We start from the raw sequence: 57410 nt of genomic DNA on the forward strand, positions 1-57410 counted from the left end.
ACTGAAGAAGATGGCCTTGACGGGCGTAATGTCGTGCCACGCCACGAGCACCGGCGCGAACCAGAACAACATCGCCACCGGGATGTACGCGATGGCGAAGGCAATGGCGGCGACCAATCCGGCCGTGCCGTTCATGATCTCGTCGCGGTTGACGTTGCCGTCGAACAGCAGGTTGTTGATCACTTCGCTGCCGTTGAACAGCGAAGAAATCAGGTAAGCGGCGACGGTCGCGGCCATGTAAAAGCCGCCGAGCACCAGCAAACGCCGGGCGATTTCCTTGCCGTGTCCGCGAAAACCGTCGAGCAACACCTGCGGCAGCACCTGTTTGTTCTTGATGATGTCGCGGCAGGCGGCCATGAAGCCCACCGACAGGCCCGGAACGAGGACGAGCAAGATGGGCCCACCGATGATCGGCACGAAGGAGATCAACAACGTGCCGAACATGTAGGCAAACAGCAGGCTCATGATGGCGAGCGGGTTCTTGCGGAACAGCCAGATGCCCTGGCGCAGCCACAAATAACCACTCTTCGGCGGGACTTCAAGCAATTGCATAGGGTTCGAGAGACTCCGAGTGGGCGTCGGGTTACAGCCAGGGAATGGAAACGGCTTCGATGCGTTTGCGCAGGATTCGTTCGAAATGCCCCGGATCGTGCGGCTTGAGCATTTCGGCCGCCCGCGGCAAGTGAAAATCATACAGGCGCGAGAGCCAGAATCGCAGCGCGCCCGCTCGCAGCATGTCGCGCCAGTGCGACGCCTCGATGTCGGTCAGCGGGCGCACCGTTTCGTATGCACGCAGCATCGCGTGCACACGGACGTCGTCCAGCTCGCCGGTGGTGAGGTCGCAGCACCAGTCGTTGACCGTCACGGCCAGATCGAACAGCCACTTGTCGCAGCCGGCAAAGTAGAAGTCGAAGAAGCCGCCCAACTGCGGTGAGCCGTCTTCTGCTTTGTCGAAGAGTACGTTATCGCGGAACAGATCGCAGTGGCACGGCCCAGCCTGCATCGCGCGGTAGTCGCCGGAGCCGAAGAACGCCTCCTGATGTGCCATTTCGTTTTCCAGCAGCGCGCGTTCGGCATCGCTCAGGTAGGGCAGCACCGCCGGAGCCGCCTCGCGCCACCACGGCAAGCTGCGCAGGTTGGCTTGTTCCAGCGTGAAGTCGCGTCCGGCCAGATGCATGCGGGCGAGCATCGCGCCGACATGGGCGCAGTGCTCGGCGGCCGGAGCCAGTTCGGAGCGACCCGCCAGCTTGGTGACGATAGTGGCCGGCTTGCCGTTCAGCTCGCCAAGAATCTCGCCCGTGCGATCCGGAATCGGATCGGGCACCGGCACGCTGTGATGCGCCAGATGGCCCATCAATTGCAGGTAGAACGGCAACTGCGTGGCCGTGAGCTTCTCGAACAGCGTCAGCACGAACTCGCCGCGCTCGGTCGTCAGGAAGTAGTTGGTGTTCTCGATGCCCGAGCTGATGCCCCGGAAGTCGAGAACATTCCCCAAATCGTAGCGTTGCAGCCACTGCTGGAGCTGCTCGGGCGAGACGGAAGTAAAAACGGCCATGCGTGCGTTGAGTGGATAAGCCTCAGACAAACGGCCCGTGCGCGTGCAGCGGGCCGCTGGTTTGAGACAAACAGGAAGCAGGCGCGCCGAAAGGTGCGGGTGGCGCGCGAAAGAGTCAGATTACCAGAGACGTCAGAACTTCAGGCCGACGGACGGCAGACGGTCGTTTTGCGACGTGTTGTCACGTGCGCGCGGCGCGTTGTCGGGCGGCGTGGTCAACTGGTAGTTGGTGCCGAAACGGGAGTGGACGTCGATTTCCGTGGGCTTGCCGCGATCGCGGTACTCGGTCACGGTCGTGCCCTGGTCGTTGACGTAATAGCTCGGCTTGCGTTCCTGGTTGACGTCGACGTTCTGGACGCTGGTGGCCGCAGCGCGGGCGTCGGCTTCACGTTTGGCGGCTTGTGCGGCGGTTTCCTTGCCGTCCTGAGCGTAGACATGACCGGCGAACAGCAGGCCGGCACCGATCATCAGGGGCAGGGCACGGGAAAAGCGCGTTTTCATCATTATTCTCCGAGGGCGGGAACGCATCCGCGACGTAAGAGGCAAGCCGGGCCGGCGCAGCGGGTTCCAATCTGTCCATTCTATCAAACGTACCCCACTTCGCATTGTGGAATCTCGCGGAATGCACCGTCGTTGCTTGCCTGCAGCGCTTTTTGCCCTCACCAATGAACGTTTCATGACAAGGTTTCTGTCCGAAATGTGAGATTTCGGATGATTCTTCTTCTGCCTTTATATTTCCTTTGGTTATAAAGAAATCACAAAACAGTCGTTCGCATCGAGGTCATGTTCTGGCACTCTTGCAAGTTGTCTCAATGGGTGGCCAGGTGCCACCCATCTGCATTCTGGAGTCAGAAAGTCATGTCGTCTTCCGCTTCGGCTGCCGTTAAAACGGCGTCGCCTTCTCCCTCTTCCTACAATGCTCGCCCGCTGACGATTGCGCTGGTGCTCATCGTCATCGGCATCGCGTACCTGCAAGCGACGGTCGGCCCAAAGCAGGCCGCGCTGGCCGGCGTCGGCGCGTTGCTTGGCGTGGCGCTGTATCACGCGGCGTTCGGTTTCACGTCGGCGTGGCGCGTGTTCATTTCGGATCGTCGTGGCGCGGGATTGCGCGCGCAGATGGTGATGCTCGCGGTCGGTGTCGTGCTGTTCTTCCCGGCACTGGCGGACGGCACGCTCTTCGGCAACAAGGTCGTCGGTCTCGTCTCGCCGGTCGGCGTGTCGGTGGCGTTCGGCGCGTTCATCTTCGGTATCGGCATGCAGCTCGGCGGCGGTTGCGCGTCGGGCACGCTGTACACGGCGGGCGGGGGCAACACGCGCATGCTGGTGACGCTCGCGGCGTTCATCGTCGGCTCGGTCGTAGCGACGGCGCATCTGCCGTGGTGGGAATCGCTGCCGCACATTAAGCCTGTGTCTCTCGTGAAGACGTGGGGCCTGTGGTCCGCGCTGATTGCGAACCTCGCGCTGTTCGCCGCCATCGGCGCGTTCACGCTGTGGGCCGAGAAGCGTCGCCATGGTCGTATCGTCGGTGTGCCGATGACGCGTAATGCCAAAGGCAAGCCCGCACTGCTGCGCGGTCCGTGGCCGCTGGTGTGGGGCGCCCTCGCGCTCGTGCTGCTCAATTACGCAACGCTTGCTCTGGCGGGCCGCCCGTGGGGTGTGACGTCGGCATTCGCGCTGTGGGGTGCGAAGGCGTTCATGGCCGTGGGGATCGATGTCGCTTCGTGGCCGTACTGGGCCAAGCAGATCAACGTGCTCAACGCGCCGGTCTCGCAGGACGTGACGACCGTCATGGATCTGGGCATCATCCTCGGCGCATTGGTGGCCGCCTCGCTGGCGGGCAAGTTTGCGCCGGTGTGGAAGGTGCCAGTGCGTTCGCTGATCGCGGCTATCGTGGGTGGTCTGCTGCTCGGCTACGGCGCGCGTCTGGCGTACGGTTGCAACATCGGGGCCTATTTCAGCGGCATCATCTCCGGCAGTCTGCACGGCTGGCTGTGGCTGGTGGCGGCGTTCTTCGGCAACGTGTTCGGCACGCGTCTGCGTCCGTTCTTCGGTCTGGAAGTCGAGACCACGCCGCGCGAAAGCGGTTGCTGATTCTGATTCTGATGGGGTGCTCCGGCGGACGCGCGTCCGCCACAAAAAACGGCGCTCGCGATGATCTCGCGGCGCCGTTTTGCATTGCAGATGTCGTTGACGTCAGCGCTTACAGATAGAACATCTTCTCGCTGGTTTCCGTCTCGGGTTCGATGTGGCCGTCGTAGAACGCGAAGACCGCCTTGAGAATCTCGTCGGGGTCGTCGATCACCTGCACGAGATCGAGATCCTTCTCGCTGATAAGGCCCATCGGCAACATCGACGAGCGCACCCAGTCCAGCAGGCCTTTCCAGAACTCCGAACCCACCAGAATGACCGGAACGCGACGCGACTTCTGCGTCTGGATCAGTGTGAGCACTTCGGACAATTCGTCGAGCGTGCCGAAGCCGCCGGGCATGATCACGAAGGCGTCCGAATTCTTGACGAACGTGACCTTACGGGTGAAGAAGTGGCGAAAGCGCAGCGAGATGTCCTGCCACTGATTGCCTTTTTGCTCGTGCGGAAGTTCGATGTTCAGACCGACGGTCGGCGACGCGCCGCCGTGCGCGCCCTTGTTGGCCGCTTCCATGATGCCCGGGCCGCCACCGGAGATGACGGCGAAGCCGTTGTCCGAGAATTTGCGGGCAATCGTCATCGTCAGTTTGTAGAACGGCGATTTCGGCTTGATGCGGGCGCTGCCGTAGATGCTGACGGCCGGCCGGATCTCCGACAGGTACTCGGTCGCCTCGATGAACTCTGCCATAATCGTGAACATCTGCCACGACGCGCGCGCCTTCTTGGCGGTGGCGCGCTCATGGTCTGCCAACTGGCGCAGACTCGGTATCTCTTTTCTTCTCTTGGTCATATGTCGGAACAGCAAAGTCTGGAAGGTAAGACGCTCTTATTGGTCGATGGTTCGAGTTATCTGTATCGAGCCTATCACGCCCTGCCGGATTTGCGCGGCCCAGGCGGCGAGCCTACGGGCGCGCTGCACGGCATCGTCAATATGCTGCGCCGCATGCGTAAAGACGTTCATGCAGAGTACAGCGCTTGCGTTTTCGATGCAAAGGGCAAGACCTTCCGCGACGACTGGTACCCCGAGTACAAGGCGAATCGCCCGTCGATGCCCGAAGACCTGCGCGCGCAGATCGAACCGATTCACGAAGCCGTGCGCGCGATGGGCTGGCCGCTGTTGATGATCGACGGCGTGGAAGCCGACGATGTCATCGGCACGCTTGCAAAGCGGGCGGCCGAACTCGGTATGCGCGTGGTCGTCTCGACCGGCGATAAGGACCTGGCGCAGCTCGTGAACGACCGCGTCACGCTCGTGAACACGATGACGAACGAAACGCTCGACGCGGCTGCTGTCGAAGCGAAATTCGGTGTGCCGCCTGCGCGCATCGTCGATTACCTCACGCTGGTGGGCGACACGGTCGATAACGTGCCGGGCGTCGAAAAATGCGGGCCGAAGACGGCCGTCAAATGGCTCACGCAATACGGCGATCTCGATAACCTCGTTGCCAACGCCGCCGAGGTGAAGGGGGCCGTGGGCGAGAATCTGCGACGTGCGCTCGACTGGCTGCCGATGGGGCGCAAGCTCGTGACGGTGGCGCTCGATTGCGATCTCACGCCGCAGGTCACCTCCATCGAAGCCAGTCTGCAAACGCAGCCTGAAGACGCCGAAGTGTTGCGCGATTTCTTCTCGCGTCACGGCTTCAAGACACTGCTGCGCGAAGCGGAAGCCACGGTGGCATCGCAAGCCGGTGAAGACGCGCCGGCACCGGTAGCCGACACCATCGAGCGTCAGTACGAAGCGGTGCTCACGTGGGCGCAGTTCGATGCGTGGCTGAAGACCATCGAAGCTGCCGAGTTGACGGCGTTCGATACCGAGACGACCTCGCTCGACGCGATGCAGGCACAACTCGTCGGTCTGTCGTTCTCATGCGAACCGGGCCGCGCGGCGTACATCCCGGTGGCGCACCGTGCGCCGGGGGAAGTCGAACAACTGCCGCGCGACGAAGTGCTCGCACGTCTGAAGCACTGGCTCGAGAGTCCCGATCACAAGAAGGTCGGACAGAACCTCAAGTACGACGCACATGTGCTCGAGAACTATGGCGTGATACTGGGCGGTATTGCGCACGACACGCTGCTCGAATCGTACGTGCTCGAATCGCATCGCAGTCACGACATGGACAGTCTTGCGTCGCGCCATCTGGGCGTGACGACGGTCAAGTACGAAGACGTGTGCGGCAAGGGCGCCAAGCAGATTGGCTTCGACGACGTCAGCGTCGAACGTGCGACGGAGTACGCCGCGGAGGACGCCGACATCACGCTGCGTTTGCATCGTGCGCTGTACCCCGACGTCGCCCGCGAAGCCACGCTCGAATTCGTCTATCGCGATATCGAAATGCCCACGGCGCGCGTGCTTCAACGCATGGAGCGCAACGGCGTGCTGGTCGATACGGCGCGTCTGGCGGCGCAAAGCGATGAGATCGGACGCAAGCTGATCACGCTCGAAACCGAGGCATACGCGCTGGCCGGGCAGCAATTCAATCTGAATTCGCCCAAGCAGATCGGCGACATCTTCTTCACGCAGCTGCAACTGCCGGTCGTCAAGAAGACGGCAAGCGGCGCGCCGTCGACCGATGAAGAAGTGTTGCAGAAGCTCGCCGAGGACTACCCGCTGCCGAAGGTGCTTCTGGAGTATCGCGGCCTCGCCAAACTCAAGTCGACGTACACGGACAAGCTGCCGAAGATGGTCAATCCGTCGACGGGGCGTGTGCATACGAATTACGCACAGGCCGTGGCGATCACCGGCCGTCTGGCGTCGAACGATCCGAACCTGCAGAACATTCCGGTGCGTACGGCCGAAGGGCGTCGTATTCGCGAGGCCTTCATCGCGCCGCCGGGCAGCCAGTTGGTCTCGGCCGACTACTCGCAGATCGAGTTGCGCATCATGGCGCACATTTCGGGCGACGAAAGCCTGCTGCGCGCATTCGCGAATGGCGAGGACATTCACCGTGCGACCGCTGCGGAAATCTTCGCGGTCACACCGCTGGAGGTGTCTTCCGAACAACGCCGCTATGCCAAGGTCATCAACTTCGGTCTGATCTACGGCATGAGCGCGTTCGGGCTGGCTGCGAACCTCGGCATCGAGCGCGACGCCGCCAAGCAATACATCGATCGCTACTTCATGCGTTATCCGGGCGTGGCGCGCTACATGGACGAGACGCGCAAGAGCGCCAAGGCGAAGGGCTACGTCGAAACGGTGTTCGGCCGTCGTCTGTGGCTGCCGGACATCAACGGCGGTAACGGTCCGCGTCGTCAGGGTGCCGAGCGCGCGGCCATCAATGCGCCGATGCAAGGCACCGCCGCCGACCTCATCAAGCTGTCGATGATTGCCGTGCAGCGCTGGCTGGACGACAGCGGTTTGCAGACGCGTCAGATCATGCAGGTGCACGACGAACTTGTGCTCGAAGTGCCGGATCATGAATTGGCTGAGGTTCGCAAGCGTCTGCCGGAACTGATGTGCGGTGTGGCCAAGCTGCGCGTGCCGTTGGTGGCCGAAGTCGGCGTTGGCGAGAACTGGGAACAAGCGCACTGATAGTGCGGGGCGGTCGGCGTTGCAGCATGCTTCGGCCGCCATGACGATCAAGGTCACGCAATAGCGGAAATAGGGTGACGGGTATACCCTAAGTCCGCACTCTGCGGTAAGGTAATCGCTATCGCCGGTCTGGCAAATGCTGACCGGCCGGACGGTTTTCCAAGCACGGGGAGTTATTGTGAGTGTTCATCGTATCGTTGTGGTCGGCGGCGGCGCCGGCGGTCTCGAACTCGTCACCCGGTTGGGCGACAAGTACGGGCGTGGCAAGGACGTTCAAATAACGCTGGTCGACCGTTCCCTGTCGCACATCTGGAAACCGCTGCTGCATGAGGTCGCGGCCGGTGTCATGGATACGGCGACGCATCAGCTCTCTTACGTGGCGCAGGCGAACTGGCATCACTTCGAGTTCGCGACGGGCGAGATGATCGGGCTGGATCGTGCGGCCAAGACCATCCGTCTGGCGGCTGTCCCGGCGGCGGACGACGAAGGCGAGGGCGATTTGCTGCCCGAGCGCACGTTGCCGTACGACACGCTCGTGCTCGCCATCGGCAGCACGACTAACTTCTTCGGTGTTCCGGGTGCCAGGGAACACACCATTGCCCTCGATACGGTCGAACAGGCCGAGCGTTTCCGTCGCCGGTTGATGGCGGCTTGCGTGCGTGCGCAGAGCGCGGCCGAGGCGTCGGCACCGGTGGCTGCGACCGAGGCGCAGAGCGGTGGGGCGCTGCTGTCGCCGTCGGGCGCACAGCGTCCCAAGGTCAATCTCGTGATCGTCGGTGCGGGCGCGACGGGCGTGGAACTGTCGGCCGAGTTGCGCAATACCGCTGAAGTGTTGCGCTCCTACGGTCTGAAGCTCGACCCGCGTAAGGACGTGCGCATCACCATCATCGAATCGAGTCCGCGCATTCTGAAGGCGCTGCCGGAGCGTGTGTCGGGCGCGGTGGCCGGGTTGCTCGCCAAGCTGGACGTCGACATTCTGTGTGGCGATTCGGTGGCGGAAGTGCGCGCCAACGAAGTGACCCTGACCAGCGGCAAGATTCTGCCGGCGGACATCACGGTCTGGTCGGCCGGTATTACGGCACCGCCGGTGCTCGGCACGTTGGGGCTGGACGTCAATCGTCTGAATCAGATCGAGGTGCTCCCGACGCTGCAAAGCAAGACCGATCCCGACATCTTCGCGTTCGGCGATTGCGCGAGCTGCGAGTGGCCGGAGCATGGTTTCGTGCCGCCGCGTGCGCAAGCGGCGCACCAGCAGGCGAGTTTCCTCGTGAAGGCGATCGAGGCGCGTCTGAAGGGGCAGAGCTTGCCGACGTTCACGTATCGCGACTTCGGCTCGCTGGTCTCGTTGGGCAAGTTCAGCGCGGTGGGCAACCTGATGGGCGGACTGATCGGCGGCAGCATGTTCATCGAAGGGCTGTTTGCCCGCGTGATGTACACGTCGCTCTATCGGATGCACGTGGCGGCGCTGCACGGCGTGTGGCGAATGATGCTCGATACGGTTGCCAACCGGCTGCGTCGCTCGACGGTGCCGCGGGTGAAGCTGCATTGATGAGGTATCGCTGACGAAGCGTTCACATTTCACGAACGTCAAAGCCGCGCAGGCTGATCGCTTGCGCGGCTTTTTTTATCCTCCGGGCCGTCATTACCCTGAACCCGACCGCCTGCCATGCAGTTTCGGAATCCTCCGAGTCATGTCGGGGTGTCGTCCGAGTGCAACCCGATTCCCTCTCTAGTAATATCCGAACGTCCGGCCTCCGGTCGGCAGTCTTCCCGAACCTTTTCTTTTTGACGCTTTCTCCTGGAGTGCGACATGTCGCAAGCGGATCTGGATAGTCTCGTACCTGAAGTTGCGCCGCGTAACCGACGCGATTTTCTGAAGACCGCCGTCGGTTCGGCGTTTGCGCTGGCGGTGCTGCCAGTGGCCGCCGAAACGATCACTACCGACACCCAAGGGCTGGACGCAGGCGAGCACATGCTCGACGTGCCCGGTATCAAGATGCCGGTGTACTACGCAAAGCCTGCCGGGAAAACGCATCTGCCGACGATCGTCGTCGTCTCGGAGATTTTCGGCGTGCATCAGCACATTGCCGACATCTGCCGTCGCTTCGCGAAGCTCGGCTATCTGGCGGTCGCGCCGGAGTTGTTCGCGCGTGCGGGCGACCCCCAATCGTTGGGCACGATTGCCGAGATTCAAACGCAAATCGTGGCGAAAACGCCGGACAAGCAAGTGATGAGCGACATCGATGCGACTGTGAAGTGGGCGGTCGCCAATGGCGGCGACGAAAAGCGTCTGGGCATCACCGGCTTCTGCTGGGGCGGACGCGTCGCGTGGCTGTACGACGCTCACAACCCGAACGTGAAGGCGGCGGTGGCGTGGTACGGACGCATCGTCGGCGACAAGAGCGAAAGCTTCCCGCAGAACCCGATCGATATCGCTGGCAAGCTGCATGGTCCGTTGCTGGGGTTGTACGGTGGCAAGGACACGGGGATTCCGGTCGCGAGCGTCGAGCAGGCGCGCGAAGCGCTGGCCAAGGGCGATGTCGCGTCGAAGGGCTCGGAGCTGAAGGTGTTCCCGAACTCGGGCCACGCGTTCTTCGCGGATTATCGGGCGAGCTATGTCGAGGCCGATGCGAAAGAGGGCTGGAAGCTGGCGCAGGATTGGTTCAGAAAGCACGGGGTTGCCTGATCGGCGGGGTGCCGCGGGCGCGCTGTCGGCATACGGTTTGCCTGTAACGGTAAAAGCTGGTTAAATCGCCGGCTTGCCCGCGGGAGAATCACCATCGACGCCATCTTTCTTTTCATCGTAATCGCCACGCTGGCCTCCGGCGTGCTGAGTCTTTTCGGGGCGGCGTCGCTGTCGCTTGGCCTGCTCTCGAAACTCATCGACAAGATGGTGAGCTTCTCGGCGGGGGTGCTGCTCGGCACGGCGTTGCTGCATTTGCTGCCGGAAAGCCTGGAGTCGCACGTCGACGCTCACGTCATCACGCGCTGGTTGCTTGGCGGACTGCTGGGCTTCTTTCTGCTGGAAAAGCTGGCGTTGCTGCGCCACAGCCATCATCACGAAGGCGACGGACATCACCACGAGCACGGCCACGACGCGCACGAAGCGGGCAAGGGTGGCTGGATGATTCTGGTGGGCAGCGCGATCCACAATTTCGCCGACGGCGTGGTGATTGCGGCGGCTTTTCTGACCGATCCGCGTCTGGGTGTGGCGGCGACGGTGTCGATCACGGTGCACGAAGTCGCGCACAAGCTGGGCGACTTCATGGTGTTGCTCAACGCGGGGTTCAAGCGCCGCAAGGCGCTGGTGCTGACCCTGGCGTCGAGCCTGACGGCCCTGCTGGGTGGCGTGCTCGGTTACTTCATGCTGGATCGTCTGCAAAGCCTGATTCCGTACCTGCTGGCGCTCGCGGCGAGCAGCTTCATCTACATTGCCGTGTCGGATCTCATGCCGCAGATGCAACGACGCACGTCGCCGCGCGACGCCCTGCCGCAGATCCTGCTGATCGGTGTCGGGCTGGCATTGGTGGTGTGGCTCAATGGTCATGACCACGATCATGATCACGGGCACGATCATGACAATGGCGGAAGTGCGTTGGCGATGTCGGCGAGCGAGGGCGGTTCGGAGGGCGGGGGCAATAGTCACCGTGTGCCAGTCGCTGCGAATGGTGCGGCGGGTTCGCAGCACTGAGTCTGGCGTCGTCGGCACGTCGTACGCACGACGTCGAGCGGTACAAAAAAGGGCACCTCATCGAGGTGCCCTTTTGCGTTGCGAGCCGACTTAAGTCGGCGTCGTGTCTCAGGGTTGTGCCCCCGTCGACACCGGACGGCGCTTGTCTGCACACCACTCGCTCCACGATCCGGGGTAAAGGCTCGCCCCGTGCAGGCCAGCCACTTCCATTGCCAGCAGATTGTGACAAGCGGTCACGCCCGAGCCGCATTGCGAGATGACGCGTTCCGGCAGGCGGTCGTGCCCGATCACCTGTGTGAACTCCTCGCGCAGTGTGGCCGCTGGCTTGAAGCGGCCGTCAGCGCCAAGATTGTCTTTGAAGAAGCGATTCTTTGCGCCCGGAATATGGCCGCCAATCGGGTCGAGGGTTTCGTTCTCGCCGCGATAGCGATCCGGTGCGCGGGCATCGATCACCAGACGCTCGTGCGACGTGAGATTGCGCTCGATGGCGGCGGCGTCTGCCGTCGTCGCCAGCGGTTCACCCGGCGCGAAATCGCCGGGTGGCGGCGCTTCGGGCGGTGCGGCATCGAGTTTGAATCCGACCGCTTCCCAGGCTTGCAGGCCGCCGTCGAGGACGGCGACCGACTCGTGTCCGAGCCAGCGCAGCAACCACCACAGGCGCGCGGCATACATGCCGCCCTGGGCGTCATACGCGACAACCTGCTGGCCTTTCGACAGGCCGCAAGCGGCGAGATGTCGAACGAGGGCGTCGCGATCGGGTAGCGGGTGACGGCCGTTCTTGCCGTTCGTCTTGCCGGAAAGGTCACGTTCGAGATGCGCGTAGAACGCGCCGAAGATATGACCCTGAACGTAGGCTTCCTCGCCGGCCTTGGGATTGGCGAGATCGAAACGGCAATCGAAGATGACCACCGGGGCACCGCCACCGGCGGCGGTTTGCATCAGCGCATCGAGATTTTGCGGACTGATGAGCGTGGTGAAATGCGTATGAATCATGGCGTCTCCGCAGACGGGCGTGGGGGATTCGTTCGGCGGCGATCAGGCGGAGGGGGAAGGCCGGCGCAGTGCGGTCATGCCGCTCGCTACGATGAGCAGCATGCCGATCCAGCCGGCCAGCGCAGGCCAGTCGCCCCAGACAAGCATGCTGATCAGTGTAGCGAAGATTACGCCCGAATATTGGAGATTCGCAGTGACGAGCGTGTTGCCCAGACTGAACGCCCGGGTGAGCGCCGTCTGCGCTATCAATGCGGCGATCCCGACGCCCAGCATCAGGCCGGCGCCGCGCCAGGTCATCGGGTGCAGGCCTTCGATGGCGACCCAGGTCAGACCGAGCAGCACGCCGCCGGCTGAGAAGTAGAAGACGATACGCCAGTCGGGCTCGCCCGCGGCGCCCAGCTCCTTGACCTGCATGTACGCGATGGCGGAGAACACGCCGGAGACGACGCCTGCAACACCGGCGACCCACGCCTGGCTGTCGATGGTCGGCTGCAACAGGAGCGCCACGCCAACGAAACCGGCGAAGATCGCCGCCACCAGCCTGAAATCGGTGCGCAGGCTACCGCGCATTGCCGCCGTCCCCATCACGATCAGCGAAATCCAGATCGGCGACATGTAGTTGAGCGTCATTGCCGTGGAAAGCGGCAATTGCGTGAGCGAAAAGAACCAGAGACCGAGGGAAATAACGCCGGCCGTGCTGCGCTTGATGTGCGATCCCAGATGACGTGTGCGAATGGACTGGCCGCGCAAACGCGCCATCCCCAGCAGGACGATCACGCCGATAAGGCTGCGGTAGAGAACGATTTCGCCGGTGTTGTATTCGTTTGCCGCCAGCTTGATGAAGAGCCCCATCAACGTGAACATGAAGGCGGAGACCAACATCCAGAGCGATTGCATGGCGAATTGTGGCCGATAACGGCGAGGAGACGAACGAGCGCGTTTTGTGCTGAACGCAGGCGACTCGTGCAGCACAAAAGGTCAGTGCACGGTCATATCGAAAGCATGGCGTCGATTCTAACGAAAACGGCGGGCACATGGCCCGCCGTTCAGCGTTTTTTCGGCAAATATTTAATTCAGTCTCGCCGGTACCACATGGCGTCCGCGAGGTCGATCCGACGCGACTTCCACCGGATCGTCTTGCGTTCTCGTACGATGAGATTTCCTGAGCCGACGAGGCTTAGAAATCCCCCATCTGGCGACGCAGGAACTCGTGGAAGTGTTGCATGCCGTCTTCCATCGGGCTTTGATACGGACCCACTTCAGAGACGCCTCGCTGGAACAGGGCGCGACGCCCGGCGTCCATGCGCTCGGCGATCTCGTCGTCTTCGCGTGCCGTTTCCATGTAGGCAGCACGCTCGGCCTCGATGAATTCGCGTTCGAAGAGCGCGATTTCCTCGGGGTAATAGAATTCGACGATGTTCGTCGTCTTTTGCGGTCCGTTCGGGATCAGCCACGACACCACGAGCACGTGCGGGTACCACTCGATCATGAGGTGCGGGTAGTACACCATCCATATCGCGCCGAAGTCCGGCGGCACGCCTTCCCGGTAGCGCAGCAGCACGTCGTGCCACTGGCGGTAGATCGGGCTGCCGGGTTTGGCGAGGCCTTCGTGAACGCCAACCGTCTGGACGCTGTACCAGTCGCCGAATTCCCAGCTCAGGTCTTCGCACGAAACGAAGCTGCCCAGACCGGGATGGAACGGTACGACGTGATAGTCCTCGAGGTAAACCTCGATGAACGTCTTCCAGTTGTAGTTACATTCGTGCACTTCGACGTGATCGAACATGAAGTTCGAGAAGTCGAGATGGTGCTTCACGCCTAGCCGTGAGAGATCGGCCTGCACATTGCGGCCTTCTGCTTCGAACAGCAGCCCGTTCCAGCGTTGCAGCGGGAACTTGCCGAGGTTCAGGCAGGGCTTCTCCGGGAAATGCGGCGCGCCGAGCAGTTCGCCCTTTGTGTCGTAAGTCCAACGGTGAAGCGGGCAAACGATATTGGGCGTGTTCCCACGCCCATTGAGCATGACCGCCTGGCGGTGACGGCAGACGTTCGAGAGCAGTTCGATGCCGCTGTGCTCGCCCGAACCGTTGCGGACCAGCATGCGGCCTTCCTGCTCTGCCGGAAGGGCGAAATAATCGCCGACTTCCGGGACCATCAATTCGTGGCCCACGTAGCGGGGGCCGTGCTTAAACAGGACTTCACGCTCGCGGGCGAGGAGCGCCTCGTCGAAATACGTGTAGACCGGTAGTTGGCTTGAGGCTGGCTTCAGTTGCAAAGCGCTGCTTAGATTGGACATTCCCACTCCCGTCTAGCTTGAAAGCAGTGAACAACCCAACCATCGAAAAATCGATTTAGGGGAACCGACGATTATACCCGGTCTAAGCAACCGAGGGCTGCTAAGTCCATGATTTACGTTAAATAATGTCCGAAAAAAGTCATCCGGACCCGATTTCAGGCAATTTACGCTCTGCGAGCTAATGCGCTTTTGCCGTAAAATGGAACATTCGACCCGAATTTTGCGTTTATGGCCAAGACTGCAAAGTCGCAAGACGCGGCACCCGAAGTGCCGCAAGACCTGCCCGAGACCTATGAGGCTGCGCTGGCTGAGCTCGAACAGCTCGTCGGACGCATGGAGGGCGGTGAACTGGGACTGGAAGAATCGTTGGGCGCCTATCGGCGCGGTGCCGTCCTGGTGAAGTATTGCCAGGGCCTGCTCGAGAAGGTCGAGCAGCAGGTGAAGGTGCTCGAAGGCGAGACGCTCAAGCCGCTCGAAGCGTCGTCGCGCGACGAGTTCTAAGTCGCTTGAGCGGCCAACCCGAAATACGGCAAGACGACCCACGACCCAAGGCGCCCCGAGCAAGATTCAGGGGCGCTTCAATAACAAGCACGGCCCGACGGGCACGTGTAGGACGAAGACGATGGCGGATCAGAATATCAAGGCCTGGATGCAGGCAGTACAGGCCCGTGTGGAACAGGCGCTCGACGCTGCGCTGCCCAAGGCGGCCGATGGCGGCTCGGCGCGACTCAACGAATCGATGCGTTACGCCGTGCTCGGCGGCGGCAAGCGCGTGCGTCCGCTGCTGTGCTTCGCTGCAGGCGAAGTGACGCAAGCCAGCGAGACGGCGCTCGACCGCGCGGCATGCGCCGTCGAAATGATCCATGCCTACTCGCTGGTGCACGACGATCTGCCGTGCATGGACGATGACGATCTGCGTCGCGGCAAGCCGACGGTGCACGTGCAGTACGACGAAGCGACGGGTCTGCTCGCTGGCGATGGTCTGCAGACGCAGGCCTTCGCACTGTTGGGCGAGGCGACGGGCGATCTGAGCGCTGCGCAGTCGCTCGCGCTGGTGCGTGAACTGGCGCTGGCCTCGGGTGCGCTCGGCATGGCCGGCGGTCAGGCGATCGATCTGGAAAGCGTGGGCATCAAGCTCACGCAGTCGCAACTGGAGAACATGCATCGTCTGAAGACGGGCGCGTTGCTGCGTGCTTCGCTGCGTATGGGCGCTATTTGTGGCCGCGCGCTGTCGGACGACGAAACGGTCGCGCTCGACGCTTACGCAGCCGCCGTCGGACTGGCTTTCCAGGTGGTGGACGATATTCTCGACACGACGGCCGACTCGGCCACGCTGGGCAAGACCGCCGGTAAGGACGCCGCCAACGACAAGCCGACTTATGTGTCGCTGATGGGCCTCGATGGCGCGCGCGGCTACGCGGAAAAGCTGCGTGCCGATGCGCATGCAGCGAGTGCGTCGCTGGGTAACGCGGATCGTCTGCGTGCACTGGCCGATTACGTCGTCGATCGCATTAATTGAGCGACGTAGCTAAGAAGTAAGCCGACGATGCGTGGCGGAAGTCACTTCGCGACGCGTCATCGGCAAATGAGTTTTCTGAGGAGTTCCTGGCGCGCGGGTCAATGCGTATCCGGGGACTGCTTGCAGTAGCGATAAGCAAGGGGCAAGGAGGGTCGACGCGTTTCTCCCCACAGAGCGCATCGGCAGGAGATCGGGAACAACTCACAGGGGGAGTTGCCCGGTAAAGAACGCCTATATATGGAACGACGATGTACGAACTTCTAAATACTATCGATGACCCGGCCGATCTGCGGCGTCTGGAGCGTCGCCAACTCGCGCCGCTGGCCGAAGAGCTGCGGGCTTTCGTGCTTGAGAGTGTGTCGCGCACCGGCGGCCACCTGTCGTCCAACCTCGGCACGGTAGAGCTGACGATTGCGCTGCACTACGTCTTCAACACGCCGGAAGATCGCATTGTCTGGGACGTGGGCCACCAGAGCTACCCGCACAAGATCCTGACGGGTCGTCGCGAACAGATGGGTTCGCTGCGTCAGCTCGGCGGTATCTCGGGTTTCCCGAAGCGCGACGAATCGCCGTACGACACGTTCGGCACGGCGCATTCGAGCACGTCGATCTCGGCGGCGCTCGGCATGGCGCTCGGCGCACGCACGAAGGGTGAGAACCGCTTCGGCATCGCGGTGATCGGCGACGGTTCGATGACGGCCGGTATGGCGTTCGAGGCCATGAACAACGCCGGCGTGCATGAAGACGTGCCGCTGCTGGTCATCCTCAACGACAACGATATGTCGATTTCGCCGCCGGTCGGTGCGCTCAACCGCTATCTGGCCCGTCTGATGTCGGGCCGTTTCTACGCCGCTGCGAAGAAGGGCGTGGAGAAGGTGCTGAGCGTGGCGCCCCCGGTACTGGAGCTGGCCCGCAAGTTCGAAGAGCATGCCAAGGGCATGGTCGTGCCGGCCACGATGTTCGAAGAGTTCGGCTTCAACTACATCGGCCCGATCGACGGTCACGACCTCGACTCGCTGATCCCGACGCTCGAGAACATCAAGAATCTGAAGGGCCCGCAGTTCCTGCACGTCGTCACGCGCAAGGGCTACGGCTATAAGCTCGCGGAAGCCGACCCGGTGCTGTATCACGGTCCGGGCAAGTTCAACCCGGCCGAAGGTATCAAGCCGAGCACGAGCAGCAAGAAGACGTACACGCAAGTGTTCGGCGACTGGCTGTGCGATATCGCGGCGGTAGACAAGCGCATCGTGGGCATTACGCCGGCCATGCGTGAAGGCTCCGGCCTCGTGGAGTTCGAGAAGCGTTTTCCGGATCGTTACTACGACGTGGGCATCGCCGAGCAGCATGCGGTGACGTTCGCAGGTGGTATGGCGACCGAAGGTCTGAAGCCGATTGTCGCGATCTACTCGACGTTCCTGCAACGCGGTTACGATCAGTTGATCCACGACGTCGCGCTGCAAAATCTGCCGGTCGTGTTCGCGCTGGACCGCTCGGGGCTCGTGGGTGCCGACGGTGCGACCCACGCCGGTGCGTACGACATTCCGTTCATGCGCTGCATTCCGAACATGGTCGTGATGGCCCCGTCGGACGAGAACGAATGCCGCCAGATGCTGTACACCGGCGTGCAGATCGACGGTCCGTCGGCGGTGCGTTATCCGCGTGGCGCAGGCACGGGTGCCGTGATCGAGCAGACGATGACGGCACTGCCGATCGGCAAGGGCGTGGTGCGTCGCGAGAGCCAGGCGGAAGCCGGACGTCGCGTCGCCATTCTCGCCTTCGGTAGCATGGTGGCCCCGTCGCTTGCAGCGGCTGCGCAACTCGATGCGACCGTGGCCGACATGCGCTTCGTCAAGCCGATCGACGACGAGTTGATCGCACGACTGGCGCAAACGCACGACTACCTCGTGACGGTGGAAGAGGGCAGCATCATGGGCGGTGCGGGTTCGGCAGTGGCTGAATCCCTGTTGGCCAGCGGGGGCAATCGACCCGTACTACAATTGGGCCTGCCCGATCGCTTCATCGATCATGGCGACCCGGCATTGTTGCTGTCCGGCGTGGGTCTCGACGCTGCAGGTATCGCCAAGTCGATCTGCGAGCGCTTCGATCTTCCGTCGGCAGAGGCCGCTCAGACAACTGACAAGACTGCGACGAAGCTCGTCGCCTGACCTGTCCGGTAGTCTCGAGTCTCCGAACGATCCGGCCCCAGCGCCGGATCGTTTCGTTTTGAAAGACGCATTCCCCATCCCGTGCCGGGGTTCTCCGGCACGTTCCCGACGCCACTCGGCAGAGGCTTGCGAGCCGTGTGTCGGATACGTTTGCCCATTGCCTCCCCCCAAGTCGGCTTGCCGGCAAAGAAGGAAATTAGATGAACCAGATGAACCCCGCTTTCGTCATGCCGGATGTGCAGAGCACCGTCGACACCCGGCAGATTCCGATTCAGCGCGTTGGTGTGCGTGGCGTGCGTCATCCGTTGTCGGTGCGTCTGGCCGACGGCGACGTGCAGGCCACCATCGGCCTGTTCAATCTCGACGTGCATTTGCCTGCCGACCAGAAGGGCACGCACATGTCGCGTTTCGTTGCCTTGCTCGAAGAGAATCGCGAGCCGGTGAACGTGGCGGGCTTCCGCGCGATGCTCGCCAGCATGCTCGATAAGCTCGAAGCCGAAGCCGGTCGCATCGAAGTGACGTTCCCGTACTTCATCAACAAGACGGCACCGGTGTCGGGCGTGCAGAGCCTGATGGACTACGAAGTCACGCTGACTGGCGATGTGCGCAACGGCGAGACGCGCGTGTGGCTCAAGGTCCTCGTGCCGGTCACGAGCCTGTGCCCGTGCTCGAAGAAGATCTCGCAATATGGCGCGCACAATCAGCGCTCGCACATCACCATCGACGCGGAGATCGCGGGTGATATCGCTGTCGAAGAGCTGGTGCGGATGGCCGAAGAGGAGGCGTCGTGCGAGTTGTGGGGGCTGCTCAAGCGCCCGGACGAGAAATACGTGACCGAGCGTGCCTATGAGAATCCGAAGTTCGTGGAGGATCTAGTGCGTGACGTGGCGACGCGTCTGAACAACGAGCCGCGCGTGGCGGCATATGTGCTTCAGGCCGAGAACTTCGAATCGATCCACAATCACAGCGCCTATGCCGTGATCGAGCGCGATAAGCGCGTGGCGGCGTGATCGGTTGTGATTTTCGCAAGACGTAAAAAAACCGCTCCTCGGAGCGGTTTTTTCTTGGGCGTTCGTCGAACGGTGTACAGCTCGTCAAGCCATCGACGCCGCGTCACACGCTCCGCACGATATCGGCCAGATCCCAGCGCGGGCGCACTGTGTACGCGTATTCGCTATCCGCTTCATCCGGCCAGTGCTTGAGGCGCATCGCGCCTGCGAAGGCGATCATCGCGCCGTTATCGGTGCAGAACGCGAGGTCGGGGTAATGCACGCGGTAGCCACGGCGGCGTGCCGCTTCGTTCAGTCCGGCGCGCAGTTGTGCATTGGCGCCCACGCCACCCGCAACGACCAGCGTTTTCATGCCGGTCTGCTTGAGGGCGGCCATCGACTTGGCGACGAGGACTTCGACAATCGCGTCGACGAAGCCGCGCGCGAGGTCGGCCTTCTCCTGTTCGCAGACGTTGCCGCCGAGATTGCGGACCTGCGTGAGGACTGCCGTCTTCAGGCCGCTGAAGCTGAAATCCAGATTGCCCGAGTGCTTCATCGGACGCGGCAGATCGAAGCGACCCGGTGTGCCGAAGTCGGCCAGACGCGAGACGGCCGGGCCGCCCGGGTAGCCGAGTCCGAGTAGCTTGGCCGTCTTGTCGAAGGCTTCACCGGCGGCATCGTCGAGCGTTTCGCCGAGCATGGCGTACTGTCCGAACGCGCGGACTTCCATCAGTTGCGTGTGACCGCCGGAGACCAGCAGGGCGACGAAGGGGAAGTCGGGTGCGTCCGGGGCGAGCAACGGCGACAGCAAGTGGCCTTCGAGGTGATGCACGCCGACGACCGGCCGGTCGATGGCGAAGGCGAGAGCGTTGGCGACACTCGCGCCGACCAGCAGCGCGCCTGCGAGACCGGGGCCTTGCGTGTAGGCGATGGCGTCGACGGCGCTGAGCGGCTTGCCGGCTTGCGCGAGCACCTCTTCGGCCAATGGCAGGGCGCGACGAATGTGGTCGCGCGACGCCAGTTCGGGCACCACGCCGCCGTACTCGCGATGCATCGCAATCTGCGAGTGCAGCGCGTGCGAGAGCAGCCCGGCCTCGGTGTCGTAGAGGGCGAGCCCGGTTTCGTCGCAGGAGCTTTCAATGCCTAGAACCAGCATGGCGGATGGGATGCGCGCAGCGTCAACTTTAATGGGGAACCCGGAAGTATACCAGTCGACCCCATGGGCTGCCGGTTACAATGCGCGCCATGGAAAAGTTCGATGTAGCGATTGTGGGTGCTGGCGCGGCCGGCCTGATGTGCGCGGCGGTGGCTGGGCAACTGGGCCTGCGCGTGGTGCTCATCGATCACGCGACGCGTCTCGCCGAGAAGATCCGCATCTCGGGCGGCGGCCGCTGCAATTTCACCAATATCAATGCGGGCCCGGCGAACTACCTGTCGGAGAATCCGCGTTTCTGCCGTTCTGCGCTCGCGCGTTACACGCCGCGTGATTTCCTCGATTTGCTCAAGCGCCATCGCATCGCCTGGCACGAGAAGCACCGCGGGCAGCTCTTCTGCGACGAAAGTGCCGAAGACATCATTGAAATGCTGCGAAACGAGTGCGCTGCGGGGCATGTGCACTGGCGCATGCCATGTGCCGTCCATACCGTCGCGTACACCGAGGCCGGTGGGGTGCATCGTTATCATTTGACGACAGATGCCGGGCATATCGCGGCAAAACGTCTCGTGATCGCAACCGGCGGGCTGTCGATTCCGAAAATTGGCGCGACGGATTGGGGTTATCGGATCGCACGTCAGTTCGGACTGGATATCGTGGAGCCGCGTCCGGCGCTCGTTCCGCTGATGTTCGATGCGTCGACGTGGGCACCCTTTGCCGGCCTCTCTGGGCTGTCGCTGGAAGTCGATGTCAGCACGGGCAAAGGTAAGGAAGCCGGCAATTTTCTTGAGGATCTGTTGTTCACGCACCGCGGTTTGTCCGGTCCCGCGATTCTTCAGATTTCCAGTTTCTGGACGCCAGGGCAACCGATTACGCTGAATCTCGCGCCGTCGTCCGATATCGAGGCGGCGCTGTTCGAAGCCAAAGCGTCTTCCAAACGTCAATTGAGCAATTTGCTGGCGCAGTGGGTGCCGGCACGGTTGGCGGACGCGTGGGTCGCCAATAGCGGCCTCTCACCGCAAGCGCGCGTGCAGGAGTTGCCGGACAAGGCGTTGCGATCGCTCGCACAGGCCTTTTCCGGCTGGACGCTGAAACCTTGCGGCTCGGAAGGGTGGCGCAAGGCGGAAGTGACGCGTGGCGGCGTCGACACGCGCGCACTGTCGTCGGCGACGCTGGAAGCGCGCACGCAACCGGGGCTGCATTTCGTCGGTGAAGTGGTCGACGTGACGGGCTGGCTCGGCGGTTACAACTTCCAGTGGGCCTGGGCCTCGGCGGTGGCATGTGCGCAGGCAATGTCCGAAAGCATCCAGGCAGCCAAAGCGGCCGACGATGGCATCTGACCGCCCGAGGGTGACGCGCTGTCGTAGACGGTCGCTCGACCGTTGTGCTACGCTCTCTCCTTCGTGGAGACGGCGCTGTATCTGTCGTAACAGTCGTTTCGGAGAGTGTCTGACGTCAGTTCGAGACGCCTCCGGCGCATTACCTGAAGATTAGCGTCCGATACGCCAGCGACATCCGGCATCGAACAATGCGGGTGTCCGGGCGGTCCAAGTCTCCGGCGAGCCCGCTTGTGATCGCACGTGTGATCGTTTCCGCAAGCGGGTTTTTGTGCTTTGTGCCCCCGTTGAACGCTGCGCCAGTGCACCGGCAGCGGCACCGCGCGGTGCGTGTCACACCGTCGCCGTCCTTTTCTTTGGGGCGGCATGCACTACACTGAAACGTAATCGAATTCCGGAATCCCTGCTCATGAGTCTGAAAGAACGCATTAACGAAGACATGAAGACGGCCATGCGCGCCAAGGCCGCCGACAAACTGGGGACCATCCGCCTGCTGCTTGCGGCAATCAAACAAAAGGAAGTCGACGAGCGCATCACCCTCGATGACGCGGCCACCGCGGCCATCGTCGACAAACTGATCAAACAGCGCAAAGATTCCATCAGCCAGTTCCAGGCCGCTGGCCGGACCGATCTGGCCGATAAGGAAGCCGCCGAAGTCGAAGTGCTCATGGTCTACATGCCGCAGCAACTCTCGGCAGACGAGGTCGCGCAGGCCGTGAAGGCTGCCGTGGCGCAAACGGGCGCAGCCGGCCCGCAGGACATGGGTAAGGTGATGGGCGTGCTCAAGGGTCTGTTGGCGGGCCGTGCCGACATGACTGCCGTGTCCGCGCAAGTGAAGGCGGCGTTGGCTGCGTAAACCGGTAGTGCGGTACGGCGCTGTCGCTTGCGCGACGGTGCGGCACCGCGTTGCGATGGCACCGATCCAGTGATTCCCCAGTCGTTTTTGCAGGACTTGCTCAACCGCGTCGATATTGTCGAGGTGGTGGGCCGTTACGTGCAGTTGAAGAAGGGTGGGGCGAACTTCATGGGGCTGTGCCCCTTTCATAACGAAAAGTCGCCCTCATTTACGGTAAGTCCCACCAAGCAGTTCTATCACTGCTTCGGGTGTGGCGCGCACGGCAGCGCGATCAGCTTTCTGATGGAGCATGCCGGGCTCGGATTTGTCGAGGCCGTGGAAGAATTGGCCCGCAACGTCGGGCTGGATGTGCCGCGAGAAGCGCCGCTGCCGGGCGCACCGGCACCGGCCGCGCAACGTGCGCAGACGCTCGGCCTCGTCGACGTGATGACGCGCGCTTGCGACTACTACCGCAAGCAGCTGCGCGGCGCGCCGGTAGCCATCGAATATTTGAAGCGACGTGGATTGACGGGGGAAATCGCAGCGCATTTCGGGCTCGGTTACGCCCCGGAAGCGTGGCAGAACCTGGAAGCGGCGTTCGAGAATTATCGCGACGACCAGTTGCTTGAGGCCGGTCTCGTGATCGAGAGCGAGAAGGGTGAGCCGGGCACTACGAAGCGACGCTACGACCGTTTCCGCGACCGGATCATGTTTCCGATCCGGAATACGAAAGGACAGGTCATCGCCTTCGGCGGACGCGTGCTGGACAAGGGCGAGCCCAAGTATCTGAATTCTCCCGAGACGCCGCTCTTCAGCAAGGGCAGCGAGCTATACGGGTTGTTCGAGGCGCGCATCGGCATTCGCGATGCGGGTTATGTGCTGGTGGTCGAAGGCTATATGGATGTCGTGGCGCTGGCCCAGCTCGGCTTTCCGCAGGCGGTCGCAACGCTCGGTACGGCGTGCACGCCAATGCATGTGCAGAAGCTGTTGCGCCAGACCGAAACGGTGGTGTTCAGCTTCGACGGCGATGCGGCGGGGCGCCGGGCGGCGCGTCGCGCACTGGAAGCCTGCCTGCCACACGCTGACGATAACCGGAGTTTCAAGTTTCTGTTTTTGCCGAGCGAGCACGATCCGGACAGCTATGTGCGCGAGCACGGCACGCAAGCGTTTGCAGACGAGGTCTCGCGCGCCATGCCGATGTCGCAATTCCTGATCGGCGAAGTCACGGCGGGCAAGGAAATGCACCAGCCCGAAGGGCGGGCACGTGCGTTGTTCGAGGCCAAGCCGCTGCTGCAGCAGATGCCGGCGAATGCGCTGCGGGGCCAGATCATTCATGCGCTGGCCGAGCGCGTAGGCAGTTCGGTCGAGGAAGTCGCGGAGCTTTGCGAGTTGCACATTGGCGCTGCGCGTCGTCAGAACACCTGGGACAAAGCCCCGGCCAAGCGCGAGAAGCGCCGCGTGGTCGGCACCGAGCACCGGGCGTTGCAGAACTTGCTGATGTTCCCGGCGCTGGGAAACGAATTAACCGAAGAAGAGACCAAGATTTTGCGGGAGATGGGGCAGCACGGCGAGATTTTCTCGGAAGTGCTGACGCTGTGCCGCGAAATGGGTGCGCAGGCCGATTTCCGCTATATGTCGGATCGGCTGCGGATTTCGCCGAACTGGGCCAGTTTCGACGACATCATCCGCGAAATTCTGTCATTTGAAGAAAATGCGCGGGATCTGATGTTGTTCGATCCGGCCGATGAAGCGCAGGTCGAGCGTCGCGAAGAGCAGATTGCCTTGCGCCTCACCGAGTTGCGTAGTGCCATCCGGCGTTTGCAGTACGACCGGTTGTGCGAAGAATTGGAGACGATTTTCAAGCGGGCGTCGCTGACGCCCGATGAATTGCGCCACGCTCAAGCGCTGTCGCGGGAACGCGACGAATTGAAGCGGTGGCTGGCTACGGCCAGCACAGGAGGCGCGCGAAGTTGAGGTAAGCCCGCGTGCTACAATAGAAGGTTTTCAGTGGGCTGTTTTCTGGCAAGCGAGATCGCTATGGCAAAGATGACAACGACCAGCGGAAAAAAGACGGTTATCCCTTCACCGACAGCTAAACGCGCGACCAGTGCGGCGGCGGCATCAGGTGGGAAGGGGGCGTCTCGTTCTGCGAAAGCTGGCGTTGCAGGAAAAGCCGGTGCGGCGTCGCAAGCCACGAAGAAAACAGCCAGCCAGGCAAGTTCGGCGAAACGTACTACGCAAACAAAGGCAGCTGCCGGTGCCACGAAGGCAACCGGCAATACAGCTGCGAAGGTGACCGATGTCACCAAGCGCAAGAGTGCGACCGCCGCGACGGTGGGGGCTGCCAAGGCAGCCAGGCCGACGGTGAAGTCCGAGCCGCCCGCCACGACCGCGAAGGCGGTCAAGGCGACCAAGCCGGCAACGGCCGCGAAGGCGACGGCAGGCGGGAAACCGCAGGCCCGACAACCCGCTGAAAAAAGCGCGAAGAGCGCAACTACCGCCAAGGCTTCGAGCCCGGCGGGCCGCAGTACACCTGCGACGAAAGCCCCACGCAAGACCGGGGCTTCCAGCAAACCGGAGGCAGTGGTGGAGGTTACGCCGGCAGCAGTCGAGCCGGTCGTCCCGACCAAAGCACGCGGCAGAGCCGCGAAGACCGCCGCCCCGGGGGAGCAGAACGTCGCAGCGAATACTAATGATCAACCCGTGAACGAAGATCAGACCAAAGTGGAAAAGCAGAAGGCGCGTGATCGCCGGGCAAAAGAGAAAGCACTGCTCAAGGACGCATTTTCCTCGCACCAGCCCGGTACGGCCGAGGAACTTGAGGAACGTCGTGGCAAGCTGCGGACACTGATCAAGCTGGGCAAGGAACGAGGCTTCCTGACCTTTGCAGAGATCAATGACCACCTCCCCGACGATGTGGTCGAAGGCGATGCGCTGGAAGGCGTGATCGCAACGTTTAACGACATGGGCGTGGCTGTCTACGAGCAGGCACCCGATGCCGAGACGCTGCTGCTCAACGACAATGCCCCGAACGCAGCGACGGACGACGAAGTTGAGGAGCAAGCGGAAGCGGCCCTCTCGACGGTCGATTCGGAGTTCGGCCGCACGACCGACCCGGTGCGTATGTACATGCGCGAAATGGGTACGGTCGAGCTGCTGACGCGTGAAGGGGAAATCGAGATCGCCAAGCGCATCGAAGAAGGCCTGAAGCACATGGTGCAGGCCATCTCCGCATGCCCGACGACGATTGCCGAGATCCTGGCGATGGCCGAGAAAGTCGAGCGCGAAGAAATGCGTATCGACGAAGTGGTCGACGGCCTGATCGATCCGAATGCGGAAGCCAATGCGGCCGCCGCTGCCTCTGACGACGAAGACTTCGACGCCGACGCGGAAGAAGAAGAGGAAGAAGAGGAAGAGGAAGAAGGCGACGAGGAAGAGGACAGCAGCAACGGCGGCGCAGCTTCGGCAGCGCAGGTCGAGCAGCTCAAGCGTGACTCGCTCGCCAAGTTCGCCGTGATCGCCGATTGGTTCGGCAAGATGCGTCGTGCGTTCGAGAAGGAAGGCTATCAGTCCAAGCCGTACGTGAAGGCTGGCGAGTCGATCCAGGCAGAACTGATGACGATCCGCTTCACGGCGCGTACGGTTGAGCGTCTGTGCGACACGCTGCGTTCGCAAGTGGACGAAGTGCGCAACATCGAGCGTGCGATCCTGAACATCGTGGTCGACAAGTGCGGCATGCCGCGCGCGGATTTCGTGTCGCGTTTCCCGGGCAACGAAACCAATCTCGATTGGATCTACACGGTCGTGGCCGACAACAAGGCGTACAGCTCGGTGGTTGAGCGTAACGTGCCGGCCGTCCAGGAACTGCAACAGAAGCTGATCGACCTGCAAGCGCGTGTGGTGTTGCCGCTGACCGAGTTGAAGGACGTCAATCGCAAGATGTCGGAAGGCGAGCGCCGTGCCCGCAAGGCAAAGCGCGAGATGACCGAAGCGAACTTGCGTCTGGTGATTTCGATTGCGAAGAAGTACACGAACCGTGGTCTGCAGTTCCTGGATCTGATTCAGGAAGGCAACATCGGCCTGATGAAGGCGGTGGACAAGTTCGAATACCGTCGTGGTTACAAGTTCTCGACGTACGCGACGTGGTGGATCCGTCAGGCCATCACGCGTTCGATCGCGGACCAGGCACGTACCATCCGTATTCCGGTGCACATGATCGAAACGATCAACAAGATGAACCGGATCTCGCGTCAGATTCTGCAGGAAACCGGTGTTGAGCCGGATCCGGCGACGCTGGCCGAGAAGATGGAAATGCCGGAGGACAAGATCCGCAAGATCATGAAGATCGCGAAGGAACCGATCTCCATGGAAACGCCGATCGGTGACGACGACGATTCGCATTTGGGCGATTTCATTGAAGATACCGGCACGGTCGCACCTGCCGACGCCGCATTGCATGGTAGTATGCGCGACGTCGTGAAGGACGTGCTCGATTCGCTGACGCCGCGTGAAGCCAAGGTGCTGCGTATGCGATTCGGTATCGAGATGAGCACGGACCATACGCTCGAGGAAGTGGGCAAGCAGTTCGACGTGACGCGCGAGCGTATTCGTCAGATCGAAGCCAAGGCGCTGCGCAAGCTGCGTCACCCGAGCCGTTCCGACAAGCTCAAGTCGTTCCTCGAAGGCAATTGATTGCTGCTGAGCGAGCGCCGGTAGTTTAGGGCCGTTAGCTCAGTTGGTTAGAGCAGAGGACTCATAATCCTTTGGTCGCTGGTTCAAGTCCAGCACGGCCTACCAAAAATAGGGCCAGTAGACGAAAGTCTGCTGGCCCTTTTTTGTTGTCAAAACGTTTGGTATCCGAATGAACGTGGCATGACTCTCAGGCCGGTTGTTGTTGCGTCGTGCAGTGAATGCCACCACCACCACCGGCGATGCCATCGATATCGAGTTGCACGATCTCGCGTTTCGGAAAGAGATCGCGCAGCTTGTCTCGCGTGCTGTTGTCCGTCTGACGATCGCCGAACTGTGGCGCGATGACGGCGCCATTGCACACGTAAAAGTTGACGTATCCGGCCGCAAATCCATCGGACTCGTAAGCGCTGCGAACGCTATTCGGGCCGGGAAGCACAACCACTTGCAACTTGCGTCCCGAAGCGTCCGTCGCCTGACGCAGGATGTCGAGATGGCGCATCGTCACCGCGTGATCGTAAGACGACGTGTCGTTATCCAGATGCGCGATCACCACGCCGGGCCGCACGAAGCGCGCGTAGAAATCGGTGTGCCCGTCGGTAATGTCCTTGCCCGCGATCCCCGGCAACCAGATGATCTTGCGCAGCCCCAGAAGTCGCATCAGTTCCGCTTCGCATGCCGCCTTGCCGACGCCCGGATTGCGATTCCGGTTGAGCACGCAACTCTCCGTAATGATGGCCGTACCGTCGCCGTCGACTTCGATGCCGCCGCCCTCCAGCACGAGACGCGTCGCCAACACTCGCGCCCCCGCCTTCTCGGCCACGAAAGCCGCGACCTCCGCATCGTCGTCGCAAGACTGCTTGCCACCCCAGCCATTGAAATTGAAGTCGACGGCCGCTTTCGCACCACTGCGAGAACGGACGAAGACGGGGCCGGTATCGCGCATCCACAGATCGTCGATGGGTTGCACGATCAGGTTGACCTTGCTGCCGCACATGCGCTCGGCCACGTCGTAATCGTCTTCGCGAACCAGCATATTGACGCGCTCGAAGCTACCGATGGCCTGCGCAATGCGGGCAAGCCCCTCCCGTGCCCCACGTTGCAGACGGCGACCCCAGACGTCCTCGCTCGGCCCGAACGCCATCCATGTGGCGGCGTGACGCTCACCCTCATCCGGCATGACCCACTCGGCAGCGCCTGTCGCCTGCGCATTACGCGTCAAACCGACGCCAAAACTCCCGGCCAGCATCGCAGCGCCGGACGTCAGTAATCCCTGCTTCATGAAACCTCGCCGTGTCGGCATTTCCCAATTCTCTTGATGATGATTCGCACGATTGCGCCGTCGAATGACCGCGGGTGCGTCGGCGAGTCAATCAGTGCACGCAGTTTGAGGCGCATTTCCGATAAAGAAAAACGAGATGTTTTGCTACTATTGATCAACTTTTCTCATATCTTGCGAGAATCCGATGAATCGCCAACGAATTCCGTCACTCAAATTGCTCATGGGGTTCGAGGCCGCGGCGCGTCACGGCAATTTCTCTCGCGCGGCGGACGAACTGCATGTCAGCCAGTCGGCGATCAGCCATCAGGTGCAGCAGTTGGAGGAGGAGGTGGGGCAGCCGCTGTTCCGGCGGGTCGGACGCGGCGTCGAATTGACCGTCGCCGGCGAGGTTTTGCAGCGTACGGTGCAACGCTCGATCGACACGCTGCGCAGCGGATTGGGCCGCATCGCGACCTATCTCGACCCGGGGCTGGTCGTAATCGCCGGTCCGGCAGAGGTGCTGCACGGCTGGCTTAGCCCGCGCGTCGACGACTTGCTCGCGCACGTTCCGTCGTTATGCCCGATGTTATCGACGGATGAGTCCGCGCGTTTCATCGACGAGACCGACATCGACATTGTGATCGGCGACCGGCCGTTGCAGCAGGCGGGACTGATGGAGATGCCGCTCTTGCAAGACGAGTGGGTGATAGTCGCCAGCGATGCGTTGGCCGAACGACTGTCCGGCAGCCCGCTTGAAAAGCACGCAGAGATGACATCGCTGATCTGCCTTGAGGAGAGCTTCACGCGCGACGCCACGGCGTCGCTGTTCCGCAATCAACTGGCCGCCTTGCGCAAGCATGCGATTTACGATGACGAACGCCTGCTGCTCGACGCCGCACTGCGTGGCCGTGGCATCGCCTGCGTATCGCATCTGGTCGCGGACGAATGTCTGCGGCAGGGGCGTTTGCGCATGCTTGCCGGTTATCCGAGGATCGCGGGGCGTACGTGGTGGATTTCGCGAGTCGCGGGCGAGACGCGCTCGCCGGTTGTAACGCAAGTGTTCGACTGGCTTGTCGCAACGGCAGCGAACAGCGCTGACGGATCTCCCTCGCTCTGAGACATTGTTGTCATTGAGGCAACATCATAGTCCCCGCTCGGGGGCTTCTGATGGCGTTCGTGCCGACCTACGATTGGGGTGTTGTTCACGTATGCGTGAAACCTGTCAGCCGTTGACGGGGCGCGCCAACCCAATGAGGAAGTCACCATGAGCCAACGTCTGAACGCCTTTGCCCAATCCCCGGAACTCTTCAAGAAGTTCGTCGAATTCGGCATGTTGCTCAAGTCGAGCGCCATCGAGTCGTCGATCCTGAGCCTTGTCGAAATCCGTGCCTCGCAAATCAACGGTTGCGGCTTCTGCCTCGACATGCACGTCAAGGAAGCGAAGATCCGCGGCGAGGGCGAACTGCGTCTGCATCACGTCGCGATCTGGCGTGAATCCACCTTGTTCTCGACGCGTGAGCGTGCCTGTCTCGCCTGGACCGAAGCGCTTACGACACTCGGCGCGCACGGTGTGTCCGACGAAATTTACGAGCGCGTGCGCGGTGAACTGTCGGAAAAGGAAATCTCGGACCTCAGTTTCGCCATCATGGCGATCAACGGCTGGAACCGTCTTAACGTGGGCTTCCGCACCGTTCCCGGCTCGGCCGACAAGGCTTACGGGCTGGACAAGGCCAACTTCAGCTGAGCGCCCCCGTCATGAAAATTCTTGTTATCGGTGGCACCGGCCTGATCGGCCGAAAACTCGTCGCTCAGCTTATCGAGCGCGGCCATGAGGCGATTGCAGCATCACCCGCCACGCATGTGAACACGATCACCGGCGAAGGACTCGACGACGCGCTCGTCGGCGTGCATACCGTTGTCGATGTCGCCAACTCGCCCTCGTTCGAAGACAAAGCGGTGCTGGAATTCTTCCAGACGTCGAGTCGGAATCTGCTCGCGGCCGAGGCCCGGGCCGGTGTGCGCCACCACGTTGCGCTGTCCGTGGTGGGCACGCAGAAGCTGGCCGAGAGCGGATACTTTCGCGCCAAGATCGCGCAAGAAGCGTTGATCGCGCAAGGCGGCATTCCGTACACCATCGTTCATAGCACGCAGTTCTTCGAGTTCCTGGGCAGCATCGTGCAATCGGGCACGCAGGCCGACGAGGTGCGACTCTCGACGGCGTTCGTTCAGCCGATTGCGTCCGACGATGTGGCGCTCGCGCTGGCCGATTCGGCGCTAGGCGAGCCGGTGAACGGTGTCGTGGAAATCGCCGGTCCGCAGCGCGTGCGAATGGCTGAACTGGCACAGCGTTACCTGCGCAAGACCGGTGACGGGCGCACCGTACACGCCGATCCGAACGCTCGCTATTTCGGGGCGTTGCTCGACGACGACATGCTGGTGCCCGGCACGGCGCCCCGTCTGGGCAAGACCGACTTCGAGACGTGGTTCAGCCGGGCGAACGAGCGTCGGGCATAGCGGACGCACACGCTTTCAGCGGTCTGTAGTCCCATCTGCGGCCTCCCCTTAACGTTCAATGGACGAGAGGGGGAGGCCGTCGTGCTTATGCCCCGCGGCTGTCCGCGCCTGCCTACGCGGCGTGTGCTTGATTCACCCGCAGGTCGTCGCGCAAGACATGCAAGTCCATCGCGCGGATCTGCGCCGTCATGTAGTCGATAAACACGCGAATGCGAGCCGGCAAGTGCTGTCGGCTCAGAAAGCACACGAAGTGCCCCCGGTCGTCGGGCGCATATTGCGGCAAGCAGGCGACGAGACGTCCGGTGCGCAGGTGCTTGCCCACCTGATAGGCCGCCATTTGCGCGATGCCCTGACCGTCGAGCACCGATTGCAGCACGAGGTCCTCGTCGTTGAAGGTCAGCATGGCGTTCGGCGAGACCTTGCGCGCACGACCGTCGATCCTGAATTCCCATTCCGACACCCGACCCGATGCCAGCCGGAAATTCACCCCTCGGTGACCGGCGATCTCGTCGACGTTCTGCGGAAGCCCGTGTTTCTCGGCATAGTCGGCCGACGCACACAGCATCATCTGCATCGGGATCACCTTCCTGGCGATGACCCGACTGTCTTCCATCCGGCCGTTCCGAAACGACACGTCGATGCCGTCGGTCGTGAAGTCGGTCGGGCTGTCATCGAGCACCAGCTCGATGGAGATGTTTGGATTGGCTTCGCGAAACCCGCCGAGCAACGGTGCCAGAATCTTGCGTCCGAAGTCTACGGTCGAGCACACGCGCAGTTGTCCCGACGGCGGGCCTTCGCGCAGCTCGCGCATGTCGTCCATCGCCTGCACGATCCGCTGTACGCCCGGATGACACTGTTCGTAGAAGCGTTTGCCTTCGGCACTGAGCGACGTGTTGCGCGTCGTACGGACAAAGAGGCGCGTGCCGAGCTGGTCTTCGAGCTTCTGTACGCTGCGGCTGACCGCCGAGCGGCCGATGCCCAGCCGGTCGCCCGCCCTGGCAAAGTTGCCTTCGGCCACCACGGCGATGAACGCCACGACGCCCGCATAACTCGTCGCGAAACTGTCGGCCAGCGAGTCTGCACGCTTGGGGCTCTGGGAGATCGATAGCGCTGATGAAGGTGTCGACATGGTCACTGGGCCGCCGTTGGTTGTGCCTGCTGATAAGACGGCCGGGCGATACGTTCTGTGACATCGAACGCAAAAAAAGCTGGCCTTCCAGGGGAAAGACCAGCTTTGAAGCGCGCCGGGGAGGGCGCACGGGGAAGCGCAGGAGGTTCGGGGTAGCGCGCGGCAGTTCAGCGCGTCGTGATCATTTGACCGGAATCAGCGCTGGCGCGCCTTGTTGCTTGATGAGCATGACCAGAAACTTGGCGGGTTTCGTCTTGCTGGCGTTGCGTCCGACCGTGTGAACGTCTTCGGGGCCTTCGTAGAACGTCTGACCGGCCGTGAGCGTGACTTCTTTACCGCCTTTGACTTGCATGACGATACTGCCTTCGAGCACGTACACGAAGCCATAGGCATTGTGGCGATGCACCGGGTCCTGCGCACCGGGCGGATAGTCGACGGTCAGCATCAGTGCGTCCTTGCCGGGAATATCCGGCAAAGCTTTCTCCATCAGTTCCGACACGATGGGCTGCGGTGGCGCTGCGTATGCGACCGGGCCGAGCAAGGTGCCGGTGACGGCAAGCGTTAAGGCACTCGTCGTAAGTCTGGCGAGCGTGGTGACCGTAGTGCGTTTCGTGATCTTCAACATGGCTTGTCCTCGGCAAGGGGGGAGGTCCTTATCGTATGAGGGCATGCCGCGCGGCGGTAGCGCCGCGCAGGGGATCGCCATGTTGCCTGTCACGCACCAAAGCCGCCAAGCCAGTGGGCTTGCTTCAGTGCATCACCGATTGACGATAGCGGCGGCGATGCGTTCGAGCTTGTCGGGATTGCGCTGCACCAGAATGCGCGTGAGACGTTCGCCGTCGGTCTCGTAAGACTGTGCGGATTCCAGTTCGCCGTCGATGAAACGCAGCAGCGCCCACTGACCGTTGATCTGGACCACTTCGGTGCGCATCGCGTCGCGGAACCGGAGCGTGCCCGCGTAGAACAGTTGCGCCAGACGCTTGCCGCCGACCAGGCTGCCGAAGGCGTTGACCTTGCCGCCGCCGTCGCCTACGAGTTCGGCATCGTCGCTGAGCAGCGCATGCAAGCCGTGGAAATCGCTGCGTTGCATCGCGTCGGAAAATGCCAGCAGCAGACGGTGCAGGGTGGCGCGTGGCACCGCGTCGCGCGGCGTGCCGTCGCGCAGTTGCTGTCTTGCGCGACGCACGAGTTGACGCACCGCCGCCGGCGTCTTCCCCAATGTCTGTGCGATGTCGTCATAGTCGGCGTCAAAGACGTCTCGCATCAGGAATGCCGCACGGGCATCGGGCGAGAGGCGTTCGAGCATGTACAGGAACGCGACCGAAACGTCGTCGGCCAACTCGTGTGCCTGCTCGGGCGTCGCAGGGGCCGCCATCAGCATCGGCTCCGGCAGCCAGACACCGGTGTAGTGCTCGCGCTCCGCCTTCGCGGCCCGCAGGCGGTCGATGGACAGGCGCGTCGTGATGGTCACGAGCCACGCCTCCGGAGTCTCGATGCTCTCGCGCTCGGCAGCGTTCCAGCGCAACCAGGCTTCCTGCACCACGTCTTCGGCCTCGGCAACGGCACCCAGCATGCGATAGGCGATCGCGTACAGCCGGGGGCGATGGCGTTCGAATAGCAACAGCGGGTTGTGGTCGGAGACGGAGTCGGGAGCGGTCATGAGGGGAGGGAAAGCGCGAGTGGCAAAGCGTCGGGCGGTCCATTTTGCCCCACCGCACGCCTCCTCGACAAGGACGCACGGTGTTGCCTGAAAGACAACAATATGGCCCGCGCCGACGGACGGGCAGTCGCACGCATCGGCGCGCATTGGTGCGTGAAGCACAACAACGCGCTTCCTCCCGTCCATCTACCGCCATCGTGGAGCCGCACCTACGATGCAGTCGCCTCACGGCATTTCCCCCCCCCAGAATCCGGCCGAGAACCGGCCACGCTTGAGGAGATTCACGATGACCGCGACAGACAACACCTTATTCGCCAGCGACAACCGGCCCGTCGATCTGGTGCCCTCCCGCTATGCGCTGCGCATCGGGGACATCGAAGCGATGGTGATCAGCGACGGCGTGCTGCCGTTGCCGACCGCGACGATGGCCACCAACGTTGCGCCGTCCGATCTGGCGGCGTGGCTCGACGACATGTGCATGCCGCCGGACGCCTTCGACTGGCCGCTCAATGTAATGGCGGTTCGCAGCGGTAGCCAGACTATCCTGATCGACGCCGGTCTGGGCGGTCAGTTTCCCGGCTTCCCACGCGCGGGCCTGTTCCCGCAACGACTTCAGGCGGCCGGCATCGCGCTGGAATCGATCACGGACATTATCGTGACCCACATGCACATGGATCACGTGGGCGGTCTGCTGGTCCCCGAGGTCAAGTCGCGCCTGCGCCCGGACGTTCGTATCCACGTGTCTGAGACCGAAGTCGCGTTCTGGACGTCGCCCGACTTTTCGCACACGGTCATGCCCACACCGGTCCCGCCCGTACTCCGCACGACAGCGACCGCGTTCTACAACGCGTATCGCGAGCAGTTGCAGACGTTCGAGCATTCGCGCGAGGTCGCGCCGGGCGTGACCGTTCGCATCACGGGCGGCCATACGCCGGGGCACAGTGTGGTCGATCTTGTCTCGGGGGACGAGCGCCTGACGTTCGCCGGGGACGCCATGTTCCCGGTCGGCTTCGACCATCCCGACTGGCAGAACGGTTTCGAACACGATCCCGAAGAGTCGACGCGCGTTCGCATCGGACTCTTCGAAGAGCTCGCACAGAACCGAGGCCTGCTGGTGGCGGCCCACCTGCCGTTCCCGTCGCTCGGCCGCATCGCACGCAACGGCGACGCCTACCGCTGGGTGCCTGTGATCTGGGATTTCTGAGCGCCTGAATCGAGGGAGCGGGCGGCGCTCACTGCGCGCCGTCCGCCTCGGGCATACGACACCCTGGGTATCCATTCGTATCCCTGACGTTTCGCCATCCGTAACGATAGGCCGAAATGTAGCCGGTGATTCGGGTTAATACCTAAAGTTTTCTCTGCGACTGCCGTAATTTCCGAGGTGGAACCTCCCACCTCGTGGAGCCGGTAGCCTGGGTGCCGGTCTCTTGTCTTTCGACCCCCCTAGCCGCAGGCCTGCCTCGACAGCATGACAGTATCTTCGCTTAGAACACGCATCATTCTGATCGCGTGTGCCACCGTCATTGGTGCACTGATCCTCTCCGGCATTACCACTTACATCATCGTGCGCGACAGCATGATGTCCACCATCTCCAACACGCTCGACGCGGTCGCACGGGGCAACACGCTCGCGGTGGAACGCTGGGCGGCCGCCAAGGGCCAGTCGGTCGTCGGCACCGCCGCAGCCGTCGAAAAGGGCGAGCAGGGTGTGGCCCTCACGAAGCTGCTCGGCGCGACCAATGGCTTCCCGATCTCCAGCATCGGCTGGAGCGACAAGTCGTACTTCTCCAGCGGCCCCACGCCGCCCGACTACGACCCGACCGCACGCCCCTGGTACAAGGGCGCGACTGCGGCCGGCAAGCTGACCGTCGTCAAGCCGTACGCCGATATCGCCTCGGGCAAGCTTTACGTGTCGTTCGCCGCGCCGATTCTGCGTGACGGACAGACGCTCGGCGCCGTGAGCGGGGCCGTGCCGCTCGACGCCGTGCAGGACGTCGTCAAGGCCGTGCACCCCACACCGTCGAGCCTCGCGTTCGTGGTCTCGCGCGACGGTCTCGTCATCGCACACCCCGACGAAAAGCTCATGCTCAAGCAGTCGAGCGACCTTGCCTCGGCGCTCACGCCCGACGCGCTCGTCAAGATGGAGCACGCTGCCGAGCCGACGGAAGTCGAGCTTGGCGGTGCGGCGAAGCTTGTCAAAACGCAACCGGTGCCGGGCACCGACTGGCTTTTCGTCGTGGCGCTGGACAAGGCGGAAGCCACCGCCGGCCTCTCGCGCGTGCTCAGCGGCACGGTCATCTCGCTGATCGTGCTGACGTTGTGCGCCATCGGTATCGCGAGCTTCTTCACGTCGCAAGCGTTCCGTCGTCTGTCGCAAGTGCGAAATGCCATGGATACCATCGGCTCCGGCGGTGGCGATCTGACGCGTCGTCTGGATGTCGTCGGTCACGACGAGGTCGCGCAGATCTCGAAGTCGTTCAACGCGTTCGTCGACAAGATCAGCACCGTGATGCTCGACGTGCGCTCCGGCGTTCACGGCATGACCTCCGCGACCAGCGAGATCGAAATGGGCAACCGCGATCTGTCCCAACGTACCGAGTCTTCGGCCGGTACGTTGCAGGAGACGTCGGCGGCGCTCACCGAGTTGACGGCTAGCGTCAAGCAGACGGCCGAGGCTGCCGAACATGCCACGCGTCTGGCGGGCGACGCCAGCGATGCCGCTGCACGCGGTGGCGAAGTCGTGACCGGCGCTGTCACCACGATGAGCGAAATTGCCAAGTCGTCGGAACGGATTACCGAGATCATCGGCGTAATCGACGGCATTGCCTTCCAGACCAACATCCTGGCGCTCAACGCCGCGGTGGAAGCCGCGCGTGCGGGTGAGCAGGGACGTGGCTTCGCAGTCGTGGCCGGTGAAGTGCGCACCCTGGCCCAACGCAGTGCCGCAGCCGCCCAGGAAATCAAGACGCTCATCGAAGCCTCGGTGCAGAACGTCAAGAGCGGCACGCAACGCGTGCAGGCGGCGGGCGACACGATGGGCGAGATCGTCGACGGGATTTCCCGCGTGCGCCGTTTGATTGGCGAGATTCACTCGGCGGTGACGGAGCAGAGCACGGGTATCAGCCAGATCGACCGTAGCGTGGCCGAAATGGATCAGTCGACGCAACAGAACGCGGCACTGGTGGAGGAATCGGCAGCGGCGTCCGCGATGCTCAGCGAGCAGGCACGCAACCTCGCCGACACCGTGGCGCTGTTCCAGCTTCGCGAGCACAGCCGTCACGGGGTCACCGTGATGCACTCGCCGCAGGGCGGGCACGGTTCGCGCGACGAACCGGCACTCGCGGCGTAAATCTGTCAGCGGGTTCGCTGACATCGCTTGACCGCTTCACCTTAGGCACGCTGGCGCACTGTCGCCGGACGCTGCCCGCCCGCCGGAATTTGCCGCACAATAGAGCGCATTCCGGCGGGCACTTCCCGAAATTTCTCCCATCCCAAATTCCCGCCGGTAACGTTTTCCTTAACTCGAAGGAGAGACGTCATGGCGAATCAGCAATACTCAGGCGGCTGTCATTGCGGCGATCTTCGCTTTACCGCGAATATTGATTTGTCCAAAACAATTACGTGCAATTGTTCCATCTGTAAAAAGCGCGGATTGATTCTCGCTTTCACGCCGATTGCAGAGTTTTCACAAACGGCTGGCGAAGGAAAGGCGCGCGAATATCTTTTCAATAAGCACGTCATTCGTCACCAGTTCTGTCCGAATTGCGGCGTCGAAGCGTTTGCCTTCGGACAAATGCCGGACGGCGCCAAAATGGCCGCCGTGAATGTGCGCTGCATCGACGACATCGATCTCGATACCGTCCACCCGACGCCCTTCGATGGCGCGAGTCGGTGATTCGATAGATCATTAAATATATGGCAATGAATATTTAATAATATTTTGATGGAGATCGGTTTATTAATCAAAGCAGACGAAATGAGAATGAAAAAACAGTTTCGATTTTCGTCATTCGCAATGCTTTGAAAGCCATCACGTGAGAATCAGGGGTTTATTGGCTCAAGTTTAATGAATGGTCGCCCGTTATCGCATGCGATTGTTATCGTTTTGTCGCATATGGAGCGGGCATGAAGTTCTTGGGTAGTCTCAAAATCGGCACACGGCTGACCGTCGGGTTCGCCATCACGCTGATTCTCTTGTGTATCGTGGGCGGCATGGCTGTCTATCAGGCGTCGCGCATTTACGGGGGAACACGCGATCTGGCCGACAACTGGCTGCCCAGCGTGCAGACGCTCGGCACCGCGCAAGTGGCCGCCAACGCGGCGCGGCGCGCGACGCTCGCCACGCTTCTGACAACCGTCGACATCACGCGCAAGGACGAAGAGGCCAAACGTCTGGCGTCTATCGAGCTGATGAACAAGACGCTCGACAGCTATAACCAGATGGTGGCGTCGAGCGAAGACCGTCGTGCCTACGACGCAGTGAAGGCCGCCTGGGCCGACTATCTGGCCCTGGACAATCGTGTCGCCGCGCTGGAGCAGGGCGACGACGAGGCCAAGACGCAAGCCCGCACTATCGTCATGACGGAGGCCGTCAAGAGCTTCGCAACGCTCAGCGACCGGCTGGCCGAGCACGTCGCCGTGAACCGCGCGGGTGCCGTCGGTGCGACGGACGTCGCGGCCGCCAACTATCACGCCGCTTTCATCGCCACTGTTGTGCTGATTCTTCTTGCGCTGGCCGTGGCGACATTCACGGCATGGCTCATCACACGCTCCATCACGGGACCGATCGGCCGCTGTGTGGAGATCGCACAGACGGTTGCGCGTGGTGATCTCAGCTCGCGCATTGACGTACAGGGTCAGGACGAACTGGCACTCCTGCTCGGCTCGCTGGGGGACATGAACACCAAGCTCGCGCAGGTCGTGGGGCAGGTGCGCAACACGAGCGAAAGCATCGCGACCGGTTCGGCGCAGATCGCGGCCGGCAACACCGATCTGTCGTCGCGCACGGAGCAGCAAGCTGCGTCGCTGGAAGAAACGGCGGCGAGCATGGAAGAGCTGACGACGACCGTCAAACAGAATGCCGACAACGCGGAGCAGGGCAATGTGCTGGCATCGAACGCCTCGCAAATCGCACAGCGCGGCGGGGAAGTCGTGCGTCAGGTCGTTGAGACGATGCGCGAAATTTCGGACGGCTCGGCGCGCGTTGGGGACATCACGAGCGTGATCGAAGGCATTGCGTTCCAGACCAACATCCTCGCGCTCAACGCGGCGGTCGAAGCGGCGCGCGCGGGCGAGCAGGGACGCGGATTCGCCGTGGTCGCCGGCGAAGTGCGTACGCTGGCGCAGCGCAGTGCGAACGCTGCGAAGGAAATCAAGGAGCTGATCGATGCGTCGACGCGTCAGGTGAGCGACGGCGCGAAGCTCGTCGCCGAAGCGGGCAACACGATGGACGAAGTGGTGCACGCCGTCAAACGCGTGACCGATCTGATGGCGGAGATTGCTGCCGCGTCGACCGAGCAGCGCACGGGCATCGAGCAGGTGAATCAGGCTGTCATGCAGATGGATACCGTCACGCAGCAGAACGCTGCGCTGGTCGAGGAAGCCTCTGCGGCCGCTCAGTCGATGGCAGCGCAGTCGAGCGGCCTGCGCGAACTGGTGTCGATCTTCCGTATCGACGGCGCGGCCAATCAGGGGCAGGCGGTGCAACGGATTTCCGCCTGAGTCTCAGCGTGTCCCGGTGTGTCGCAACCCAGGCGCACCCGCCACGTCGTAAAAAACGGCTCGCCCGCGCACGCCGGCGAGCCGTGAATGCCGGAACGCTCTCACCAGCGTCCGGCCCATGAGACCGCATGCGTCTCACGTTCTTCTCGGCACCGACACGTAAGGTCGATGCCGGCCAATCGGCATCCGTCCGCCCGCCCCCCGGCGATGGCGTCCGGCACCGATGTCCGCGAAAGTTATTTCCCCGTCAGCATCGACCCGCGATCGCGCAAGTTGACGTGCAGATCGAATGCGCGCTCAAGGGCGTGCGGCGTCTGCCCGCCATAGCGTTGGGCGTCGCGATAGTAGTCGCGCAGCACTTCTCGGTAGCTCGGGTGCGCGCAATTGTCGATGACCAGATTCACGCGCTCGCGCGGGGCGAGGGTGCGCAGATCGGCCAGTCCCTGTTCCGTCACGATGATGTCCACGTCGTGCTCGTTGTGATCGACGTGCGGGACCATCGGGACGATGCTCGAAATCTTGCCGTCCTTGGCAATCGACTTCGTCGCGAAGATCGCCATGCGCGCGTTGCGGGCGAAATCGCCCGAGCCGCCGATGCCGTTCATCATGTGCGTACCGCCCACGTGCGTCGAATTGACGTTGCCGTAGATGTCCACTTCCAGCGCGGTATTGAGCGCGATCAGGCCCAGACGACGAATCACTTCCGGATGGTTGCTGACCTCTTGCGGACGCAGCACGAGCTTGTCGCGATAACGCTCCAGATGCTTGAACACGCGATCCTGCACCGCCTGCGAAACCGTGATCGACGAGCCCGAAGCGAACACCATCTTGCCCGAGTCCATCAGATCGAACGTGGAGTCCTGAAGCACTTCCGAGTACATCGTCAGGTCTTCGAACGGCGATTCGATGAAGCCGCTGAGCACGGCGTTCGCGATGGTGCCGATGCCCGACTGAATGGCGGGCAACGTGCGCGGCAGGCGTCCACGCGAGACTTCGTGCTGGAAGAACTCGATGAGGTGGCCGGCGATGCGCTGCGTGTCGGCGTCCGGCGGCAGCGCGTTCGAGGCGCTGTCAGGCGTGTCGGTGATGACGATGGCCGCGATCTTCTCCGGCGCGATCTTGACGACGTTCGTGCCCACGCGGTCGCGCACGTCCACGATCGGCAGCGGCGCGCGATGCGGGCGCTGGCCCGGAATCCAGATGTCGTGCATGCCTTCGAAGGCGAGCGGCTGCGCGAGGTTGATCTCCACGATCACCTTTTCCGCGAGGATCGCGAAGCTCGCCGAATTGCCGACCGACGAACTCGGCACGAGGCCGCCGTCTTCCGTGATGGCGACCGCTTCGATCACCGCGACGTCCAGCTTGCCGAACTGACCGGTGCGCAGGAATTCGACCGTCTCGGAGAGATGCTGGTCGACGAACATCACCTCGCCGCGATTGATCGCGCTGCGCAACGTCGTGTCGACCTGAAACGGCAGCCGCTTGGCGAGCACGCCGGCTTCCGTGAGGGTTTTGTCGGAGTCATGCCCCAGCGACGCCCCGGTGATCAGCGTGATCTTCATCGGGTTGGCTTTCGCTCGGCGGGCCAGCGCAATCGGCATGTCCTTGGCGTCGCCGGCGCGGGTGAACCCGCTCATACCGACCACCATGCCGTCGCCCACGAGCTTGGCAGCATCGTCGGCAGTCATCACCCGGTCGCGCAGCGACGCCAGGCGAATGCGGTCTTCAAACATCGTGAGGCTCCTCGTCTCTTCTCGTCTCTTATTCGAATCTCTTGGATTCGTGGCGCGCCCGCGATGGATATGCCGGTCTGCGCTTGACTCGAAGTGTATTGACCCATCGATCACATTTCCAATATATTGAACACAAAGTTTCCATACTTTTAATGTATTGGCGATGCGAAGCCATACGGCATCGGGCTGACGGAGGAGCGGTCATGGAATTGCGGCATCTGCAATATTTCATTGCAGTCGCGGAGGAGCGTCATTTCACACGTGCGGCTGCGCGGGTGGGCATCCAGCAACCGCCGCTGAGCTTGCAGATCAAGCAACTGGAAGCCGAGCTGGGCGGGCCGTTGTTCGTGCGGCTGCCGCGCGACGTGGTGCTGACGGAGTTGGGCGAGGCGTTCTTGCCGGAGGCGCGACAGATTCTCGAGCGCGTGGAGCGCACGCGGCGACGCATGCAGCAGATCTCACGGGGCGAAGCCGGGCACATTCGCATCGGTTTTGCCGGTGCGACGTATTTCGAGCCACGGATTCCGGCGTGGATTCGCGACTTCCGTGCGCGCTATCCCGACGTGCAGTTGCATCCACAGCAGAGCAACACAGCCAGCCTGCTGACGGCGTTGGCCGACGACGCGGTCGACGCCGCGTTCGTGCGCACGCCGTTCGACGTGCCGCCGGGCATCGTCAGCGTGCCGGTCGTGGACGAGCCGATGGTGCTGGTGCTGCCGCTGGGGCATCCGATGTGTGCGCGTGAGCGGGTGCCGCTCGCCGCGCTCGCGCAGGACGAATTCATTCTGCTGCCGCGCAACATCAGTCCGGCGCTCTACGACCGCACGGTGGCCGCATGCGAAGCGGCAGGCTTCCGACCGAAGCTGGGACAGGAGGCACCACAAATCACGTCGATCGTGCCGATGGTCGCGGCCGGCTTCGGGGTGTCGCTGGTGCCTGCGTCGGTGAGCCAGATCCGTACGCCGGGCATGGGCTTCTGGCCTATCGATCCGGCGAGCGGTGAAGTGCCGCTAGCGCCCATCAGCCTCGCTTATCGCAAAGACCATGGCTCGGCGGCGCTCGATCGCTTCATTGCGATGATGCCGGTGGCAAATGCAGATGCAGAGGTGGGGACGCAGAGCGTTGCGGGCGACGCCGAATGACTCAGTGATAGCCGCGTTGGCGCGGGCTCGGCAGCGCGTCGTCGTCGGTGGATTCCCAGCCGTTCGCACGCAGTCGGCTGGTCAGCAGCGGATGAATCATTACGGCGTATAGCAGGCAGGTCGCGGGCAGCGACAGCGCCAGCAGCGATTCATTCCAGAGCAGGGCGGGGCCGATGGCGAGCGCCGTCCAGAGCAGCGCATGCCACGTAAAGCCGTACGCCAGCAGGTAGAGCGGGCCGAGAAAGAAGGCTGCGATGCAGGACAGATACGAAATCTCGATGACGTCGCCGTTCGCGGGATGGCGAAATTTGAGTGTCATGGCGAGTTCGTGGTCGGTAGGAAGAAGTCGCCAAGTTACTCTCGCGTCGACCCAAATTCGTCCCACTCATGCGGCGAGCGGCGAGCTGGCGTCGCGACCTGATGCAGCGGCGTCCGGCGGCGCGTTGCATGGCCATCCGATGCGTCCGCCCGGCGGTAGGCTACACTGCTGGCACGCCCTGCAACGGGGCACCACCGTGGACGCCTCTCCATGCAAATGCTCAGAAGGTTGACCCGCTGGTTGCCGGTGCTTATCGGCGCAATGGCGGGCATGCTGGTCATGCTGCTGATTGGACAGATCGCGCAGACGCGCATCGACGATTTTCGCCTGCGCGCCTATGTGCAGGACATCATGGGCTTTATGAGCGACGCGTCGGTGTCGAGCCGCAATGCATTGCACGACGCGATGTACAGCGGGGCGGTGCCCTGTAACGACGCGGACATTCTGGCGCTGCGCCGTGTTGCCATGCGCAGTCCCTATTTCCACGACATCGCCCGGGTTCACGATTCACAACTGCTGTGCTCGGCCGTCGCGGGACGCTTCGACCCCGCGCCGACACTGCCGCCCGCCGACCATGAAACGCGCAACGGCGTAAAGCTCTGGCATACGCTCACGGGCATCGTCACGCCGGGCGTGCAGGTCAATGCGATGGGCATGGGCGACGTGGTCGTCTTCAGCCCGCCGGTATTGCCCGAGCGGCTGGCGACGCCGGGGCCGGGCTTCGCGTCGGTGGCGTCGACGAGCGATATGCGGTTCGTCTTCTGGCGGGCCGGACTTGCGCAGGACCAACAGCGTATTACGCTGGGCCAGACGTCGCGCTGGCTCGACATCGGACCGCTGCGCCAGTTCTCGCGGTGCTCGAACAGTGTGGATGTCTGCGCGTCGGCGGTCTATACGTCATCTCGTATCGTGACTAACCCGTGGGGACTGCTGCTGGCGCTGGCGATCGGTGCGGTGGCCGGCGGGGCGATGGGGCAGTCGTGGCGTCTGCGCCAGCGTTATCGCACGTCTATCGACTGGGTGACGCAGCAGGCCGCCGAGTCGGGGGGGATTCACCTCGTCTATCAGCCGCTGGTCAGGCTGCGCGACGGGAAGATGATTGGCGTGGAAGCGCTCGCGCGGCTGAACGACAGTGCGGGCAATCCGATCTCGCCGGATATGTTCATTCCGATTGCCGAACGGCGCGGCGTGATCGGTCTGATCACGCGTCAGGTCGCGCGTCAGGCACTGATCGAAATGCATGGGCGGGCGTTGGCCGACCCCGAATTCCACATCAGCATCAATCTCGCGGCCGTCGATGTCGTCGACAGCACCTTCCACACGTTTTTGAACCATACGGCCGCGTCGCTGCGGGTGCCGCGCGCACAGATTGCGCTGGAGGTGACCGAACGCTCGACCGACAACATGACGCGTCTTCGCGAAGCGCTCGACCGGCTGCGTGTCGACGGCTATCAGATTCACATCGACGATTTCGGCACCGGGTTTTCGAATCTGGCGTACTTGTCGACGCTCAATGTCGACGCGCTGAAGATCGATCGCATGTTCACGCAGGCCATCGGGACGGATACGGTGAGCAGCGCCATCGTCGACCAGATCTGCAAGATGGCTGAGCTGCTGAGCGTCGAGGTCATCGTGGAAGGATTGGAAAGGCAAGCGCAGGCGGACTACATGCTGGCGATTTGCCCCGATGCAATCGGGCAGGGATGGTTGTTCGGCAAGGCGGTGCCGGCGGACGAACTTGAGGATTCCGGTCCGCGTATCAGGCAAATTACCGAGAATAACGACAACGATTCGGGACTAAAGTGAAATCACCGTGGTCCTGATGTGCCCCCGACCTCCACGGACTGTCCGGCTCGCCGCTCTGGCGAGCCGCTTTTTTTTTCGAACGTCGGTCGGAATTGATGAACATGTTACGATTCCTCAAAAAACAGCATCGGCTGGCAGGCCGGCAGACCTTTAGCTGTCGCTTGAGAGAGGGGACATATGACAGACTCGTTCAAATTCCAGTGGCACTACGTCAGCAATACGGCGCCAGGACGTCCGTTCGAACTGATGGGTGCGATCACACCGCGTGCCGACAAACGCTTTGACGGCGCGGTCGATGCTTATTGCGAAGGCGATTACATCGGCCGTTGCGAGTTTTCGAGTATCGACGCGGATTGCGCGTCCGATGCGGCCGCACAGATTCGAAAACGTATCGAATGCCGCATCGAGGATCGCGTCGCGAGAGAGAACGAGGCGTCGCAAAGTGCGACGCCCAATACCGCGCCGAATACGGTGCATTAAGCGCAAGGTTCTGCGCGACGACCGCTGCGATACGCAAGCCGCTCGGCTTGCGTCATCCCTACATCACTCGCCGATGACGCGCGGCCTCTGCGCGCATCGACTGCTCGCGTTGCCTGAGCGGCCCACGGCCGTTCAGCGCCAGCGATGACAGCAGCGGCCACCCCAGCCGCCCCAACCGCGTCCCCATGAAAACGAGAGCGATACATTGCTGAGCCACGGCGATGGCGCATATGCAGGGTAGGCCGGGTAGACCGGCGTGTACGCGGGATAGGCCGCATACACGGGATAGGCAGGGTAGGCGGCGTACGGCACAAAGCCCGGATCGGGCGAATACGACGAATAGGCGGAATACGTCGAGTAACCGACGTTGCCCTGCGGCGGTTGCGACGTCTGCGGCGGCACGTAGTCGGGCGGCACCGGTGAACCGTTCGGATAGGCCGGATACGTTGCGGGACGCGCCGGTTGCACCGGTGGCCGATAGTCCGGCGGAACGGGGGAGCCGTTGCCGGGGACATAGTCGGGCGGGACAGGCGAACCCTTCGGATACGTGGGTGTCGGCGTAGGTGCGGGACGCACCGGCGTCGATGCAACGGTCGGCGTTGGCACAGGTGCTGTCGCGACATCGCCGTTGAGGACGGTGCCCGGCGCTGCGCGCATGGCTTGCGGTGCCGTCGGTGTTGGGGAGAGCGTCAGCGCGCCGCCCGGGTACTGCACGACGTAACAGCCGGCAAGCGAGCCGGCAAGCGGCACAACACAAAGCAGGGTGGCGAGCGGAGCGAGTTTCATGGCGTCGAGTGTAGCGCAGGAAAGTGCGTCGGCTACGTCGCCGCCTGTCCGTGTGCATTACGTTCCGTTAGCGCCCCTGCGCTCTGACGCGACGCGCCCAAGACGTTACGAATACGACAGGCAAAAAAAACGGCCAGCGCGTTGCTGGCCGTGAAATCCACCAGGAGGAGGTGGAGGAGACAGGTGCAACTATATCAGGGAAATCCCTAGACGGGTAAACCTTTGTCAAAAAAATCTGTAGAAAAACCACATCTGCGACAATTCGTCGCCTTTTTGCCCGCGAATCGCCCAATTCCCCGTCCCATATAGCCATTCGGTGCGTCGCCGGGGCGTCCTCCCATCGTTCAGATGGAGAAAAACCACAAAAACCAACGACCGTTTGCCAAGGCGACGGACATTGCTCGCGCGCTCCGGCGACATCCGACGCGCGCCTGACACCGCTCGCAACCCTCGGAAATCTAAGTGTTTACACCGAGCATTGATTTACGTTCCGCGATATAAACTTCCGCAAAGCGTAATTTTCCGGCAACTCGACCGGGACGCAAAACCACGAAGTTGCGAGAACGTTTGGAGACAGGATGAAAGCAGCAGATGTGAATGTGGGCGCTTTGATCGACGAGAGTCGACTGGGCGGCTATCAGTGGTGGGTGATCGCGCTGTGCGCGATGTGTCTGGTCGTGGACGGTTTCGACGTTCAGGCCATGGGCTATGTTGCGCCGGTGGTCATTCGCGAGTGGGGCATTGCCAAGGAAACGCTCTCGCCGGTCTTCGGCGCTGGGTTGTTCGGCATGCTGGTCGGCTCGCTGACGTTCTCGGCGCTGGCGGACAAGCTGGGCCGCCGTCCTGTGCTGATCGGTGCGACGCTGTTCTTCTCGGTGTGCATGATCGTCACCGGCTTTGCGAATTCGATTACCGAGCTGATCGTCTGGCGCTTCGCCGCCGGGCTGGGGCTGGGCTGCATCATGCCGAACGCCATGGCGCTGGCGGGCGAGTACAGCCCGCGTCGCATCCGGGTCTCGCTCATGATGATCGTGTCGTGCGGCTTCACGCTGGGCGGTGTGGTCGGCGGGCTGATTACGGCCGCCATCATTCCTGATCTGGGCTGGCGCGCGGTGTTCTACATCGGCGGGGCCATCCCGCTGGTGCTGGGCTTGCTGATGTGGGTCTCGCTGCCCGAATCGATCCAGTTCCTGATGTTCAAGAAGGGCACGAAGCCAACCGATAACGCGCGCATTCGCAAGCAGTTGCTGCGTGTCGCGCCTGGCGCGAACGTGCCGGCCGACGCCCGTTTCGTCCTCGACGAGCAAAAGGCCAAGGGTGTGCCGTTCATCGAACTGTTCAAGGACGGCCGTGCACGCGTGACGATGCTGCTGTGGGTCATCAACTTCGCCAACCTGCTCGATATGTACTTCCTGTCGAACTGGCTGCCCACGGTGATCCGCGATGCCGGCTATTCGACGCAAGTCGCCGTGATGGCGGGCACCGCCTTGTGGGCGGGCGGGGTGATCGGTACGTTGCTGCTCGGACGTGTGATCGACCGCGTGGGCTTCACGAGCGTGCTGGCGGTGACGTTCCTGATCGCGATTGCGGCCACGGCGGCCATCGGCAATCCGGTGGTGATGGTGTCGATGGTGGCGGTGTTCGTGGCGATCTTCTTCGCAGGCTTCTCGATCATCGGCGGTCAGCCGGCGCTCAACGCACTGGCTGCGACCTACTATCCGACGTCGCTGCGCTCGACGGGCATCGGCTGGAGCCTGGGTATCGGCCGGATCGGCTCGGTGCTGGGGCCGGTGCTGGGCGGCGCGCTGATGCATCTGCAATGGTCGTCGTCGTCGCTGTTCCTCGCGGCGGCGGTGCCGGCATGCGTCTCGCTGATCGGCGTGCTGGCGATTGCCCGCACCCAGCGCAGCGACGGTGGCAATCTGCGCGCCGCCACGGCGAGCTGATCGACACGGCGCGTTGTGGATCGGCGGACACCGGTGCTGTCGCGGCGACATGCGTGGCGACACGCGTCGCGCCATAAGCAGCCGTTAAGTGTCCGATAACCATCGAGTATGAAAGTGCGACGCCCGCCGGCGGTATCATGGCGGGCGTCGTCGTTTTTGCGACGTGTCCTGCGATGCGTCAGGCGTCGCACAGCATAATCAAAACGATAAATGACCTCGACGTCCGAACTCTCTCCTGCCTTGCCATCCGAGCGTGTGCTGTTGGGCATTCTCGGCCTGTTCATGATGATCGCGCCTGCATCGACGGATATGTATCTGCCGGGGCTGCCGACGATGCGTCACGAACTGGGGGCGAGCGCCGCGGCTACGCAACTGACGCTCTCGTATTTCTTCCTCGGCTTTGCTTTCGGACAGTTGGTCTGGGGGCCGCTCGCGGACCGCTTCGGGCGTCGCAAACCGATGGCGGCGGGGATCGCGCTATACATCTTCGGCAGCATCGGCTGTGCGTTCGCCGACAGCATCGATCACATGATGATGTGGCGCTTCGTGCAGGCGCTCGGCGGCTGTGCGATGCCGGTGATTGCGCAGGCCATCGTGCGCGACGTCTACGGCCCGCGTAACAGCGCGCGCGCCTTCTCGATCATGTTGTTGGTCATGAGCGTCGCCCCGATTGTTGCGCCGCTGGTGGGCGGGCAGATGCTGCGCTTCACGACGTGGCGAGTGATCTTCGGCATTCTCGCGGTGTTCGGCGTGGGCGCGTTGATGGCGCTCTGGCGTTTGCCGGAGACGGGCAACGTGAACGGCCGTCAGGCGGGCGGGCCGCGCGCCATCGCCATGTCGTACTGGCATTTGCTGCGCGACGCACATTTCGTCGGCTATATGGTGGCGGGCGGTGCCGTGTTCGGGGCGTCGTTCACTTACATCACCGGCACGCCGCTCGTGTACATGGAGTACTTCCATGTCTCGCCACAGTTCTTCGGTGTGTTGTTCGGCATCAACATCGTCGGTATGGCCGCGATGACGATGTTCAATTCACGACGCGTGGGACAGATGGGTTCGTACCGGCTGATGCGCATCGGCATCATCGGTTGTGCAATCGTGACGTCGATGCTGTGTCTCACGGTGTGGATGGGCTTCGCACTGCTGCCGGTGATGGTGGTGATGCTGTTCCTGTTCATGTCGCTGCGCGGCATCATCACGGCGAATTCGGTGGCGGGCGCGCTGGCGAATCACCCGACGCGCGCCGGGGCAGCGGCGGCGCTCGTCGGCAGCGTGCAGTACGGCTTCGGCTTCGCGGCAGGCGGCTTGCTCGGCTTGCTCAACGACGGTTCGCCTCGCCCGCTCGTGACCGTGATGTGCGGCTTCGCGATCCTGGCGCTCGTGTCGCTGATGACGATGTTGCGCAAGCCGCAGAGCCCGCAATAACGAAAGGGGTGCCGCAGCGCCCCTTCGCTTGTTTCTCAACCTTCGCTTCGACTTACAGTGCCAGCACCAGCTTTTTGCCGCAGGCGCGTGAGCAGCAGGACATCATCTTCGTGTTGGCGTCGCGCTCCGTGCGGGTGAGCACTACGTCGCGGTGATCCACGTCCCCCTCCAGCACCTGCACTTCGCACGAACCGCACAAGCCTTCCTCGCAGTCGCTCTGCACGTCGATGTTCGCCGCACGCAAGGCGGTGAGCAATGTCTGATCGGCCGGGACCATCACCGTGATGCCCGAATCCTTCAGCGTGACCTCGAATGCATGTTCCTTCTCGGGATCGAGCGTGCCCAGTTGCGACTGGAAGTGTTCGACGCGCAGCGTGTCGTCTGGCCAGTGCGCGCAGCATTGCGCCAGGCCGTCGAGCATGCGTACCGGACCGCAGGCGTAGACCTGCGTGCCGTCCTGCGGCGTCGCCAGCAGCGTCGCGTAGTCCGCGCGTTGCCCTTCGTCCTTCACCCACAGATGCAAACGGTCGCCATGCAGCGCTTGCAAGTCGTCGACGAGCGCCATCGTGCGACGGCTGCGGCCGCTGTAGTGAATCTCGTAGTCGATGCCCAGTGCCTTGGCGCGGCGCGCCATCGCGGCAATCGGGGTGACGCCGATGCCGCCCGCAACGAAGATCGCGCGCGGCGTCGTTTCGTCCAGACGGAAGTGATTGCGCGGACCGCGAATGCGCAGACGGTCGCCGACCGAGACCTGCGTGTGAACCCAGTTCGAGCCGCCACGGCCTTCCGGCTCGTGCAGCACCGCAATCTCCAGTGCGGCGGCGTCCATCGGGTCGCCGCACAACGAATACTGGCGCGACAGCCCCGTCTCGCCGCATTCGATATCGATGTGCGAGCCCGGTGCCCAGCGCGGCAGGGCGCGGCCGTCCGGCGCGACCAACCGCAGCTTGACGATGCCCTCGGCGACCGGCGTGACCGACTCGACCACCACCGGGCGCGTCACACTATGGCCCGACGGCTCGCCGATGCGCACCGGCGCATGACGCTCCAGCACGGCCGGATCGCGACGCTCCGGATTCTGTGCCGGATCCCATTCCACAAAGACATGCTCCGGACCGCGGAACGACGTGTTCGGCACGTACGTGAACTTCTGCTCGGCCAGCGTCATGTGCGGCAGGCGGCGCGTGAACTCTTCCAGGAAGATCTGCATCTCCATGCGCGCGAGGTTCTTGCCCATGCACTGATGCGAGCCATAACCGAACGTCAGCTGATCGCTGGCGTTTTCGCGGCGGATGTCGAACAGGTCGGCGTCGGCGAAATGCGCTTCGTCATGGTTGGCCGACGACGTCACGATCAGCAGCTTCGAGCCGGCGGCGATCTCGATGCCACCGATGTTGACGTCCTTCGTCGCGAGACGACGCCATGCCGCCACCGAACCGTTGTGACGCAGGCACTCTTCCACGGCGTTCGGAATCAGCGACGGATCTTCGCAGATCTCGCGCCAGACGTCCGGGTGCGAGAGCAGCAGCTTCATCGCGTTGGCCGTGGCGTTCGCCGTCGTTTCGTGCGCGGCCACGATGCCCGCCATCATCATCGAATGCAGATAGGAGTCGGTCACGACTTCCGGGTGGTCCTTCTGCTTGCGAATGCCGTATTGCATCCAGCCCGGGCCGTCCGGGTTCTGACGCATCTTGTCGAGAATCTTGCCCGCGAGTTGCCAGAAGTTGCCCACGGCATGCGCCACGGCCACTTGTTCTTCAGGCTTCGGACGCCCCCACGTGTTGACCGTGTGCGCGATCGAGTACTCGCGCAGCTTGTCCATGTCTTCCTCGGGCACGCCGAGGAAGTGCAGCGCCACCGTGAGCGGCACTTCCCACAACATCTGGTCGACCAGATCGGCACGGCCGTCGTTCACGAAGCGGTCGACGTATTCGCGCGCGAGCTGGCGCACCAGCGGCTCGTGATGCTTCAGATGCTCAGGCGTGAACGGCTCCATGAGCACACGGCGACGCGGCATGTGCGCGGGCTCGTCTTCGTTCACCAGCGTACGATTCAGCGCGAAGCCGTAGGAGGCGAGCACCTCGTTGGCTTCCGGGCCGGTCGGCGTGATCTTTTCCAGCGCAATCGACGGGCTGAACGTGATGTTGTCGCGGAAGATCGCCTTGATGTCGTCGTAACGGGTCACGACCCAGTAGCCGAGCTTCGGGCTGTAGAACACAGGCTCCTGCTCGCGCGCCCAGCGCACGTATTCGGGCGGGTCTTGCTGATAGCCGTCTTCGAACGGATCGAAGTCGGCCGCGCGGGCGCTGACCGGGCAACCATTCGGTGCCTTGGCCTCAGACGAGGTCGACGATTGATGAAACGGGCAGCCGCCGGCGCTGGCGGCCGTGGCGTTGGAAGTGGGGGAAAGTGTCTGGCTCATCCGCTCGCTCTCTGAGGCGTTTAGTCCGGTGCGAGAATACGGCAGCGACCTGTTAAGGGCCGTGCGGCGACGCACACAATGAATCAAGTGTAGAGGAGCGTGGCCTGTCACATTCTCTGAATCTGTTAAGCGTAAATATAATACGCATAGCGTAAATCCGTAGACTGGGGTTAACCTCTAGACTTGTCGACATCGAGCAACATTGGTTTGCATCTTAAAATCTCGCCGATGACGACAAGCAAACGACCCACAGCAGGCCGCCCGCGAAACGCGGCTGCGCTTTCCCGCGAGGCAGCCGACGCCGCCGTCTCGACCAGCGACGCGCTCGATGCGCCCCGCGAGCGCGGCCGCCGCCAGCGCGTGCAGTCGGCCGAGACCGGCATGGTGGTGCTCAAGGGGCTGGCCCGTCTGGGCGGCCGGGCGAGCCTGACCGCACTGGCGCTGCACGTGCAGCAAAGTCCCGCCAAGGTTCACCGCTATTTGATGAGTCTCGTGGAAGAAGGGCTCGTCGCGCAGGACGCCGACTCGCAGCACTACTACCTCGGCCTCGAAGCGATGCTGCTCGGTGTCGCTGCCATGCGTCAGGCGGACCCGGTGCGGGCCGCAGAACCGGCCCTGGTGCGTCTGCGCGAAGCCTTCGACGTGACCTGCTTCATCGCCGTGATGGGCAACAAGGGACCGACCATCGTGCGTTTCGAAGAGCCGGGCCTGCCGGTGACGATCAACGTACGGATCGGCTCGGTCATGTCGGTCCTCTGGTCCGCCGCCGGTCGCGTCTTCCTCGGCCTGCTCGACGACCCGCAAGTGCAGGCCATGGCCGAGAGCGAACTGGCGCACGCTACACCGGAACACCGGACGCAACTCGACGCCTCCGACCCTATCGGCGCGCTGCGCGCCTCGGTGCGCGCCGCGCAAGGGGCGAGCGTGCGCGACACGAACCTCACAGGTATCAGCGCGATTGCCGCCCCCGTCTTCAATTACGACGGCCGCCTCGTCGGTGTCATCACCGCGCTCGGGGCGACCGGCGGTTTCGACGCCCGCATGGACAGCCCCATCGGCGAAGCGGTGCGTCGTGAGGCGCTGGCCGCGAGTCACGCCCTAGGCTACCGGCCGCCGCTGCCCGCCGGGGCCTGAAGCGACCGGGGTCACCCGGTCAGCCTCCGATATTTCCCAATCCGATGCGTTTGTGCGGCTGCCGCCTTCGCGGCTGGCTGCGTCTGGGCGTTCTCCCTTTTAAACAAGCGAATTCCCGTGCATTTGTCACTCCTTTCGCGTAGACCTTTGTGTTACTATTTGATAATGATTCTCATTACCAAATAAGCGATTGCCGATGACGCCGCCTCTAGCGGTGCAAGTCGTCGGCAGTCACGTCTGTGGAGGTCGTCATTGTTGATGTTGAAACGAACGGTCGATCTGACGCCGCGCGTGGCATCGATTCCCACACCTTCCATGACTTACGTGCCGCTCGGGCAGTTCGGACAGGGCGACCGCAAGCTCACGGGTGGCGCGCAGAATCGCGCACTGGCGAGTAGCGACATCGAAGCAGCAAAGCAGGGCGACGGCGGGCAACGCACCGCTGTTTCGCCTTCCCTCCAATGCGGCAGCGACGAACTTTGGCTGTGGCGCTTTCTGCTCGCCGGTCGGCCCTTCGGGGCGACGGGGGCGGCAGCCGGTGGCCCGGACGACGGCACGACCTGGCTCTCGGCCGCTGAGCATTCGCTGGCTCGCCGGTTGCCGCGCACACAAATGCGTCATCGGTTCCTGTCGGAGCGTATTGCGCTGCGCTGGATCTTCGGACGCTGGTTCCGATGCACACCCGCGCAGGCACCGGTGCCGACGGCAACGCCGGGCGTGTCGTCGCTGGAGTGCGACGGCCCGCACGGCAAGGTTTGGATCGACATGGCGCACGCCGGACTGTGGCTCTTCGTCGCCATGGGGCAGGGGCCGGTCGCGTTGGCCGCGCACGCGCCGACGCCGGTCGGCACCGATGACAATGCGCCGTTGATCGCACCCACGAGCCCGCCGCCGAGTGCACTCGATCCCTTCGCCGTCGCGCGCGATGCCGCGCACCGCTTGTGTCTCGCAAGGTTGGCGGGCGAGGGCGAAGCGCTAACGTCGGGAGGCGATGTGCCGCTGCTCGCGCACCCTTATGTCAGCGTCCCGTACGCCGGGCAAACGCGCTATCTCTACGACATGTCCGTCAGTTCGCGACTGACGGTGGTGGCCGCGCGTGACAGCATCGTGCATCGGATGCGTGCGTTCGGTTGGCAGAACTGACTTTCCCTTTTTTGCGCTCCCTTTGGGTATTTGCAGCCGCACATCTATGCATATGCTGCGATGCAAAGGCAGGGGTCCTGAATTTGCGCTATTCTGGCCCGTTGTTTTGCCATCCGTCCTGCCCGTCATCGACTTCCTGGAGAAGAAGCTCATGCGTCGTCGCTCGCTTGCATCCCGTCACACTCTCGCCGCCACACTCACCGCGCTTGCTTTGCCGCTGATTCCGTTGGCAGCGAACGCCAAACCGCTCACCGTCTGCACCGAAGCCAGCCCGGAAGGGTTCGACGTCGTGCGCTACAACTCGCTCACCACGACCAACGCATCGGCCGACCCGGTGTTCAACCGTCTGGTCGAGTTCGATGCCGCGCAAGCCAAGGTCGTGCCGAGTCTCGCGACCAAATGGGAAGTGACGCCGGACGGCCTCACGTACACATTCACGCTGCGCCCGAACGTCAGCTTCCACAGCAACGATCTCTTCAAGCCGACGCGCGCGTTCAACGCTGACGACGTCGTCTTCACCTTCGATCGCATGCTCAACGACAACGCGCCGTGGCACAAGCTCACGCCGTCGGGCTTCCCGCATGCGCAGTCGCTGTCGCTGGGCAAACTGATCAAGTCGGTCCAGAAGGTCGACGACAACACGGTGCGCTTCACACTCTCCGAGCCGGACGCTGTGTTCCTTTCGATGCTGTCGATGGGCTTCGCGTCGATCTATTCGGCCGAGTACGCCGACAAGCTCGTTGCGGCGAACAAGACGGATGACCTCAACGCGCGTCCGATCGGCACCGGCCCGTTTGTCTTCCGCAGCTATCAGAAGGACAGCGTGGTGCGGTACGACGCCAACAAGTCGTACTTCGGCGGCGCACCGGCGTCCGAGCGTCTGATCTACACGATCGTGCCGGACCCCGCCGTGCGTGCGCAGAAGGTCAAGGTCGGCGAGTGCCAGATCGCGCTGTCGCCCAAGCCGCTCGACGTGCAGGCCGCGCGTGCCGACAAGGCGCTCAAGGTCGTCGAGACGCCCGCCTTCATGACGGCCTTCGTCGCCATCAACACGCAGCACAAGCCGCTGAACGACGTGCGCGTGCGTCAAGCGCTGAACCTCGCATTCGACAAGCCGAGCTACGTGAAGCAAGTGTTCGAAGGCACGGCCACGCCGGCGGTGAACGTGTATCCGCCGAACACGTGGAGCTATGCGAAGAATGTGGCGGACTATCCGCACAACATCGATCGTGCGAAGAAGCTGCTGGCGGACGCCGGTTTCCCGCAAGGTTTCGAGACGACGATCTGGACGCGTCCGGCAGGCAGTCTGCTCAATCCGAACCCGCGCGTGGGCGCCGAGATGCTGCAAAGCGACCTGGCGAAGATCGGCGTGAAGGCGCAGATCAAGACGGTGGAGTGGGGCGAGCTGATTCGTCGCGGCAAGGCGGGTGAGCACGACCTGCTGTTCATGGGCTGGTCGGGTGACAACGGCGATCCGGATAACTTCCTCACGCCCCAATTCAGCTGCGCGGCTGTCACCTCGGGTACGAACTTCGCCCGCTTTTGCGACGCCAATCTCGACAAGCTGATCAGCGACGGCAAGCGCACGCACGACATCGCCGCGCGTACCGCCAAGTATCAGGCGGCGCAGAAGACGATCAAGGACGACGCGCTGTGGATTCCGCTGGCGCATCCGATCGCAGCCGTGATCACGCGCAGTGACGTGTCGGGCTATCAGGTCAGCCCGTTCGGCCGTCAGGACTTCTCGGCGGTGAAGGTCAAGTAAGCGCCTCACTCGCAGCAGACGTCCCCGAAAGACAAAAAGCCATGCCCTTCGACAGGGCATGGCTTTTTTCATGGAGACGCGAGGCGGACGTCAGGCGTTCGGCGCGCTCTCCGCTTTGCTCTCTGCTTCGCCGATGCGGAACACCTGCGATAGGTCCCAATCCGCCATGCCGCGCTCTGCGGCGTCCTTGAGCAAACGACGCACTTCCGGCAGCACCCGCTGCACGGTCGCGCTCGCGTGCGCGAGTTCGGCAATCGCATCGAGATCCTTCAGAATCACGCGCACCGTGCCGGTGGCGAAATCGGGCGGCGTGACCATGCGCGGCCAGAGCGTTTGCATGAGGACGGAATCGGCCCAGCCGCCTTGCAACGCCGACGGCACCGCCGCCGTATCGATGCCGCTGCGCTTGGCCAGCACGAAAGCTTCGGCCAGGCCTGCGAGCGTGGTGGCGACGATGGCCTGATTGGCGAGCTTGGTCGTCTGACCTGCACCGATGTCGCCCATACGGGTGACGCGCGACGAGAACGCGCGCAGCACCGGCGTCACGGCGTCGATGGCGTCGGCAGGGCCGCCTGCCATGATGGCCAGCGTCCCGGCCTGCGCGCCGCCTGTGCCGCCGGAGACCGGGGCGTCGATCCAGACGCTGCCGGTGGCCTCATGCCAGCGCTTCGCCAGATTGCGGGTGAGCGCGGGCGAGAGCGTCGAGTGATCGACGAGATAGCGCGGGGGCGTTGCGGCGTGCACGAGCCCGTGCTCACCGAATACCACCTCTTCGACGGCCTTGCCATCGCCCAGACAGAGCAGGGCGATGTCGACGCATTCGCCGAGCGCCTGCGGGGTGACGCAGGCGATGGCGCCGGCGTCGGTCAATGCGCCGAGCTTGGCCGCAGAACGGTTCCAGACGGCGACGTCGTGGCCGGCAGCGAGCAGCCGTTGCGTCATGGGTTCGCCCATGCGGCCGATGCCGCAAAAGCCTACGCGTGGGGTAGTCATCAATTCGGGTCCTCGTGGGTTGGCGTCTCCCCGATAGACGCTTCGTAGGGCCATTCCACAGCCCCCGAATGGGTCACCGCGCCCAGCTTGGCGGGCCGTACGAGCGCTTCGTACTTTTCCAGTACGCCGCCCAGACGGCCGCGCACGAACGGTTTGGCCTCGGCGGCCCGCGCGGCGAGTGCTTCGTCGGAGAGTTCGACGTCGAGCTTACCCTTGATTGCGTCGATGTGGATGGTATCGCCGTCTCGAAGTAGGCGAATCGGTCCGCCCGCCGCCGCTTCGGGGCCGACGTAACCGATGCACATGCCGCGTGTTGCGCCCGAGAAGCGGCCATCGGTGAGCAGCGCGACCTTCTCGCCCATGCCTTGCCCGTAGATCGCTGCCGTCACGCTCAGCATCTCGCGCATGCCCGGTCCGCCCTTGGGGCCTTCGTTGCGAATCACGAGCACGTCGCCCTCACGATATGTCTGCGCGGACACCACGGCCATGCAATCCTCTTCCGTCTCGAACACGCGGGCGGTGCCGGTGAACGTGAGGTGCTTGAGGCCTGCGGTTTTGAGCGCCGCGCCGTCCGGCGCGAGGTTGCCGCGCAGCACGACCAGTCCGGCGTTCGGCGAGAGCGGTTCGGTGTGCGGTTTGACTACGCGTCCGTCGGGGCCAGGGAAGGCGCGCAACGCGTCGGCCAGCGTCTCGCCCGTCTGCGTGAGCGTGTCGCCGTGGATGTGACCGCCTGCGAGCAACGCGTTGAGCACCGCAGGCACGCCGCCGACGTGATGCAGATCGACCGCGAGATAGCGTCCGCCGGGCTGCATGTCGCCGATGAGCGGCGTGCGGGCGAGGACTTCGGAAACATCGTCGAGCGTGAATTCGATTCCGGCCTCATGGGCAATGGCGGGAATGTGCAGCATGGCGTTGGTCGAGCCGCCGGTGGCCGCCACGGCTGCGCAGGCGTTCTCCAGACTCTTGCGCGTGACGAGGTCGCGCGGCAGCGGTCCGCCGTTGCGCAGCGCACGCATCACGTTTTCGCCAGCGCGACGCGCAATCGCGATCCGTTCGCTGTAGACGGCCGGCACCATCGCAGAGCCGAGCGGTGCCAAGCCGAGTACTTCCGCGACCATCGCCATCGTGTTGGCGGTGA

At 63.0% G+C, this 57410-nt stretch carries 47 protein-coding genes and 1 tRNA gene (2 of these 48 cut by a window edge); 29 read left to right on the forward strand and 19 right to left on the reverse strand.

Features of this window, described 5'->3' with window-relative positions; translation table 11 throughout:
* From PAQ31011_RS24140 to PAQ31011_RS24150, 3 genes are all read right to left on the reverse strand, one after another.
* A protein-coding gene (locus PAQ31011_RS24140; protein ID WP_150578201.1) for a BPSS1780 family membrane protein crosses the window boundary here: on the reverse strand, positions 1-552 show its 5' portion. Its footprint begins 261 nt before the window's first position; the window shows 552 of its 813 coding nt (coding positions 1-552); it begins with the start codon at positions 550-552; the stop codon falls past the left edge of the window.
* Positions 553-583: 31 nt separating this feature from the next.
* Positions 584-1555 carry a homoserine kinase gene (locus PAQ31011_RS24145; protein WP_150578202.1) on the reverse strand — a complete coding sequence of 324 codons (972 nt, stop codon included), beginning with the start codon at positions 1553-1555 and terminating at the stop codon, positions 584-586.
* Positions 1556-1687: 132 nt separating this feature from the next.
* A complete protein-coding gene (locus tag PAQ31011_RS24150; RefSeq protein ID WP_150578203.1) occupies positions 1688-2056 on the reverse strand; it encodes a hypothetical protein in 369 nt (122 codons plus the stop codon).
* Between the two features lie 357 nt (positions 2057-2413).
* Here PAQ31011_RS24150 and PAQ31011_RS24155 point away from each other — a divergent pair, with 357 nt between their 5' ends.
* On the forward strand, positions 2414-3646 hold the full coding sequence (locus PAQ31011_RS24155) for a YeeE/YedE family protein (RefSeq protein WP_150578204.1): 1233 nt from the start codon (positions 2414-2416) through the stop codon (positions 3644-3646).
* A gap of 109 nt (positions 3647-3755) precedes the next feature.
* Here the strand turns inward: PAQ31011_RS24155 and PAQ31011_RS24160 are convergent, their stop codons facing one another.
* Positions 3756-4490, reverse strand: a complete 735-nt coding sequence (locus PAQ31011_RS24160) for an LOG family protein (protein ID WP_150578205.1) — start codon at positions 4488-4490, stop codon at positions 3756-3758.
* On the opposite strand from PAQ31011_RS24160, the gene polA reads away from it, so the two are divergent.
* The 4 genes from polA to PAQ31011_RS24180 all read left to right on the forward strand — a co-directional run bounded on the left by polA (position 4491) and on the right by PAQ31011_RS24180 (position 10920).
* Complete coding sequence (gene polA / locus PAQ31011_RS24165) at positions 4491-7229, forward strand: DNA polymerase I (protein WP_150578206.1); 2739 nt, start codon at positions 4491-4493, stop codon at positions 7227-7229.
* 136 nt (positions 7230-7365) lie between these two features.
* The gene (locus tag PAQ31011_RS24170; protein ID WP_150578207.1) at positions 7366-8778 is read left to right on the forward strand and encodes an NAD(P)/FAD-dependent oxidoreductase; all 1413 of its coding nucleotides are present in this window, start codon (positions 7366-7368) and stop codon (positions 8776-8778) included.
* A gap of 261 nt (positions 8779-9039) precedes the next feature.
* On the forward strand, positions 9040-9915 hold the full coding sequence (locus tag PAQ31011_RS24175; protein WP_150578208.1) for a dienelactone hydrolase family protein: 876 nt from the start codon (positions 9040-9042) through the stop codon (positions 9913-9915).
* 93 nt (positions 9916-10008) lie between these two features.
* Positions 10009-10920 carry a ZIP family metal transporter gene (locus tag PAQ31011_RS24180; protein WP_425495139.1) on the forward strand — a complete coding sequence of 304 codons (912 nt, stop codon included), beginning with the start codon at positions 10009-10011 and terminating at the stop codon, positions 10918-10920.
* Between the two features lie 108 nt (positions 10921-11028).
* Here the strand turns inward: PAQ31011_RS24180 and PAQ31011_RS24185 are convergent, their stop codons facing one another.
* The 3 genes from PAQ31011_RS24185 to PAQ31011_RS24195 form a co-directional block, all read right to left on the reverse strand.
* Entirely contained in the window at positions 11029-11913 is an 885-nt protein-coding gene (locus PAQ31011_RS24185; RefSeq protein ID WP_150578210.1) for a sulfurtransferase, read from the reverse strand.
* Between the two features lie 42 nt (positions 11914-11955).
* Positions 11956-12810, reverse strand: a complete 855-nt coding sequence (locus PAQ31011_RS24190) for a DMT family transporter (RefSeq protein ID WP_150578211.1) — start codon at positions 12808-12810, stop codon at positions 11956-11958.
* A 280-nt stretch (positions 12811-13090) separates the two neighbouring features.
* Positions 13091-14206 (reverse strand): aromatic ring-hydroxylating oxygenase subunit alpha, encoded by a 1116-nt coding sequence (locus PAQ31011_RS24195; RefSeq protein WP_150578212.1) that lies wholly within the window; start codon positions 14204-14206, stop codon positions 13091-13093.
* Between the two features lie 228 nt (positions 14207-14434).
* Here PAQ31011_RS24195 and PAQ31011_RS24200 point away from each other — a divergent pair, with 228 nt between their 5' ends.
* The 4 genes from PAQ31011_RS24200 to folE2 all read left to right on the forward strand — a co-directional run bounded on the left by PAQ31011_RS24200 (position 14435) and on the right by folE2 (position 18900).
* The gene (locus tag PAQ31011_RS24200) at positions 14435-14707 is read left to right on the forward strand and encodes an exodeoxyribonuclease VII small subunit (protein ID WP_150578213.1); all 273 of its coding nucleotides are present in this window, start codon (positions 14435-14437) and stop codon (positions 14705-14707) included.
* A 121-nt stretch (positions 14708-14828) separates the two neighbouring features.
* Positions 14829-15725, forward strand: a complete 897-nt coding sequence (locus PAQ31011_RS24205; RefSeq protein ID WP_150578214.1) for a polyprenyl synthetase family protein — start codon at positions 14829-14831, stop codon at positions 15723-15725.
* Positions 15726-15973: 248 nt separating this feature from the next.
* Complete coding sequence (dxs, locus tag PAQ31011_RS24210; RefSeq protein WP_150578215.1) at positions 15974-17890, forward strand: 1-deoxy-D-xylulose-5-phosphate synthase; 1917 nt, start codon at positions 15974-15976, stop codon at positions 17888-17890.
* A gap of 200 nt (positions 17891-18090) precedes the next feature.
* Positions 18091-18900, forward strand: coding sequence for a GTP cyclohydrolase FolE2 (gene folE2, locus PAQ31011_RS24215; protein WP_150578216.1), 810 nt, complete (start codon positions 18091-18093; stop codon positions 18898-18900).
* Positions 18901-19003: 103 nt separating this feature from the next.
* Here the strand turns inward: folE2 and tsaD are convergent, their stop codons facing one another.
* Positions 19004-20035 carry a tRNA (adenosine(37)-N6)-threonylcarbamoyltransferase complex transferase subunit TsaD gene (gene tsaD, locus PAQ31011_RS24220; protein WP_150578217.1) on the reverse strand — a complete coding sequence of 344 codons (1032 nt, stop codon included), beginning with the start codon at positions 20033-20035 and terminating at the stop codon, positions 19004-19006.
* An 89-nt stretch (positions 20036-20124) separates the two neighbouring features.
* On the opposite strand from tsaD, the gene PAQ31011_RS24225 reads away from it, so the two are divergent.
* The 3 genes from PAQ31011_RS24225 to dnaG all read left to right on the forward strand — a co-directional run bounded on the left by PAQ31011_RS24225 (position 20125) and on the right by dnaG (position 24178).
* Positions 20125-21372 carry a BaiN/RdsA family NAD(P)/FAD-dependent oxidoreductase gene (locus tag PAQ31011_RS24225; RefSeq protein ID WP_150578218.1) on the forward strand — a complete coding sequence of 416 codons (1248 nt, stop codon included), beginning with the start codon at positions 20125-20127 and terminating at the stop codon, positions 21370-21372.
* Positions 21373-21778: 406 nt separating this feature from the next.
* Entirely contained in the window at positions 21779-22225 is a 447-nt protein-coding gene (locus PAQ31011_RS24230; RefSeq protein WP_150578219.1) for a GatB/YqeY domain-containing protein, read from the forward strand.
* 69 nt (positions 22226-22294) lie between these two features.
* Positions 22295-24178, forward strand: a complete 1884-nt coding sequence (gene dnaG, locus PAQ31011_RS24235) for a DNA primase (RefSeq protein ID WP_150578260.1) — start codon at positions 22295-22297, stop codon at positions 24176-24178.
* A 14-nt stretch (positions 24179-24192) separates the two neighbouring features.
* Here dnaG and PAQ31011_RS26510 read toward each other — a convergent pair whose 3' ends face one another.
* A complete protein-coding gene (locus PAQ31011_RS26510; RefSeq protein ID WP_174990252.1) occupies positions 24193-24777 on the reverse strand; it encodes a hypothetical protein in 585 nt (194 codons plus the stop codon).
* Positions 24778-24790: 13 nt separating this feature from the next.
* Between PAQ31011_RS26510 and rpoD the strand changes: the two genes are divergently transcribed.
* Complete coding sequence (rpoD, locus tag PAQ31011_RS24245; RefSeq protein ID WP_039402733.1) at positions 24791-26896, forward strand: RNA polymerase sigma factor RpoD; 2106 nt, start codon at positions 24791-24793, stop codon at positions 26894-26896.
* A 28-nt stretch (positions 26897-26924) separates the two neighbouring features.
* A tRNA-Ile gene (locus PAQ31011_RS24250) sits at positions 26925-27001 on the forward strand.
* A gap of 82 nt (positions 27002-27083) precedes the next feature.
* On the opposite strand, the gene PAQ31011_RS24255 is transcribed toward PAQ31011_RS24250, so the two are convergent.
* Positions 27084-28196 (reverse strand): agmatine deiminase family protein, encoded by a 1113-nt coding sequence (locus tag PAQ31011_RS24255; RefSeq protein WP_150578222.1) that lies wholly within the window; start codon positions 28194-28196, stop codon positions 27084-27086.
* Positions 28197-28359: 163 nt separating this feature from the next.
* Between PAQ31011_RS24255 and PAQ31011_RS24260 the strand changes: the two genes are divergently transcribed.
* The 3 genes from PAQ31011_RS24260 (at position 28360) to PAQ31011_RS24270 (ending at position 30668) form a co-directional block, all read left to right on the forward strand.
* Positions 28360-29271, forward strand: a complete 912-nt coding sequence (locus PAQ31011_RS24260; protein WP_150578223.1) for a LysR family transcriptional regulator — start codon at positions 28360-28362, stop codon at positions 29269-29271.
* A 147-nt stretch (positions 29272-29418) separates the two neighbouring features.
* Positions 29419-29898 carry a carboxymuconolactone decarboxylase family protein gene (locus tag PAQ31011_RS24265; RefSeq protein ID WP_150578224.1) on the forward strand — a complete coding sequence of 160 codons (480 nt, stop codon included), beginning with the start codon at positions 29419-29421 and terminating at the stop codon, positions 29896-29898.
* Between the two features lie 11 nt (positions 29899-29909).
* Positions 29910-30668, forward strand: coding sequence for an SDR family oxidoreductase (locus PAQ31011_RS24270; RefSeq protein WP_150578225.1), 759 nt, complete (start codon positions 29910-29912; stop codon positions 30666-30668).
* A 112-nt stretch (positions 30669-30780) separates the two neighbouring features.
* Here the strand turns inward: PAQ31011_RS24270 and PAQ31011_RS24275 are convergent, their stop codons facing one another.
* The 3 genes from PAQ31011_RS24275 to PAQ31011_RS24285 form a co-directional block, all read right to left on the reverse strand.
* Positions 30781-31797, reverse strand: a complete 1017-nt coding sequence (locus tag PAQ31011_RS24275) for a LysR family transcriptional regulator (protein WP_150578226.1) — start codon at positions 31795-31797, stop codon at positions 30781-30783.
* 181 nt (positions 31798-31978) lie between these two features.
* The gene (locus tag PAQ31011_RS24280; protein WP_150578227.1) at positions 31979-32422 is read right to left on the reverse strand and encodes a cupin domain-containing protein; all 444 of its coding nucleotides are present in this window, start codon (positions 32420-32422) and stop codon (positions 31979-31981) included.
* Positions 32423-32554: 132 nt separating this feature from the next.
* Positions 32555-33457 (reverse strand): RNA polymerase sigma-70 factor, encoded by a 903-nt coding sequence (locus PAQ31011_RS24285; RefSeq protein ID WP_150578228.1) that lies wholly within the window; start codon positions 33455-33457, stop codon positions 32555-32557.
* A 286-nt stretch (positions 33458-33743) separates the two neighbouring features.
* Here PAQ31011_RS24285 and PAQ31011_RS24290 point away from each other — a divergent pair, with 286 nt between their 5' ends.
* The 4 genes from PAQ31011_RS24290 (at position 33744) to PAQ31011_RS24305 (ending at position 39178) form a co-directional block, all read left to right on the forward strand.
* Positions 33744-34661, forward strand: coding sequence for an MBL fold metallo-hydrolase (locus PAQ31011_RS24290; protein ID WP_150578229.1), 918 nt, complete (start codon positions 33744-33746; stop codon positions 34659-34661).
* Between the two features lie 264 nt (positions 34662-34925).
* On the forward strand, positions 34926-36806 hold the full coding sequence (locus tag PAQ31011_RS24295) for a methyl-accepting chemotaxis protein (RefSeq protein WP_150578230.1): 1881 nt from the start codon (positions 34926-34928) through the stop codon (positions 36804-36806).
* Between the two features lie 189 nt (positions 36807-36995).
* Positions 36996-37352: a GFA family protein gene (locus PAQ31011_RS24300; protein ID WP_150578231.1), complete on the forward strand. Its 357-nt coding sequence runs from the start codon at positions 36996-36998 to the stop codon at positions 37350-37352.
* A gap of 230 nt (positions 37353-37582) precedes the next feature.
* Positions 37583-39178, forward strand: a complete 1596-nt coding sequence (locus PAQ31011_RS24305; RefSeq protein ID WP_174990253.1) for a methyl-accepting chemotaxis protein — start codon at positions 37583-37585, stop codon at positions 39176-39178.
* 236 nt (positions 39179-39414) lie between these two features.
* On the opposite strand, the gene scpC is transcribed toward PAQ31011_RS24305, so the two are convergent.
* Complete coding sequence (gene scpC, locus PAQ31011_RS24310) at positions 39415-40911, reverse strand: succinyl-CoA:acetate CoA-transferase ScpC (protein ID WP_150578232.1); 1497 nt, start codon at positions 40909-40911, stop codon at positions 39415-39417.
* Positions 40912-41114: 203 nt separating this feature from the next.
* On the opposite strand from scpC, the gene PAQ31011_RS24315 reads away from it, so the two are divergent.
* Complete coding sequence (locus tag PAQ31011_RS24315; protein ID WP_150578233.1) at positions 41115-42053, forward strand: LysR family transcriptional regulator; 939 nt, start codon at positions 41115-41117, stop codon at positions 42051-42053.
* Between the two features lies 1 nt (position 42054).
* On the opposite strand, the gene PAQ31011_RS24320 is transcribed toward PAQ31011_RS24315, so the two are convergent.
* Positions 42055-42372 (reverse strand): hypothetical protein, encoded by a 318-nt coding sequence (locus PAQ31011_RS24320; RefSeq protein ID WP_150578234.1) that lies wholly within the window; start codon positions 42370-42372, stop codon positions 42055-42057.
* Positions 42373-42582: 210 nt separating this feature from the next.
* Between PAQ31011_RS24320 and PAQ31011_RS24325 the strand changes: the two genes are divergently transcribed.
* Positions 42583-44178: an EAL domain-containing protein gene (locus PAQ31011_RS24325; RefSeq protein ID WP_150578235.1), complete on the forward strand. Its 1596-nt coding sequence runs from the start codon at positions 42583-42585 to the stop codon at positions 44176-44178.
* 177 nt (positions 44179-44355) lie between these two features.
* Positions 44356-44658, forward strand: coding sequence for a hypothetical protein (locus tag PAQ31011_RS24330; RefSeq protein ID WP_150578236.1), 303 nt, complete (start codon positions 44356-44358; stop codon positions 44656-44658).
* A 132-nt stretch (positions 44659-44790) separates the two neighbouring features.
* Here PAQ31011_RS24330 and PAQ31011_RS24335 read toward each other — a convergent pair whose 3' ends face one another.
* Positions 44791-45444 carry a hypothetical protein gene (locus tag PAQ31011_RS24335; RefSeq protein ID WP_150578237.1) on the reverse strand — a complete coding sequence of 218 codons (654 nt, stop codon included), beginning with the start codon at positions 45442-45444 and terminating at the stop codon, positions 44791-44793.
* A gap of 578 nt (positions 45445-46022) precedes the next feature.
* On the opposite strand from PAQ31011_RS24335, the gene PAQ31011_RS24340 reads away from it, so the two are divergent.
* Positions 46023-47390 carry an MFS transporter gene (locus PAQ31011_RS24340; protein ID WP_150578238.1) on the forward strand — a complete coding sequence of 456 codons (1368 nt, stop codon included), beginning with the start codon at positions 46023-46025 and terminating at the stop codon, positions 47388-47390.
* Positions 47391-47600: 210 nt separating this feature from the next.
* Complete coding sequence (locus PAQ31011_RS24345; protein WP_150578239.1) at positions 47601-48815, forward strand: multidrug effflux MFS transporter; 1215 nt, start codon at positions 47601-47603, stop codon at positions 48813-48815.
* A 52-nt stretch (positions 48816-48867) separates the two neighbouring features.
* On the opposite strand, the gene PAQ31011_RS24350 is transcribed toward PAQ31011_RS24345, so the two are convergent.
* Positions 48868-51237 carry a cytochrome P450/oxidoreductase gene (locus tag PAQ31011_RS24350; RefSeq protein WP_150578240.1) on the reverse strand — a complete coding sequence of 790 codons (2370 nt, stop codon included), beginning with the start codon at positions 51235-51237 and terminating at the stop codon, positions 48868-48870.
* A 228-nt stretch (positions 51238-51465) separates the two neighbouring features.
* Here PAQ31011_RS24350 and PAQ31011_RS24355 point away from each other — a divergent pair, with 228 nt between their 5' ends.
* From PAQ31011_RS24355 to PAQ31011_RS24365, 3 genes are all read left to right on the forward strand, one after another.
* Entirely contained in the window at positions 51466-52371 is a 906-nt protein-coding gene (locus PAQ31011_RS24355) for an IclR family transcriptional regulator (protein WP_246179768.1), read from the forward strand.
* 258 nt (positions 52372-52629) lie between these two features.
* Positions 52630-53514, forward strand: a complete 885-nt coding sequence (locus PAQ31011_RS24360) for a 4'-phosphopantetheinyl transferase family protein (RefSeq protein WP_150578241.1) — start codon at positions 52630-52632, stop codon at positions 53512-53514.
* Positions 53515-53665: 151 nt separating this feature from the next.
* The gene (locus PAQ31011_RS24365; RefSeq protein ID WP_150578262.1) at positions 53666-55279 is read left to right on the forward strand and encodes an ABC transporter substrate-binding protein; all 1614 of its coding nucleotides are present in this window, start codon (positions 53666-53668) and stop codon (positions 55277-55279) included.
* Between the two features lie 90 nt (positions 55280-55369).
* Here PAQ31011_RS24365 and PAQ31011_RS24370 read toward each other — a convergent pair whose 3' ends face one another.
* Both PAQ31011_RS24370 and ilvD read right to left on the reverse strand, forming a co-directional pair.
* Positions 55370-56272 carry an NAD(P)-dependent oxidoreductase gene (locus PAQ31011_RS24370; protein WP_150578242.1) on the reverse strand — a complete coding sequence of 301 codons (903 nt, stop codon included), beginning with the start codon at positions 56270-56272 and terminating at the stop codon, positions 55370-55372.
* Positions 56272-57410, reverse strand: partial view of a dihydroxy-acid dehydratase gene (ilvD, locus tag PAQ31011_RS24375; RefSeq protein WP_150578243.1) — the 3' portion only. It continues 604 nt past the right edge of the window; 1139 of the gene's 1743 nt are visible here — the last part of the coding sequence; its start codon lies beyond the right edge, outside the window; the stop codon is at positions 56272-56274. The genes PAQ31011_RS24370 and ilvD overlap by 1 nt, the downstream gene beginning before the upstream one ends.

Origin of the sequence: Pandoraea aquatica, from assembly GCF_902459565.1 — a bacterium.
Taxonomy (GTDB): Bacteria; Pseudomonadota; Gammaproteobacteria; order Burkholderiales; family Burkholderiaceae; genus Pandoraea; species Pandoraea aquatica.

What these genes read in the sequence shown, in the direction of transcription:
- PAQ31011_RS24370 (WP_150578242.1), bottom strand. Translation starts at nt 56,272, where the DNA reads ATGACTACCCCACGCGTAGGCTTTTGCGGCATCGGCCGCATGGGCGAA.
- PAQ31011_RS24270 (WP_150578225.1), top strand. Translation starts at nt 29,910, where the DNA reads ATGAAAATTCTTGTTATCGGTGGCACCGGCCTGATCGGCCGAAAACTC.
- PAQ31011_RS24225 (WP_150578218.1), top strand. Translation starts at nt 20,125, where the DNA reads ATGGAAAAGTTCGATGTAGCGATTGTGGGTGCTGGCGCGGCCGGCCTG.
- PAQ31011_RS24260 (WP_150578223.1), top strand. Translation starts at nt 28,360, where the DNA reads ATGAATCGCCAACGAATTCCGTCACTCAAATTGCTCATGGGGTTCGAG.
- PAQ31011_RS24330 (WP_150578236.1), top strand. Translation starts at nt 44,356, where the DNA reads ATGACAGACTCGTTCAAATTCCAGTGGCACTACGTCAGCAATACGGCG.
- PAQ31011_RS24280 (WP_150578227.1), bottom strand. Translation starts at nt 32,422, where the DNA reads ATGTTGAAGATCACGAAACGCACTACGGTCACCACGCTCGCCAGACTT.
- PAQ31011_RS24155 (WP_150578204.1), top strand. Translation starts at nt 2,414, where the DNA reads ATGTCGTCTTCCGCTTCGGCTGCCGTTAAAACGGCGTCGCCTTCTCCC.
- PAQ31011_RS24290 (WP_150578229.1), top strand. Translation starts at nt 33,744, where the DNA reads ATGACCGCGACAGACAACACCTTATTCGCCAGCGACAACCGGCCCGTC.
- PAQ31011_RS24320 (WP_150578234.1), bottom strand. Translation starts at nt 42,372, where the DNA reads ATGACACTCAAATTTCGCCATCCCGCGAACGGCGACGTCATCGAGATT.
- PAQ31011_RS24230 (WP_150578219.1), top strand. Translation starts at nt 21,779, where the DNA reads ATGAGTCTGAAAGAACGCATTAACGAAGACATGAAGACGGCCATGCGC.
- PAQ31011_RS24205 (WP_150578214.1), top strand. Translation starts at nt 14,829, where the DNA reads ATGGCGGATCAGAATATCAAGGCCTGGATGCAGGCAGTACAGGCCCGT.
- tsaD (WP_150578217.1), bottom strand. Translation starts at nt 20,035, where the DNA reads ATGCTGGTTCTAGGCATTGAAAGCTCCTGCGACGAAACCGGGCTCGCC.
- PAQ31011_RS24360 (WP_150578241.1), top strand. Translation starts at nt 52,630, where the DNA reads ATGTTGAAACGAACGGTCGATCTGACGCCGCGCGTGGCATCGATTCCC.
- PAQ31011_RS24275 (WP_150578226.1), bottom strand. Translation starts at nt 31,797, where the DNA reads ATGTCGACACCTTCATCAGCGCTATCGATCTCCCAGAGCCCCAAGCGT.
- PAQ31011_RS24145 (WP_150578202.1), bottom strand. Translation starts at nt 1,555, where the DNA reads ATGGCCGTTTTTACTTCCGTCTCGCCCGAGCAGCTCCAGCAGTGGCTG.
- PAQ31011_RS24355 (WP_246179768.1), top strand. Translation starts at nt 51,466, where the DNA reads ATGACGACAAGCAAACGACCCACAGCAGGCCGCCCGCGAAACGCGGCT.
- PAQ31011_RS24150 (WP_150578203.1), bottom strand. Translation starts at nt 2,056, where the DNA reads ATGAAAACGCGCTTTTCCCGTGCCCTGCCCCTGATGATCGGTGCCGGC.
- dxs (WP_150578215.1), top strand. Translation starts at nt 15,974, where the DNA reads ATGTACGAACTTCTAAATACTATCGATGACCCGGCCGATCTGCGGCGT.
- scpC (WP_150578232.1), bottom strand. Translation starts at nt 40,911, where the DNA reads ATGTTTGAAGACCGCATTCGCCTGGCGTCGCTGCGCGACCGGGTGATG.
- PAQ31011_RS24285 (WP_150578228.1), bottom strand. Translation starts at nt 33,457, where the DNA reads ATGACCGCTCCCGACTCCGTCTCCGACCACAACCCGCTGTTGCTATTC.
- PAQ31011_RS24315 (WP_150578233.1), top strand. Translation starts at nt 41,115, where the DNA reads ATGGAATTGCGGCATCTGCAATATTTCATTGCAGTCGCGGAGGAGCGT.
- PAQ31011_RS24195 (WP_150578212.1), bottom strand. Translation starts at nt 14,206, where the DNA reads ATGTCCAATCTAAGCAGCGCTTTGCAACTGAAGCCAGCCTCAAGCCAA.
- PAQ31011_RS24295 (WP_150578230.1), top strand. Translation starts at nt 34,926, where the DNA reads ATGACAGTATCTTCGCTTAGAACACGCATCATTCTGATCGCGTGTGCC.
- folE2 (WP_150578216.1), top strand. Translation starts at nt 18,091, where the DNA reads ATGAACCAGATGAACCCCGCTTTCGTCATGCCGGATGTGCAGAGCACC.
- PAQ31011_RS24345 (WP_150578239.1), top strand. Translation starts at nt 47,601, where the DNA reads ATGACCTCGACGTCCGAACTCTCTCCTGCCTTGCCATCCGAGCGTGTG.
- PAQ31011_RS24175 (WP_150578208.1), top strand. Translation starts at nt 9,040, where the DNA reads ATGTCGCAAGCGGATCTGGATAGTCTCGTACCTGAAGTTGCGCCGCGT.
- PAQ31011_RS24190 (WP_150578211.1), bottom strand. Translation starts at nt 12,810, where the DNA reads ATGCAATCGCTCTGGATGTTGGTCTCCGCCTTCATGTTCACGTTGATG.
- PAQ31011_RS24300 (WP_150578231.1), top strand. Translation starts at nt 36,996, where the DNA reads ATGGCGAATCAGCAATACTCAGGCGGCTGTCATTGCGGCGATCTTCGC.
- PAQ31011_RS24265 (WP_150578224.1), top strand. Translation starts at nt 29,419, where the DNA reads ATGAGCCAACGTCTGAACGCCTTTGCCCAATCCCCGGAACTCTTCAAG.
- PAQ31011_RS24335 (WP_150578237.1), bottom strand. Translation starts at nt 45,444, where the DNA reads ATGAAACTCGCTCCGCTCGCCACCCTGCTTTGTGTTGTGCCGCTTGCC.
- PAQ31011_RS24305 (WP_174990253.1), top strand. Translation starts at nt 37,583, where the DNA reads ATGAAGTTCTTGGGTAGTCTCAAAATCGGCACACGGCTGACCGTCGGG.
- PAQ31011_RS24200 (WP_150578213.1), top strand. Translation starts at nt 14,435, where the DNA reads ATGGCCAAGACTGCAAAGTCGCAAGACGCGGCACCCGAAGTGCCGCAA.
- PAQ31011_RS24160 (WP_150578205.1), bottom strand. Translation starts at nt 4,490, where the DNA reads ATGACCAAGAGAAGAAAAGAGATACCGAGTCTGCGCCAGTTGGCAGAC.
- PAQ31011_RS24365 (WP_150578262.1), top strand. Translation starts at nt 53,666, where the DNA reads ATGCGTCGTCGCTCGCTTGCATCCCGTCACACTCTCGCCGCCACACTC.
- polA (WP_150578206.1), top strand. Translation starts at nt 4,491, where the DNA reads ATGTCGGAACAGCAAAGTCTGGAAGGTAAGACGCTCTTATTGGTCGAT.
- PAQ31011_RS24325 (WP_150578235.1), top strand. Translation starts at nt 42,583, where the DNA reads ATGCAAATGCTCAGAAGGTTGACCCGCTGGTTGCCGGTGCTTATCGGC.
- PAQ31011_RS24255 (WP_150578222.1), bottom strand. Translation starts at nt 28,196, where the DNA reads ATGCCGACACGGCGAGGTTTCATGAAGCAGGGATTACTGACGTCCGGC.
- PAQ31011_RS24340 (WP_150578238.1), top strand. Translation starts at nt 46,023, where the DNA reads ATGAAAGCAGCAGATGTGAATGTGGGCGCTTTGATCGACGAGAGTCGA.
- PAQ31011_RS24350 (WP_150578240.1), bottom strand. Translation starts at nt 51,237, where the DNA reads ATGAGCCAGACACTTTCCCCCACTTCCAACGCCACGGCCGCCAGCGCC.
- PAQ31011_RS24170 (WP_150578207.1), top strand. Translation starts at nt 7,366, where the DNA reads ATGCTGACCGGCCGGACGGTTTTCCAAGCACGGGGAGTTATTGTGAGT.
- PAQ31011_RS24185 (WP_150578210.1), bottom strand. Translation starts at nt 11,913, where the DNA reads ATGATTCATACGCATTTCACCACGCTCATCAGTCCGCAAAATCTCGAT.